The sequence below is a fragment of the Pseudomonas sp. R1-7 genome, from assembly GCF_051132105.1.
GTDB lineage: Bacteria > Pseudomonadota > Gammaproteobacteria > Pseudomonadales > Pseudomonadaceae > Aquipseudomonas.
Map to the genome: position 1 here is coordinate 3,327,316 of NZ_CP071661.1, position 57,671 is coordinate 3,384,986.

A 57,671-nucleotide genomic window follows, 5' to 3' on the forward strand; every position below is an offset into this window, starting at 1 on the left:
CCTGGTGCCGCAGACGTCAGCCCACCAGCCATGGCCCGAGGGCGTGCGAGCGCTTGACCTTGGGCAGCATACGTTTCACCGGGACATCGGCCTTGTCCATCGGTCGCGACAGAGCCTGGCCGACCCCGTCGCGATCCTCGCTGGACTGGTCATCGAGCAGGCCGGCACGCCCGGCAACCTCCAGAAGTCGGGCTGAGTGCCGCATGATCCTTACATAATTTCACAGACTGCCTACAAAGCTTCACCCCTGCCATTGACGCCCATCCCTACCATGGGCGGTTCATTATCGGGGAAGCACCATGTCCAAGACTCCTGCCTTCACGCTGGGCCTGTTGATCGGGGCGCTGTTGCTCAGCGGCTGTGATAACAGCTCGACCGCCGAAGAATCCGCGCCACCGGTCAGCGTGCGTATCGAAACCGTCCAGGCCCGCCCCCTGTCGATCAGCAACGAACTGAGCGGCCGCATCGCCGCGCCACGGGTGGCCGAAGTCCGCGCCCGGGTCGCCGGCGTGGTGTTGCAGCGGGTCTATCGCGAAGGCAGCGACGTCAAGCAGGGCCAGGTGCTGTTTCGCATCGATCCGGCACCGTTCAAGGCCGACCTGGACAGTGCCGAGGCGGCGTTGCGCAAGGCCGAGGCCAATGCGTTCCAGGCCCGGTTGCAGGCGCAGCGCTATGCCCAACTGATCGATGACCAGGCCATCAGCGGCCAGGACTATGACAATGCCCGGGCCAACGTGCGCCAGACCGCAGCCGATGTCGCCGCCAACAAGGCCGCGGTTGAACGGGCCAAGTTGAACCTGGGCTACGCCACGGTGACCGCGCCGATTTCCGGGCGCATCGGCCGCGCCCTGGTGACGGAAGGCGCGTTGGTGGGGCAAAACGAAAGCACGCCGCTGGCGCTGATCCAGCAACTGGACCCGATCCACGCCGACCTCACCCAATCGACCCGCGAACTCAACGACCTGCGCCGCGCCTTCCGCGCCGGTCAGTTGCAAGCGGTCGGCCAGGGCCAGGCCAAGGCCACTTTGATCCAGGACGACGGCAGCCCCTATCCGTTGCCCGGCAAGTTGCTGTTCACCGACCTCAGCGTCGATCCAAGCACCGGCCAAATCACCCTGCGCAGCGAGTTCCCCAACCCCGACCTGGACCTGCTGCCCGGCAGTTTCATCCGGGTACGCCTGGAACAGGCGGTGAACAGCCAAGGGATCACCGTGCCGCAACGGGCGATCCTGCGCGACAGCGCCGGCATCGCCCAGGTGTTGCTGCTGGATGCCGAACAGAAAATCAGCCAGCAACCCGTGCAATTGGGCGCTGCGCAGAACGATCGCTGGATCGTCACTGAAGGCCTGGAACCGGGCGATCGCATCGTCGTCGAAGGCCTCCAGCACGCCCGCCCGGGTGAACAGGTCCGGATCGACGACTCCCCTCTTCCTCTCGCCCAGGCCGCCGGGCCACAGGCAGGACATTAACCCATGCCGCACTTCTTCATCGACCGCCCGGTCTTCGCCTGGGTCGTTGCATTGTTCATCCTGCTGGCCGGGATCCTGGCCATCCCACAACTGCCGGTGGCGCAATACCCGGTCGTGGCCCCGCCGCAGATCGAAATCTACGCGGTGTACCCGGGCGCTTCGGCGCAAACCATCGACGAGAGCGTGGTCAGCCTGATCGAAGAGGAACTCAACGGCGCCGATAACCTGCTGTACTTCGAATCCCAGAGCAGCCTCGGCAGCGCCACGATTACCGCGACATTCCAACCGGGCACAAATCCGGAATTGGCCCAGGTCGATGTGCAGAACCGCCTCAAGGCGGTGGAGTCGCGCCTGCCGCAAGCGGTAACCCAGCAGGGCTTGCAGGTGGACAAGGTTTCCGCCGGCTTCCTGTTGTTGATCACCCTCACCTCCAGCGACGGCAAGCTCGACGACGTGGCGCTCAGCGATTACCTGGCGCGCAACGTGATGAACGAGATCAAGCGCCTGGACGGCGTTGGCAAGGCCCAGTTGTACGGCGCCGAACGGGCCATGCGGATCTGGATCGATCCGCGCAAGCTGGTGGGTTTCAACCTGACCCCGGCGGACGTCAATGCCGCCATCGTCGCGCAGAACGCCCAGGTGTCGGCGGGCAGCCTGGGCGATCTGCCGAGCCGCAGTACCCAGGAGATCACCGCAACCATCGTCGTCAAGGGCCAGCTCTCGACCCCGCAGGAATTCGCTGACATCGTGCTCAAGGCCAACCCCGACGGTTCGACGGTGCGCATCGCCGATGTCGCGCGGGTGGAAATCGGCAGCCAGGAATACCAGTTCTCCACGCGCCTGAACGGCAAGCCGTCCACCGCCGTCGCGGTGCAGCTGTCGCCCGGGGCCAATGCGTTGAACACCGCAACCCTGGTGCGAGCGAAGATGGATGAGCTGTCGCGCTACTTCCCGGCCGGCGTGGAATACAAGATTCCCTACGACACGTCGCCTTTCGTCAAAGTCTCGATCACCAAAGTGGTCTACACCCTAGGCGAGGCGATGCTGCTGGTGTTCGCGGTGATGTTCCTGTTCCTGCAGAACATCCGCTACACCCTGATCCCCACGCTGGTGGTGCCGGTGGCGCTGATGGGCACCTTCGCGACGATGCTCGCCCTGGGTTTCTCGATCAACGTCTTGACCATGTTCGGCATGGTACTGGCCATCGGCATCCTGGTGGACGATGCCATCGTGGTGGTGGAAAACGTCGAGCGGATCATGGCCCAGGAAGGCCTGTCGCCCAAGGAAGCGACGCGCAAGGCCATGGGCCAGATCACCGGGGCGATCATCGGCATCACGCTGGTGCTGGTGGCGGTGTTTATCCCAATGGCGTTCATGCAGGGTTCGGTGGGGGTTATCTACCAGCAGTTTTCGCTGTCGATGGCAACGTCGATCCTGTTCTCGGCGTTTCTCGCCCTGACCTTGACCCCAGCGCTGTGCGCGACCTTGCTCAAGCCGATCGCTCAAGGTGATCACCACGGCAAAAACGGTTTCTTCGGTTGGTTCAACCGTGGCTTCGACCGTTTCGGCGACCGCTATCAAGGATGGGTGGCTTATGCGGTGAAACGCAGCGGCCGTTATCTGTTGATCTACGGTGTGCTGTTGGTGGGCATGGGCCTGCTGTTCACTCGCCTGCCCTCCTCGTTCCTCCCGGTGGAAGACCAGGGCTACACCATCACCGACATCCAGCTGCCACCGGGTGCGAGCAAAAACCGGACGGTGCAGGTGGTGGAGCAGATCGAAGCCCACAACGCCGGCGAGCCTGGCGTTGGCGACAGCACGGTAATCCTCGGCTTCAGTTTCTCCGGCAGCGGACAGAACGCGGCACTGGCGTTCACCACGCTGAAGGATTGGTCGCAACGCGGTGGCGATGATTCAGCGGCGTCCATTGCCGAACGCGCCAACCAGGCATTCGGTGCGATCAAGGACGCCATGGTGTTCTCGGTGCTGCCGCCGCCAGTGGATGGCCTGGGCACTTCCAGCGGTTTCGAGTTCCGCTTGCAGGACCGCGGTGGCCTCGGCCACGCCACATTGATGCAGGCCCGCAGCGAACTGCTCGCCGCCGCCGAAAAAAGCCCGATGCTGATGAATGTGCGCGAAAGTGCCCTGGCGGAAGCGCCGCAGGTGCAACTGGAGGTGGATCGCAAACAGGCCAATGCCTTGGGTATTTCCTTCGCCGATGTCGGCGGCGTGCTGTCCACCGCGGTGGGGTCGGCCTACATCAACGACTTCCCGAACCAGGGGCGCATGCAGCGCGTGGTGGTCCAGGCCGAAGGCGACCAGCGCAGCCAGGTCGAGGATCTGCTGAAGATCCACGTGCGCAACAGCAGCGGAAAGATGGTGCCGTTGTCGGCGTTCGTCCAGGCGCGCTGGACCCAAGGGCCGGCGCAACTGACCCGCTACAACGGCTACCCGGCGGTGAGCATTTCCGGCGAACCGGCCCCGGGCTACAGCACCGGACAAGCCATGGCCGAAATCGAACGGCTGGTCGCCCAGGGTCCCAAGGGTATGGGACAGGAATGGACCGGCCTGTCATTGCAGGAGCGTTTGTCCGGCAGCCAGGCGCCAATCCTGCTGGGGCTGTCCTTGCTGGTGGTGTTCCTGTGCCTGGCCGCGCTGTACGAGAGTTGGTCGATCCCGACTTCGGTATTGCTGGTGGTCCCGCTGGGCGTGCTCGGTGCGGTACTGGCGGTGTCATTGCGCGGCATGCCCAACGACGTGTTCTTCAAGATCGGCCTGATCACCATCATTGGCCTGTCGGCAAAAAACGCGATCCTGATCATCGAATTCGCCAAGAGCCTGTACGACGAAGGTCATGACCTGATCGACGCCACGCTCCAGGCCGCCCGCCTGCGCCTGCGGCCAATCATCATGACCTCGTTGGCGTTCATCCTGGGCGTGGTTCCGCTGGCGATTGCCACGGGGGCCAGCTCGGCGAGCCAGCAGGCCATTGGCACGGGCGTGATCGGCGGGATGATCAGCGCCACCCTGGCGGTGGTGTTTGTCCCGGTTTTTTTCGTGGTGGTGATGAAGCGCGTCACGCGTCGCAAATCCGACTGAGGTTGGCGCGCTACTTGCCCCGTTGCACTGGTTGCGGCCCGGCGCTGGCCAGAACCTTGTCCACCAGTCGCTGCACCCAACCGGCGTCCCGGTCGTTGATCACGGCGTAACGGTCCGGCAGGAAAAAGCCCCAGCAATGGGATGCTTCGGCGAGGCGGCTGGACTCATCGGGGGACATCCAATACGAGGTTTCCGTCAACGGCAAAGGCGCACCGTCAAAACGCTGGCCCAGCTTCAGCTGGGTCCCAGGGGCAAAGGCAATTGCCAATTGCTGCAGGGGCTTCATCCGCTGGTCGGGCGCAGGCATTCGCCTGGCCTGTCCATGGCGGAAGACGCCGGGAAACTCCTCCGTGAGCACCAGCCAGTGCCCGGCCGAGGTCATGGCCAGGATCCATTGCGACACGCCGCAGCTTTGCACGCGCACCAGCTTGTCGTCTTGCCAGAGCGTGAGGCTGAGGGCCTCGGGATTATCATCGCAGGACCACAGGCTGATGCCCGAGACCAGCGTATGACGCTCAAGCTCGACCCCCCCTTCATCCGGCATCGAGTGCCAGTAGCGCTTGGTCGGGTCGCGTGAATCGCGCCAGTAATTGGACGAGGCCCAACCGGTGATGAAAAGCACAGTCGCCAGCACCTGCCAGCCCCAGGATCCATCGATGATCCGGTCGACATCCAGGCCGGGAACGAACCATTTCTCGACGAGGCCCAGGCCAATCACGAACGCCAGGCTTGGCAGCATCAGGCCAACGCTCACCGGCGCCGCCAGCACCATGACCCAGCTGAAGCGGTGCATCGATGCACGCTCGCGCGCCCTGGCCAGTTCCTCTGGGAGCATCGGTGATTGCTCGCGTGGAGGGATGCTGGGATCCGGGGTTTGAAAACGGAAAAACCGTGCGTGGGAGTCGTCGCTCATGGATCGAATCGTTCTCTCGAATCAGGCGTGCATCTTCGAGGATTTTTCGTGGCGAGGACAGTGCAGATATCTTCGGTGGCTGGACTACCGCTTTCGTCGGATCGCCGCCCGGAGCAGACTCGCTCCCACAGGAGATCGCTGGTGTGCAGACGACCGTGTGGGAGCGAGCTTGCTCGCGATAGCGGCAGCGAAACCAGCGATCAGTCCGCCTGCACGGTCACCTGACGCTGCTCACCCAATCCTGCAATCCCGAGGCGCATGGTCTGCCCCGGGCGCAGGAACACCGGGTTGGGCTTGATGCCCAGCCCAACGCCCGGTGGCGTGCCGGTAGATATCACGTCGCCGGGTTGCAGGCTCATGCAGCGGCTAAGGTAGGCGATCAATTGCGGCACGCTGAAGATCAGCGTCCGGGTGTTACCGTCCTGATAGCGATGCCCATCGACTTCCAGCCATAGGTCCAGCGCATGTGGGTCGGGGATTTCATCCTTGGTCACCAGCCACGGGCCAAGGGGGCCGAAGGTGTCGAAGCCTTTGCCTTTGTCCCAGGTGCCGCCGCGTTCGAGCTGCCACTCGCGCTCCGATACGTCATTGATGACGCAATAACCGGCGACATGTTCCAGGGCGTTCGCTTCGTCGATGTAGCGCCCGCCCTTGCCGATAACCACGCCCAGCTCGACTTCCCAATCGGTCTTGAGCGAGCCGCGGGGAATCTGGATATCGTCATTCGGCCCGCAGATGGCGCTGGTCCATTTGTTGAAGATGATCGGTTCCTTAGGCACCTCCATGGTCGACTCGGCGGCATGGTCGGCGTAGTTCAGGCCGATGCAGATGAACTTGCCGACTTGCCCGACGCACGGACCGATCCGCGGCTGGCCAGCCACGACCGGCAGGCTGCGCGGGTCGATGGCGGCGAGTTTTGCCAGGCCTTCCGGCCCAATGACGTTTGCGGCGATGTCCGGCACGTGGCCCGACAGGTCGCGGATCTGATGGTCGTCATCCAGCAGCCCGGGTTTTTCCGAGCCTTTTTCGCCGTAACGCAACAGTTTCATGAAGTGCTCCTGTTCAAGTGAAAACTCAAAGGCTCATGCCGCCATCAATCACGTGCACCGCCCCCGTGGTATAGCCGGACGCGTCACTGCCCAGGTAGAGCGCCAGTTGCGCGATTTCTTCGGCATTGCCGATGCGCCCCATGGGCTGGCGGTCGAGAAACTGTCGGTAGACCTGTTGTTCATCGACCCCCTGCTGCGCGGCCTGATCGGCGATGCGCTGACGCAGCGATGGAGAATCCACGGTGCCGGGGCAGATCGCGTTGCAACGGATGCCCTGGCTGACGAAGTCGATGGCGACGGATTTGGTCAGCCCCACCACCGCCGCCTTGCTGGCAGCGTAGGCGAAACGATTGGGCACGCCTTTGACACTGGAAGCCACCGACGACATGTTGATGATCGATCCGCCGCCACGGGCCAACATCCCCGGCAGGAAAGCGCGGATCATCCGGTACATGGCGGTGACATTCAGGTCCATCGAACGCGCCCAGGCCGCTTCGTCACAGTCGAGGATGGTGCCGCTGTGCACATAGCCGGCGCAATTGAACAACACGTCCAGCTCGCCGATCCGATCTCGGACAGCTTCGATAGCGCTGGCCGAGGTGACGTCTAGCGTAATGACAGTCACCCCTTCGATACGCGCCAGTGCGCGTGTGTCGATGTCACTGGCGAACACCTCGGCGCCGGCCTGGGCGAAGGCCAGCGCGCTGGCGAGGCCGATGCCCTGTCCGGCCGCTGTCACCAGCACCCGCTTGTTCTTCAGGCTCATGCCGTCTCCAATTGCGCTGCCGGGGCCGCGCTCTTTGGTGCCCGGCCAAGCATCGAGGCCGGGATGGCCAGGATCAACCCGCCGCTGACCAACAGGCACAGCGCCAGGACGTACGTACCGTTATTGATATTGCCCGTAAGCGTCTCGGCCACGGCGGTGATCATCGATCCGGTGAAGCCCGACAGGTTGCCGATGGCGTTGATCATGCCGATCCCGGCAGCGGCCGCGACGCCCGACAACACAGTGCCGGGTAACGTCCAGAAGATCGGCATCAGGCTGAGGATCCCCGAGGCAGAGACGCTGAGGAACAGCACCGACAGCACCAGGTTATCGGCGAAGAACGCACTGAGGATCAGCCCGACGCCACCAATGAAGGCCGGGATAGCCGCGTGCAGGCGTCGCTCGCCAGTGCGGTTGGAATGCCGGGCGTTGAGCAGCATCGCCACCACTGCCACCGAGTAAGGAATGGCGGTGAGCAAACCAATGTGCAGGCTGTTGGTGATGCCGGTGCTCTTGATGATCGACGGCATCCAGAAGGCCAGGCCGTAGAAACCGGTGTTGAAGGTCAGCAAGATCAGCACCAGCAACCACACCCGCGGATTGAAAAACACCTCGCTCAAGCGCGACGCCTTGCCCTGGTTGTCGGTTTGCAGGTTGGCCTTGAGCATGGCTTTTTCCGCCGCCGAAAGCCACTTGGCCTTGTCGATGTTGTCGGCCAGGCAAACGATCACGACGAAAGCCATGATGATCGAAGGAACGCCCTCGATGATCAGCATCCATTGCCAGCCGGACAGGCCCTGCACGCCTTGCATACTGTTCATCAGCCAGCCGGACAGGATCCCGCCGAGGGTCAGGCTGACCGGCAAGGCCAACAGGAATCCGGACATCACCCGGCTCTGTCGGTGGGTCGGAAACCAGTAGTTGAGGTAGAGGATCACGCCAGGAAAAAAGCCCGCTTCGCAGATGCCCAGCAGGAAACGCAGCACGTAGAACATCGTGCTCGATTCGATGTGGAAGAACGCCGCCAGCGGCACGGTGTAGGCCACCGCCATGGAAATCACCGCCCAACTGAGCATGATCCGGGCGATCCAGAACCGCGCGCCGAAGCGATGCAGCAACAGGTTGCTGGGGACTTCGAAAAGGAAATAGCCCCAGAAAAACATACTGGCGCCCAAGGCGTACACGGTGTTGCTGAATTGCAACTCGTTGAGCATGTCGAGCTTGGCGAAACCAATGTTCACCCTATCAAGGTACGCCGCCATGTAGCACAACAGCAGGACCGGCAGGATTCGCCAGATCACCTTGCGATAGGTCCGGTCCTCGAAATCGAGTTCGCCGGCTTGCGCCTGGGCGGGCAAATGCTCGGAGATGGTTTGCATGAGGTAACCCCTGATTGTTTTTATTGGGTCACGTCGAATGAGCGAGTCATCCGGCGATTGAACGAGGACTCTACTGTCGGGAAGCGATTCTTTCCCAATGGCATTTTTGGATTAGTTGATAACGGGGTGTTATCAGAGACCTAGAAATTGGCACGAGGAATGTAAGTCAAACTACATAACCTGTGGCGAGGGGATTTATCCCCTCGCCACGGGAGTTCAACGACTCAGCCGGGCGTTGTCCTTGAGGATCTCGGCAAACTCCAGCGCCACGCCCACCAGCGGCTCATCCTTGCGGGTGAGGATGCCGTAGTCCTGCGGGACCAAGTGCAGCGGTGTATCGAGAGTCCTGAGCTGGCCGCTTTCGAGCAGCGGGTCGACCATCGCATTGGGCAGCATGCCGATCATGGGCCCGCGTTGCAGGACCTGGAGGAAGGTCTGCATCGAAATCGTATCGATGGTGTTGCGCGGCATGCCCACCCCGGCCTCGGCGAAGGCCAGTTCCATGCGCGCGCGAATCGGTGTGCCGACCGGATACAAAATCCACGGCAGGTCAACGAGCTGCTGCAAGGAGGTCGGCCCGGCATTCGCCAGCGGATGGCGATCATTGACCACGATGCAGAACGGTTCGGGGGCCAGGGGTTGGAAGTCGTAGCGCTGCTGCTGGCTTTGATCGGTGAAACGCGCCACCGCCAGGTCGAGTTTCTTTTCTTCCAGCATCTTCATCAAATGGTTACTGGTCTGCTCCACCACCTCGATGGACAGCAACGGCCAGCGCTGCTTGATCTGCAGGATCGCCTCGGGCAACGCAACGGCCGTCGCGGCGAAGATACCGCCGACCTTGAGGTAGCCGTGGCCGCCCTCTCGCAGGCTGCTGATCTGCTCGACGAACGAACGCGCGTCATTCAGGGCGATTTGCGCGTAGCGCAGCACGTGCTCGCCCAGGGCGGTGGGCGGCATGCTGCGCGGGCGGCGCTCGAACAAGGCAAAGCCGAGCAGGCTTTCGATTTCCTTGAGCATCTTGCTCACGGCCGGCTGGCTGAGATTCATCTGCTCGGCCGCCAAGTGCATGTTGCAAGTGCGTCCCAGGGTGTCGATCAGCAACAAATGGCGAAATTTGAGCCAGCCGCAAAAGCTGGAGAAGGACAGATCTGACATGGACGTTCCTCGACGGCGCAATAACCAGGCGTTATCAGATACTGAATATATCTCATTGGAGTTCATCGACAACGCGCCCTAGCGTGAAGGCTTTACGAACCAGGAAGCCTGTCCATGTCGCTATTGCTTACCCCCGAGAACACCCTGCCGGTCGATGGCGTGGCCGGCACATTGATTGGTCGCGCCTGGGTCCCGGGGCGGATCGCCGGGCCTTCGCCGATCGTGCTGCGCAGCGACGGCGTGTTCGACCTCTCGGATCAATTCGCGACCTTGAGCGATCTGTTGGAAACACCCTCGCCCTTGGCGGCAGTAAGCGAGACACCGGGTAGCTTCATCGCCAGTGTCGAAGACCTCCTGGCCAACACCGGCCCCCACGCCGACCCGTCCAAGCCGTTCCTGTTGCCACCGCTGGATCTGCAAGTGATCAAGGCCGCCGGCGTGACCTTCGCGGCAAGCATGATCGAGCGGGTGATCGAGGAACAGGCCGGCGGCGACGCGGCCCGGGCCGACGCCGTGCGCGCCACGGTCCACGGTGTGATCGGCGACAATCTGCGCTCTATCGTGCCGGGCTCCGAGCAAGCCATGCGCCTCAAGGCGTATCTCATCGAGCAAGGCATGTGGTCGCAATACCTGGAAGTCGGCATCGGCCCGGACGCGGAAATCTTCACCAAGGCGCCGGTCCTGGCCGCCGTGGGCAGCGGCAGCCGGATCGGCATTCACCCGGCCTCGCAATGGAACAACCCGGAACCCGAAGTCGTGCTGGCGGTGGACAGCCGTGGCCGGATTCACGGCGCGACCCTGGGCAACGACGTCAACCTGCGAGACATCGAGGGCCGCAGCGCGCTGTTGCTGAGCAAGGCCAAGGACAATAATGCGTCGTGTGCCATCGGGCCGTTCATTCGCCTGTTCGATGAACACTTCAGCCTGGACGACGTGCGTGCCTGCGAAGTCGACCTGCTCGTAGAAGGCGAAGACGGCTATCGCCTGCACGGCTGCAGTTCCATGAGCCAGATCAGCCGCGACCCACTAGACCTGGCGAACCAGACCCTTAACGCCAACCACCAATACCCGGATGGTTTCCTGTTGTTTCTCGGTACGCTGTTCGCCCCCACCGAGGACCGTGATCATGCCGGCAGCGGTTTCACCCACAAGCTGGGTGACCGGGTCAGCATCAGCAGCCCGCTTTTGGGCAGCCTGCATAACCAGGTGACCCACAGCTGCGATGCCGCGCCGTGGACCTTCGGTGTTGGCGCCCTACTGCGCAATCTTGCCGCACGGGGACTGCTCGACCGCTGAGCCCGACCGATCGTCGATTCATCCAATTACAAGAGAGAAATGAATCATGAGTGACACGCCAAAACGCCGCCTGCGCAGCGAGCAATGGTTCAACGACCCGGCCCACGCGGACATGACCGCGCTGTATGTCGAACGCTACATGAATTACGGAATGACCCGGGAAGAGCTGCAATCGGGACGGCCAATCATTGGTATTGCCCAGACCGGCAGCGACCTGACGCCCTGCAATCGCCATCATCTGGAACTGGCGCAACGAGTCAAGGCCGGTATCCGCGATGCCGGCGGCATCCCCATGGAGTTTCCCGTCCACCCCATCGCTGAACAATCGCGCCGGCCCACCGCGGCGCTGGACCGCAACCTGGCCTACCTGGGGCTGGTGGAAATTCTCCACGGCTATCCCTTGGATGGCGTGGTGCTCACCACCGGTTGCGACAAGACCACCCCCGCCTGCCTGATGGCGGCAGCAACCACCGACCTGCCGTCGATCGTGCTGTCCGGCGGCCCCATGCTCGACGGTCGTCACAAGGGCGAGCTGATCGGCTCCGGCACGGTGCTCTGGCATGCACGCAACCTGATGGCTGCTGGCGAGATCAACTACGAAGGCGTCATGGAAATGACCACGGCAGCCTCGCCCTCCATCGGCCACTGCAACACCATGGGCACCGCCTTGTCGATGAACGCACTGGCCGAGGCCCTGGGCATGTCGCTGCCGGGTTGCGCAAGCATTCCGGCGCCCTATCGCGAGCGCGGGCAGATGGCCTACGCCACCGGCAAGCGCATCTGCGAACTGGTCCGCCAGGACGTGCGCCCGTCCCAGATCATGACCCGCGAGGCGTTCGAGAACGCCATCGCTGTCGCCTCGGCACTCGGCGCATCGAGCAACTGCCCGCCGCACCTGATCGCCATCGCCCGGCACATGGGCGTCGAGTTGAGCCTGGACGACTGGCAACAGATCGGTGAGGACGTGCCGCTGTTGGTCAACTGCATGCCGGCCGGCAAATACCTCGGCGAGGGCTTCCACCGCGCGGGCGGCGTGCCGGCCGTCATGCATGAACTGCAAAAGGCCGGACGCCTGCACGAGGATTGCGCCACGGTCAGCGGCAAGACCATCGGCGAGATCGTCGCCGGCAGCCTGACCTGCGACGCCGACGTCATCCACCCTTTCGAAGCCCCACTCAAGCACCGTGCCGGCTTCATCGTGCTCAGCGGCAACTTTTTCGACAGCGCCATCATGAAGATGTCGGTGGTGGGCGAAGCGTTCCGCAAGACCTACCTGTCCGAACCCGGCGCCGAGAACAGCTTCGAGGCTCGGGCCATCGTGTTCGAAGGGCCGGAGGACTACCACGCGCGCATCGACGACCCGGCCCTGGACATCGACGAGCGCTGCATCCTGGTGATTCGCGGCGCTGGCACCGTCGGCTACCCGGGCAGCGCCGAAGTGGTGAACATGGCCCCACCGGCGGCGCTGATCAAGCGCGGCATCGACTCCCTGCCCTGCCTGGGCGATGGTCGCCAAAGCGGCACCTCGGCCAGCCCATCGATTCTCAACATGTCCCCGGAAGCCGCCGTCGGCGGCGGCCTGGCGCTGCTGCAGACCAACGACCGGCTGAAAGTCGACCTGAACACCCGTACCGTGAACCTGCTGGTGGACGAGGTCGAAATGGAGCGACGCCGCCTGGCCTGGACGCCGAACATCCCGCCTTCACAAACGCCTTGGCAGGAACTGTATCGTCAGTTGGTCGGGCAACTCTCCACCGGCGGCTGCCTGGAACCAGCCACGTTGCACCTGAGGGTGATCGCCCGCAGCGGGGAGCCGCGGCATTCTCATTGACTGATGCCACACCAAAGCGCTTCCGTGGCGAGGGGATAAATCCCCTCGCCACAGGGGCCTTCACAGGTTTTCAAGCATTTCCCACAACGAAGCGCCCACCCCGGTGATGCTCTCCCCGGCAATCAATCCCGCCGCCGCCGTGATGGCGAAGCGTTCGGTCAGGCTCGGCCAGCGGCAGCTCACCAGCCAGGTGAGCACGGCGCCGAGGGCCATCATCAGCGACACCGAGGCCGGCAGGACAAACGCCAGGCCCAAGGCTGCCGTGCTGGGCAAGTAGCGGGCGCGATGGGCCGGTAGCAGGCTGTCGAGGATGCCCAGCAGCAAACCGGCGAAACCACCGATGAAAATTGCCCAGCGAATGCTCGCCGACAACGAGTCCAGGCCATGGGTCAGGGTTTGCGCCACGGCCTTCCAAGTGGCGACCGCCGGGGCCGGCCATTCTTCAGTGAGCAGCATCGTTTGCGGGTCAGGAATCAACGCCAGGTAGGCGAGCACGCCGACGATACTGCCGATGAAAATCCCCAGCGTCTGGGCCAACAACTGCTTGCGGGGCGTGGCACCGATTGCTCGACCGACCTTGAAATCGTTCATCAAATCCGTGCATTGCCCGGCTGAACCACCGGCGGTATTGGCGCTCATCAGATTGATCGGCACCTGCCCCGGCGCGACGATGCCGAAGCTCAACTGGGACAACTGCCCGATGGCGCCAATGGGCGGAATGCCCGTGGCGCCGACCACCCGGGCGGCCACGGCCGCCAGGCAGATGGCCAAGGGAATAGTCAGCAACGCCATCCACGGATTGATGCCAAACAACACCGCTTGCAGGCTGACCACCAAGACGATTGCCAGCAGAAATCCAAGGGCGGGCCCGGCCTTTGGCATCGCCCAGGTCGCCCCACCGCTGGCCTTGGTCGACGTGTGCAGCGACCACAAGCGGATCGCCAGGGAGGCCAGGGTCGCGCAAACCATCAGGCTTACGCCCGGCCACAGCAGCCATTCCACCAGCACGGCAAATTGTGGGCCGCTGCTGCCGGGCGGCAACTGCACCAGGCCGTGTTCAATCAACCATGGCGCCAATCCACCCCAGGCCAGCAGCGCACCGAGCAACAGGGTCAAGCCGACACGGATGCCGATGATGCCACCAAAGCCCACCAGCAACAGCGAAGGGTCGGCGGTGAAGGTCAGCCGCTCCAACTGGGCCGTAGGCGACCAGCGTGGAATGGCCCAGACGAAGGTGTCGACCCACTTCGCCAGTCCGGACAGCAAGGCCGCGCCCAACAATACCTTCAGCCGCGTCGCGGCTTCGTGGCCATGGTTATAGATGTGCAACAGGGTTTCCAGGGTCGCCATGCCCTCGGGAAACCTCAGCGCCTTGTCGTTGAGCAGCGAAGGCCGCAGGTACCAGGCGATCCAGATGCCCAGGAAACTCACTGAAAACACCCAAGCGACCATCGGCACTGCGTCGAGTTGCTGGCCGGTCAACAAGGTGTACGCCGGAATCGGCGCCACCAGCCCGCCGGAAATGATCGATGCCGCAGCCGACGCCACCGTCTGGTTGATGTTGCTCTCGTGTAGCGTCCAGGGCAGCCGCGTGGACGAGCGCTTGGCCAGGCCTTGCCAGATGCCGTAGCCGACCAGCAAGGCAATGATCGACATGTTGAACGACCAGCCGATCTTCAATCCCGCATAGACATTGGAGGGCGTCAGGAGGATACCGAGCACGATCCCGGTGAGCACCGCGCGCGGGCTGAACTCGCGCTCTACTGGGCGTACGTGGGAGGTCGAGGTTTGATCCATGCGAATTCCTTATCGGCAAAAACGGCGCGTTCACCCGAGGCGACGACCTAATAAGTGAGCCTTGTATCCGCGGAAGGTTCACCGGCGCGTCCTGGCGTGCGCGTGATAGAGCGGTTGTCCCGAGATTGCGAACCGATGCTCAAGCACACCCGCGCCCAGCCGATAACCTGAGTGACGACGGCCCTCAGGCCTCGCCAGGCTCTGCTGGCTGCATAGGGTGACGATCGATGGTCTTGCTGCTTAACCGCTTACTGATGTGTAGCGCCCTGATGCTCCTGCTTGCAGGTGGATCGGCGTTGGCCATCGCGGCTGAGCCGCCACTGCGCATCGTCACCGAGGAATTGCCGCCCTACAACATGACGCAGGGCGGACGCGTGACCGGCATGAGCACCGAGGTGGTCGAGGCCGTGCTCAAGGAGATCGGCGTCGAAGCGTCGATCCAGCCGATGCCCTGGGCGCGGGCGTACGAACTGGCGCTCAATGAAAGCAACGTCCTGATCTATTCCATCGTGCGCACCCCTGCGCGTGAATCGCTGTTCCAGTGGATCGGCGCCATCGCCCCGACCCAGTGGTATATCTACTCACTGGCCGAGCGGCCGGTGAAGCTCAACTCCCTGGCCGATGCCCATGGGCACCAGATCGCGACCGTCAACCAGGATGTGGGCGAGCAATTTCTTGTCTCGAAGGGCTTTCGCATCGGCGAAGAACTGCAGTCCAGCACCAAGTACGAACACAATTACCGCAAGCTCAAGGTCGATCACGTTGAGCTGTGGATTTCCAACGAACTCAACGCGCTCTACCTGACCCGCCAGAACGGCGAGGACCCGGAAAAAGTACTGATCCAGTCGCTGGCGCTGCCCGAGCTGAGCAGTGCCGACGGCCTGAACATGGCGTTCAGCCGCAAGACGCCGCCGCAGACCGTTGAAAAATTCCGCGCCGGTCTGGAGGCCATTCGTCGCAACGGCGTCTACGATGCCATCGCGCGCAAGTGGCTGTGAGATGGACGACCACGTCAACCCGCCCTCTCCACGCGCACAGGCCAAGACGCTCAGTTCCCTGGGGCGTCGCCTGGTATTGGCGACCCTGCTGTTCTGCCTGTTCTTCACCGTGGCGATGGTCACCTGGCGCACCTGGCTGGCCTGGGAAAGCAACCTGGCGGAAATGAACTCCGAACTGGGGCTGATCGACCAGGTTTTCCGCGACACCCTGGCCCACGCCATTTGGGAAATGGACCGCGATTCCCTGGACAAACAGCTCGCCAGTGTCGCGAAGGCCGCCCCGGTCGGACGCGTGGTGCTGAATGTCCTGCGACCTGGCCGGTCGCCGGAAATCATCGAACTCAATCGCTACACCACTGGCAACGAGGGAGCCGCACCAGTACTGCAGCGCGAGCTGATTGCGCAACCCTATCTCGGCGCCCATGAAAAAGTCGGCGAGCTGACCATCGAAGGCGACAATCAACTGCTGTGGCAACGCCTGTGGGGCGAAGCGCGCAGTATCGTCATCACCCAGATCATTCAATCGATGCTGCTGGCGGGGCTGGTCATGACCATGTTCAACCGCTTGGTAACCATCCACGTGGTGCACATCGCCCGGCACCTGGGCGAGCTGGCGCCGCAAACGCTCAAGCACCACCTCAAGTTGCAGCGCTCGGTGGATCGCCAGGATGAATTGAGCCTGCTCGAGTCCCAGGTCAACGAGCTGCAGGACAATCTCCACGCCCACCTGGAACGCCAGCGCTCGGATGAACTGGCGATTGCCGCCAGCCGCGATCAGTTGGTCGAGCTGGTCGAGGCGCGCACGGCGGAACTCAAGGCCGCCAACCAGGCCCTTGAAGCCTTGTCCCGCCACGACGCCTTGACGGGCCTGGCCAACCGCCGCCATTTCGACGAGTTGAAAGAAGTCGAGTTTCGCCGCGCCATGCGCCACAAGACCCCGTTGGCGGTGCTTATGTGCGACGTCGATTTCTTCAAGATCTACAACGACACCTACGGCCACATGAACGGCGACCAGTGCCTGCAACAGATTGCCGAAACCCTGCGTGACGTGTTCGGTCGCTCTGGCGAATTGACCGCACGGGTCGGTGGCGAGGAATTTGTCGTCGTGCTGCCCAACATCGACGCTGGGCAGGCGTGCGAAGCCGCGCAACGCTTGCGTGACGCCCTGGCTGAACGCCGACTGCCCCACAGCGGCTCATCGGTCTCCCCCTTCGTCACGCTGAGCATCGGCGTGGCGGAGCTGGACCCCGAGACCATGGATCATTTCGACCAACTGATGCAGCGTGCCGACCAGGCGCTGTACCGGGCCAAGCACCAGGGGCGCAACCGCGTCTCTCTCTGAACCATCGCCGCTGTCGAGGTCTGTATGCGCCACTTTCCGATGCTTTGCTCCTGGGTGTTCCTGGCCTTGATCAGTTTTCCAAGCCAGGCGGACACCATCGAAGTCGTGACCGAGGACTCGTTGTACGCCTATCTGCGCGACGATAAGCTGGCCGGCCCCGGTATCCATATCGCCGCCGAAATCTTGAAGCAGGCCGACCTCGGCGACTCCCACATGGCGTTGTACCCCTGGGCGCGGGCCTATGAAATGGCGTTGCGCGAGCCCAACGTACTGATCTTTCCGCTGGATCGCACCCCGGCCCGTGAACAGCTGTTCAAGTGGGTCGGTGAAATCCATCGCTCCACCAGCCGACTCTACAAGCTGCGTGAAACGGCGCCCATCTCCATCGCCAGCCTCGAAGAAGCCAAGCAGTACAGCATCGGCGTGATACGCAATGACGCCAAGCAGATCTATCTGCAAGATCGTGGCTTCAGCCGACTGGTCGTGTCGGCGAACAATCACGACAACTTTCAGAAACTGTTGAACCGCCAGGTCCAGCTGGTGCCCATGCCGGAGAACACCGCACGCCTGATGAGCCAGGACGCCCAGATGGACTTCAATCTGCTGGAGGAAGTCTACTCGCTGGACGAGCAGCCCCACCGGGTCTACCTGGCCTTCAGCCTGGGCACGCCGGACGAGACCGTCGCCAAGGCCCAACGCGCTTTCGAGCAACTCAAGGCTTCGGGCGAGGTGGAGCGGATCATGAAGGAAAAGCGTTGATCAGGGACGGTGGTCCGCAGCGTTGAACTCTCCCGTCGAAGGCAACGTCTAGGCCATAAGTGCACAGACGTGGAGGTCCTTCGATGAACACGCGCAACGCCGTCCTGGATTCAATCCAGACCCTGTTGCTGGAACGCAACGATTGGGTGCCCAACAACCCGCGCCTGCCGGTAATCATCTACTGTGATGCGGTTGCGACCCAGACCGATGATCTGGCCGCCCGCCTGGAGGAGCTTTTTTTTACCAACGGCTGGCCACCGCAATGGCGCTACGGGATCTACGACTTCCACCACTACCACACCGAAGGCCACGAAGTGCTGGGTGTTACCAGTGGCGAGGCGCGCTTGATGATCGGTGGCCCCGACGGCCAAGTCATCGAGGTCAAGGCTGGCGATGTACTGCTGCTCCCCGCCGGCACCGGGCATTGCAACCTGGGCGCAAGCGATGATTTCCTGGTGGTCGGCGCGTATCCACCCGGCCAGCAGGCCGATATCTGCCGGGAAGCGCCGAGCGAGGCGCAGTTGGCGAACATCGAGGCGTTGCCGTTTCCGGATCGGGATCCGGTGCAGGGAACCGAAGGTGGCGTCACCCGGTATTGGATGGGCCAACGTTGATGCTCAGCGACCATAGACCTTGCGCAACTGCTCTTGGGTCAACGCATCTTCGAACGGCACCGGTACCGACTTCACCGCACCGTAGAGGTTGCGATAGCGCCAGTAATTTCCATGACTCACCAGTTGGTAGCCGCGCTCGACCACGCGTTGACCATCCAGCACATAGCGCAGGGTTTCCTGGGCCGCCTCCGGTGGCGCCGGCAGCATCAGGTCGGTCGCCAGCACTCGCATCGACTCGTCGATGCACTCGTCGAGTGCCGTCGTCACTTGCGCCAGGTCCAGCGAGCCGTCGTCGATACAGCGTTTGCCACAGCGCCTGATCGGCTGGCTGGAAACCTCGATGCGCATGCGATACAACGCGGAACCGGCGATGTCCTGGACCTGCACCTGATTGACCAGCACGAAGCTGCCACGGTCAGGCGTGAGCATCAGTTTGGGCTCGACCACCAGGCGGGCGCTGATATCGCCCGCGCCTTGCTTGAGGCCGGCCGCCAACGATGCCTGTTGGAAACGCTGCTGGAGACGCTCCTGCAATGGCACGCCGGCCAGCAGGTCCGCCAGCGGTTTTGATTCCTTGGCGGCGGTGTTCTGCGCATCGCGCTGCAAGCTGCCGCTGCCCATCTGGGTGTTGATCAGGCTGGCGACCAGCAGGCCGGCAAGCCCCGCGCTGTTGCCGGAACTGGCGACCAGGTTATGGCTTGACGACGCAGCCTTCTGCGCGGCCTCGGCATCCACGACCGTACTGGCCCCGACAAACGCCTGGGGCAGTTGCAGGTCCACCTTGACCCCGTGGGCCTGGACATAGGACACCGCGTCCGGCGTCTTGAAACCGGCCGGTGGGGCCGGCTTCTGCGCGCATCCCACCAGCATCAGCACAGCCAGCGAACCGGCCACCATCCACACAGGGTTCATTGTTCGAACGGCGTGATCATTTGCTGGCGGCTCGTGTCCATCGCCTGGTAAAAAGCGTTGGTCAGGTTCGTATAGTTCGGTTCATCCCACTCGCCCTGGGCGGCCTGCACGACGGAAAACGGCTTGAACCACAGGAGCCTGTTGTCGGCCAGATCGACCACCATGCCCTGCCCGCCCACCTGCGCCATGGGGACGCTGGTCGGCACGATGCTGTAATAGCTGCGGGTAGCGCCGGTTCCCATCACGTTCACCAGCAGGAGGCGATCGACACCGTAGGTGGCCTTGATCGGTGTCAGGTCACGCGTGGTGTAGCCTTCGCGAAAGCTGACTTCCTTATATTTTGTCAGATCAACCGGCTCGTCGATGCGCTTGGCCTTGTAGCCCTTGGCCTGCAGCTTGGCGACGATGGCGTCCGGTAGGGTATTGAGGTCGCGCACTTCCCATTTTTCGACGTTATCGCTGAGTTTGCTGTTCACGCCTTTATTGATGGCCAGGTCCAGGAGCCCCTGGTTGCCGGTCAGCGCCAGCACCGGCTCAGGCACCACGTTGATCGCCACGCCGATGGTTGGCTCCTTGGCGTCCCAGAACTGATGATCCAGGGGTACGGGAGGCTGAACGTGGGCGCAGCCGGTGAGCGTCAGGCAGGCAAGAACGGTAAGTGTTGCGAGGGTGCGAAGCGTATGCAAAGACATGTATCAAGTCCCTATGATTAAAATCGACGCTGCCTGTATCGGCAGCGACGGCATTAACAATAGTGGCATGCTGATATTGTTTTTTTCAATTCCTTTTATTTTTCATACGCTTTTTCGCCTCGTTCCTTCTAGATCATCGGCGAACTGCTCACCACCCGCAGCGCCAACCCCTCGAACGCATCCAGCGTGATGGTGAACTCACCCTCGGGGGTGAGATCCCCTTCGACCCGCTCATTGATGATGTCCACCACAGGCCCGGGTGCGATATCCGGCAGATGCAGGGTTTCAGTGATGGGCGTCGAGCCGAAATTCAGCGCGGTGATTTGCGTGCCTTTGCCGGCCGGCAGTTCATGGACCATGATCAGCAATCCCGGATGCTCGACGTCCGGAATCAGTATCTGCCGGCTCGCGGCGATGTCGTAGGCTCGGCGTGCCGCCAGGATCCTGCGCAGTTGTGAGGCGAACGAATCCGGATCCTTCAATTGACTCGGCAGGCTGCCATACAAGGTCCTTGCCCTGGGCATCTGCCCAGCCGACAGCGGCGCTTCCGGATTAAGGTCTACCAAGTCATAGGCACCGCGATGAATCCAGCGCGTGTCGCCGTCGCGCATAAGGTGTTCGACCTGCTCCGCCGGCAGCGGCAACGCTCCCACCAGATCCCAGCCCGACAAGGCGAACACGCCCGGCTGCATGGCGTTGAACATCACCAGCAACAGATGGACCTGGCGAATCTGCTGGATATCGGCGGCGGTGATGGCATCGAGATCGCGAATGCCCAACGCGGCGGTGATGATACTGGCCGTGGTGCAGGACACGCCGTTGGTCACAAACCTCAGGTTGTAAGGTGCGTGTTCACCGGAGAGGCGCTCGTACATCTGCTCGCGAATGTGCTCGCGCAAGATGCTGCCGGGAAAGGTCTGGCCTTGGTACAGGTAGGTGTCGTGGGCGTGCAGCGTCCAGAAATGCACCAGTTCCAGGGTCAATTCGTCGTGATTTTGCAATGCATGGATCAACGATCCCGGATCGATGCCAAAGGCATGCATTTGGCGCAGCATCAGCCGCAGGAATTCGGTGTCGCCCATCAGCAACGCATGCTGATAGGCCGGGCGCGTGATGAAGTCATAGGACAGGTCCGCCCCGCCGTGGGACATGGCGGCAATGTCGTCCAAGGTCAGGTTCAATTCCTGGAAACTGAAACCGCCGGCCTTGCGAATCGCTCCGCCCAACAACTGGTTACCGGTAATCGACAACGGGTGACTCTCGGACCAGGCGGTGCCATCGAGCTTGCGTTCCACGCCGAGGAAACCGTTGGCGTCCAGGCGCAGGATCTTCGCCCCCATGCAATCTATGGCGTGCAGCGCATCGCCGATGATCATCTGTTGCGCGGCAAAAGTAGGGTCAAGCCAGTTCAGTGACGGCTGGCCCTCCTTGAAGTAATGCAGGTAGACCCAACGCCGCGGCTTGCCGTCCACGCCCATGACCACGGGCGTTGCGCTCCAGTCGGTTTCCTTGACCCCGGGTTCGAAGAAAATCACCCGCTGCAACTGGCCGACGATGTAATGCTTGTCCCGCAGGGCGTCCACCTGCTGGGCGGTGAGGTTCTGTGCGTCGCGCCCCTCCCCGACATCCGGCAGTAGCGGCCAGTCTTCCTCGCGGATCTCTACCATGTGGTAGAGCCCCGGATAATCTTCATAGCCCATCTCCGCCAGGCGAAAGTCCGCGCCCTTGCCAGTGTGGGACGGGATGACATCGTCGATGACCACCGCATTGTGCGCGGCGGCCATGCGCGTCAATGCCTGTAGCTGGGCTTCGGTGCCGAGTTCCGGGTCGATGTCGAAGCTGATGCGGTCGAAGTTGCCGTCGATCGTCGGCGTAAAGTCAGTGCCGCGCAGGCCACCGGACCTTTTCAAAGGGCCGTTGTGGATGCCCTGGATGCCGATTTTCGACAGCGCATGCCACAGGGTTTCATCCCCCAGCGCTTCCAGCACCGTACCCTCCTCCCGGGTGACGATGGAGGCCGGGTAAGCAGTGAACCACACCGAGGACAGCGCCGAGGCGTCGCGAGGCCGGGTGTGTGCGAAGGGCTGCTGCCACAGGCGCCCTTGCCCAGAATAAAGCTTGGCCCGCTGCCTCGCAGCCTTGAGCATCGATTGTTCGACCAGCCAGTCGACATGATTTTTCTCAGCCATCGTCATGGAAACAATCACCCGTCATAAGGAAAAAATCAGACCGGCCCTTACCATTGAAGGTGCCGCTTATGACTCATATGAGGCCGTGGCCTGGCAATCGTTGCATCGGGACGGCTTCGCGATGAGGCCAGCCCGGACAAACCGCTACCTAGGGTCTGCCCAGTACTCAGTCATCGTTGAACAGCGCTCCCTCGTCTCGTTCACCGGGCGGACCGGGTCTTTGCAGGGTTGCGCAATTCGAGCCGAAGTCCTGTCCGTCAAGCCGAGCCCTTACGAAGGCGAAGGCATCTTCCAGCGAACCATGCAGTACCCCGTCGTGCCCCAGGCCCTCATACGTGCGCCAAGTGACTGCGTTGCCGACGGCGCACAACGCCGCTGCAACCGCGTACTGCCGCTCCGGGGTGATCGTCCGATCAGCCTGGCCGCTGGCGATGAACAGCGGGAAGGCGATGGATGCCTGCGGCATGTCGGTGGTCGGGATACGAAGGGCGTTCAGCGTCTCTGGGGGGACGGTCAGCAGCTCGGCAAACGAACTGATCTGCAATGCCTTGGACTTGAGCGCGATGTCACGGGTACAGCCCTGCCGGGCGGCCTCCAGCAACTGAAGGCCCTTGGCGGTCAGGATGTCTTCTACTCGCGGTCCGTCGTCGCGTAGTCCGCCGGACGCCAGCGCCAGGAACACGGTGTTGGACTGGCGCGGTGGCAGCGAAATGGGGCCTTGGGGAAAGGTGCTGTTCGGCGCCGTCAGCAGCGCGCCCAGGATAGGCAGCTCCGGCGCGTAGCTTGTGGCAAGGATGGCCGCGCCCAACGCCGCTCCGCCGCCCTGGGATTGACCGGCGAGGAACGTGCGATTGGCAATCAGCCCTGGCCGGATGGCGCGGGCTGCGCGAATCGAGTCGAGGACGGAGCGTCCCTCGGCTTGCCAGAACGTATAAGGATGCGGTCCCGGCCCGCCCAGGCCTTGGTAGTCGGTCACGACCACAGCAAAGCCATGCGCCAGCCAGCGATTGATATACGCTGCGTCACGCTCGCGCAGCCCCGTCCAGGAAGGCGCGCACGCGTCGGCGATCCCCAGCGTGCCGTGGGCCCAGGCCAGCAGCGGCCAGCCGTCGGCGGGGGGCTTGCCCATTGGCAGGTACAACGCGCCACTGACCGCAACGAGGCCGGAGTGCCAGCGTTCGTCGAGTGAGCTGTAGAGCAGGCGCAACGCCTGCGCGGCAGCAGGCATCTGTGCCTGCACTGGCATGCCCTCGCTTCTCAGCAGTACGCCGGGCAACGCGGGCATTGCCTCAGGCCCGCGATAGAAGGCCGACAGCTCGGTATCCCCTGCGGCAGGCCCGACCGGCAGCGTGCCGGCGGCCATGGCAACGGATGCTCCTAGGCAGGCACAGGCAAAGGCCACGATTCGGAAAAGCTTCATGGGAGGTTCGCCTCCCTGGAAAGCGCCGCACGCAAGGCGCTGCCCTGCTCGGCAATGACGCTGCGGGCGACGGGCGCCCTTTCATTGAAACGGACAAAACCGTGAGTCATGTTCGGCAAGACTCGCAGGGTCGTCGCCACCCCTGCGTCTCTCAGCCGCTGCGCCAGTTCGCGATTTTCATCCAACAACGGGTCCAGCTCGCCGACCACCAATCGTACCGGTGGCAGCCCTGCCAGATCCGCAATGATTGGCTGAACCCGCCAGTCGTCCTCGTCATTGGCCAGGTAGCTTGCCCAGTAGGCGCTCATGGTCTCGACCGACAGATTCTGTCCTCCGTACCCACCCAGCCGCTGCCACGAAACGGAGCTCATGTCCCGCGAGAAGCTGCCATAGAACAATAACAACTGCCGCAGCGCATCAATCCCCGAATCGCGCAATGCAACCGCAGCCCCCAAGGCCAGGTTGGCGCCTGCCGAATCGCCGCCCAAGGCGTAGCCGCGCACCGGGCAATCGGTGATCGCCCCCAGCTTGATGACACGGCTGACGATTGCCACCACCTCGTTGAACGCCACCGGAAAGCGATAGTCCGGCGACAACGCATAATCGATGGAGAGCACCGCCATGCCACTGTCACGAACCAGCTGTCGCAGCGGCGCATCCCAACCGGCCAGTGAGCCATGGCGAAATCCGCCGCCGTGGCAGTAGAACATCAGGCAAGGCGTCTCATCGCCCTCCGGCCAATAGAGCTTGCACGGCACCGTCCGACCGTCAACGGAAAACCCCAACGTGCGCTCGTAGCTCAGTGGGACGCTGCGTTGCGCCGCCCAGGCATTGATCCGTTCCAACTGCGCCCGGACGCTTTGCACATCGCCCTGGACAATCGGCAGCAGGCCTTGTTCGCCCAGCGATGTCGCCACGGCCAGCAAGTCGGGGTGAACCGGCGGGCGGGAGTCCGCCGGGAGGTTTTCGCGATGGCTCATGGCTTCTGATCCGCGCCGACAGGTCGACGCCCGTCCGCAATGACGCAATGGCTGGGCGGGCTGCGTTCCTCCAGCACCGCCACCGCACACTGGGCGGCAACCAGATTGGTGCGATTGAGACCCTCGACCGTGGAGGCCCCGACATGGGGCGTCACGACGACGTTCGGCAGTTGGATCAATTGTTCGGTCACCGCTGAAAGCGCAGGGTCCGACTCACTTTCAAAGACATCGAGCCCCGCCCCCGCCAACCGGTTTTCCCGCAGCGCACGGAGCAGATCCGCATCACGCACCAACCCGCCCCTCGCGGTGTTGATCAGCACCGCGGAAGGCTTCATCAGCTTCAGCGCGTGCGCGTCGATCAGCCCCTGGGTTTGGCTGTTGAGGGGCGCGTGAAGCGTGACGAAGTCACTTTCCTTGAGCAGCGTTTCCAGATCGACGAAGGCAGCCTGGGGAATACCATCGAGCAGCGCTTTTTGCCGATCTGGCGTGTAAACCAGCGGCTGGACTTCAAACCCGGACAAGCGCTGCATAACGCCCCGACCGATCCTCCCCAACCCGACGATACCCACCGTCTTGCGGTACAAATCGCCGCCCAGGGGGATGGACCAGTCACCTGCGGACAACCCCGATTGGCAGCGCTTGAGTTGGCGGCACACGGCGAGCATCAATGCCACGGTGTGGTCGGCGACGCTTGCGTCATTGCCGCCGATGGCGATGGTCGCGACCTTTCCTGCCGCTTCCACCGCCGCCGTATCAACCCGTTCGTAACCCACACCGCGACGGGCGATGACCTGCAAGCGCGGGAGCGAGCCCAACAGGCTGGACGTAATATTCGCGTGCCCGACGATCCAGCCGTCGGCGTCCTTCAAGATGTCGATCAGTTGCTGTTCACTCAGGTCGCCATCCGCTTGCCCTGGCGCCAGGTCCGCGACGATGACATCGCAGCCGTGACGCTTCAGGAACTCGGTCGCCATGGCGTCGAAGAATCGCTGGGTGACCACTATTTTATGGCGAGGTTTAAACATCACGGGCCTCTCGATAGAACGGTTGAATAGTCAAAATGCGTAGTCCAGGTACACCCGCGCTTCCGATCCGCTGACGACGTTATCGGCTTGAGCGGAGACCAGTGCGACGAAGTCCTGATCAATTCGGTAATCGATATAAATCAGTCCGACGGAAAGTCCGGCATATTCTTTTTCGTCAAAACGATAATAAAGACGGTATTCGTTTTGCCGCTCCGTCACGTCGGTACGCCGACCGCTGAACGGATCGGTCGCGTCAAACTCGCCTTGCTTATAAATAGTCATGACTTTGAAACCATCCAGCGAAGCCCCCAATAGAGAATGCCCGCTCAAGTCATATTCGGCGCCTATTTGCCAGGTGCGCTCACCGTCGTTATTGAAATCATTGCCGGAGCGTGTCCAGGCATCCATCCTGCCGTCGACATTGTCGCCGTGATCGAAGTAGGCATAGCCCAATTGTCCGTTACTCAACTTTGCATGCGTCTCGGAAAACGAAACACCCAGGCGAAGTTTATCGAGCAACAAACCCAGGTTGATATTCAACCAGGTCGCGTCATCATCGTAAGCCGCCTCACCCGCCTCCCAATCACGTTCCCAGATTCGCCCGGCTTTTTGGAACTCATAATATTGGGTGTCCAATACCACGCCGGCTTTATCGCCAAGTGGCGCTTTCAGTGTCAGCCCGTAGCGGGTGTTTTCATTGAAGTCCCGCGCCACCCCATGGGCGTAGCCCAGCTCGACGGCCTTCAAGTCGTAATTGATGCCGTAGGTATACAAGTCCTTGATTTCCTCGCCCGTCTGGCTCAGCAAGTGTTCGAATTCTTCCCTGTCCCGAGGCGAGGTGCGGTTGATATAGGCGGTTTCAAAGCCCAAGGTACCGGGGAGCGGACCGATCCCCATCTCGGTGAAGTTCAAGTGGGCGCGGCCGCCCTGGTAGGAGCCGGGAACGATCCGGGTGTCCAGCGTGACCAACGTGCCCGCATCGAAGCGGCCCCGGCCTACTTGGGTGTCGGCATTCCAGCCCGTGCCTTCATGACGCAGCTTGAAATAACTCTGTCCGACCTTGGCGAAACCGCCGTTGGTGCCGTCGGTGTCATCGAACAGGTCCCGGCCATTATCTTTTGAATCGATCATCGCCACGCCATATAGCGAAGCATCAAACCCTACAACCCCAGCCCAATAACTGGAGTTGTAATCGAGGATCGCACCGACGCCTGTTCCACCCAGTTCGGCACCGTCCGGAAAACCGCCAAAACGGTCCTCGATCAACTCGTTGGATATACGCGTATTGATATAGACCGAACGAAGATAAGCATTCAACTTTCCTTCATGCTGGAACCTGTCAGGATTACTGATGGTTGCCGAGTGGCAAACTTCAGACACGAACAATGTTGACAGCAACGTCATAGCGACGGCGCTAATCGATTTCATCGACCACCTCATCTATTATTTTTATTTTGACGTGAGCAGACGCGAACGGGCGTCCTTCGAACTTCGGCGCAGCGAACTAATTAATCAATAAATAACTCGAGTTATAACAGCCGTTACAATCAGGACAAGGCTGCTGCCTATCGCCCAGAGCAGGCAATAGCGTTGCATATCGCCCATGTCGCGCTTGATGATTCCGCTGATGAGATAGACCGCTGCGACCAATGGGCTTAATGCATGGACCGGTTGCCCCAGCACCGACGCGCGAGCGATGTGCATCGGGTCAACGCCGTATTCGGCCGCCGCCGCCCCCAGCACCGGCAAGATACCGAAGAAGAACGCGTCATTGGACAGCAGGAAATTAAGCGGCAAGGCGACCAGCGCGGTAATGATGCCGAAGTATTGCCCACCGCCGTCGGGAATCAACTGGACGATTGTCCCCGACATGGCATCGACCATCCCGGTGCCGGACAAGATCCCGGTAAACGCTCCTGAGGCGAATATAAGCGCGATCACCATCAGCACACTTTCCGAGTGCGCGGCGACTCTCGCCTTCTGCTCCGCCAGGCGCGGATAGTTGATCAGCAGCGCCAGGGAAAACCCCACCATCATCAGCATCGGCAAAGGTGCCAGTCCTGTGGCCATGGCGTACATGAGCCCGGCGGTCAACGCCAAGTTGACCCAGAACAGCTTCGGCCGATGGGTTTCGCAGTGCACGGTCGGTAAAGCGATATCCTCCGGTGCGGCATCCCGCGTACCGGGCGTCCATCCCAAGCGGCGCCGCTCCTTGCGGCCTATCCAGAACGCCACGGCAAACGCATAGACAAGCCCCACGAACATCGTCGGCACCAGCCCCAGGAACAGCTCTGCCACATCAAGGTGAAGGGCACTGGCGGCGCGGGCGATCGGCCCTCCCCAAGGAATCAGGTTGACCACGGTGTTCGTCAGCAAAAGCATCAATGCCAGAATCAGCGGATTGATCCCCAGACGCAGGTAAAGCGGCAGGAATGCAGTCGTTACGATCAGGACAGTCGTTGCGCCATCGCCGTCGAACGAGATGACAGTGGCCAACAATGCCGTACCCAGCACAACTTTAAGAGGATCATTGCCTACATGGCGCAGGATTGTTCTGACGGCGGGTTCGAAGAGCCCGGCGTCGAACATGATCGCGAAATACAGGATTGCAAACATCAACATCAACGCGGTGGGCGCAACTTGCTTGACGCCGTTCATCACCATCGCGCCCAGTTCCGGTCCCGCCCCACTGGCCAGCCCGAAGGCAACCGGAATGAGGATGAGTGCCGTCACAGCAGAAAGTCGTTTGCTTATGATCAAGGCCATAAACGTGACGACCATTGCGAAACCTAACCAAGCCATGCGTTTCACCTTTTCGTTTTTATTGTTATCGATGCATCGAGAATCAATGTGAATAACTCTTGCGCAGCCGAAATCTACATAGGGGGTGAAACGCTGTAAATCTTGATTTTTTTCGTCAACATCCTCGCTCGATCGGGCTAATCAGCCGTGGTTCATATCAAAACACCGAGCGAAATTTGTCCGTTAAATACACATTGACGACATGAGGGCATTTCCAATAAACATGTACGCCTTTCGATCAACTTGAATGGGCTCGTCATGTCAGAACAAGAAGGCCTTTACCTCTCGGCAGACGAGGCCGCCGCCCTGCTCCGGGTCAGCCTGCCGACGCTGTACGCCTACGTCAGCCGCAAGAATATCCGCTCCATCAAAATCGCCGGGACGCCCAAGCGTCGCTATTGGGCCGAGGATATCCAGCGACTGGTGAAGGTCCCGGCGGCAGAGAAACCCGTGGCGAAGCGCTCGCCGCCGTCGGACAGTGCAATTACGCTGATCACCGATGACGGCCTGTTTTATCGCGGTCATGACGTCATCAAGCTCGCTGATCGTGCAACCGTCGAAGAAGTGGCCGAACTGATCTGGCAGGTGCCGTCGGCGTTCGGCGACTCGCTGCCTCGCGCCCCGAAGGACAGCGCCAAGCTGTTGAAGATCTATGAGCACATGTCCGCCCAGGAAAAAGCCATCGCGCTTTTTCCTCTGGTCCAGCGAGAAAACCCCAAGGCATTCGACCTGTCCCCCGACAGTTACGCCCGCACAGGCGCCGACGTCGTGAGGTGGTTTGCCGCGTTGGTCGTGGGGGCGACCGAACCGAGCACACAGCCGTTGCATGAATTCATCACCCAGTCATGCGGGGCCCCGCCGGCCCATGCCGATCTGATTCGGCGCCTGCTGATTCTCAGTATCGACCATGAACTGGACCACACCACCCACAGCGTCCGCGTCGCTGCCACGACCGGCGCCACGCCGTACTACGCGGTCATCGCCGCGCTCGCCGCCGCGCGAGGTCACAAGGTCGCGTACGGCAGGAATGAAGCCGCCAGCCGGATGATCGAAGAGATCTGTACCGCTGTAGACCCCACGCGGCCGATCTTGCAGCGCTACAACCAGGACGGGCACATTGTCGGATTCGGCCCCAACGTCCATTCGATCAACGACCCGCGCGCCAGCAATCTCCTGGCCGCGTTGACGGCTGCCTTCGATGGCGACAGCGAATTCATCAAGCTGCAAAAGGCCTTTTCCGTGGCCTCGGAGCTCGTTGCGTACCCGCCGGAATTCATTCTCATGGTGAGCTTCATCGGCAGGAAACTGGGATTGCACGGGCAAGAAATTTCATTGGGGGGCGTAGGACGCTCGATCGGCTGGATCGCCCACGCCAGCGAGCAATACAACCAGCACCACGAGGGCCGGCCTCGCGCTCGCTACACCGGGACGTTGCCAACGGCGGCCGTTACCGGACGCCGCTGATGCCGCCTCGGGCGCTCTTTTGGGCTATGCCAATGGAGCGCCAGCAACGCTAGGAGACAGCCATCGCCGCAAACAACGACTCGAATCCGGTTTGATGCTCGAGCCCCGCCACGAACCCAAGCACTGCGGCCTGTGCCGATGCATCGATGTGGGGCATCGCCATGCGCCGGAACTTCTGTTCGAAGTCGCTATCGGTCATCGGCGTTTCGACCGATCCGGGTCCGGTGATCATCTCGCTCACGACCTGCTCGCCCGAGACGAGGGTCACGCGAACACGGTTGGCAAGGTGTCGTGGGAACAGCGCGGTCAGCGCCGGATCCTCGACGACACTGGTTTTCTCCATCAACGCGATCGCCGCGGGGTCGGCGATCTTCTCGGCAGCGTACGAGCCGACCGTGATGTCACCGTCCAGCAAGGCCCGGGCGACGTTGTACGGCAGGCTGTGATCAGCCGTTTCGCGGGTTCTGGGTAACCATTTCTCAGGGGTATCGGCGAGCACTCGACGGTTGAATTCGGACGTTTCGATTGAAATGGCAGCAATGTCCTGCACACCGTCAATTCGCGTGCGGATATCAAGCGCGGCCCAGACGGCTGTGTGCAGTTCGCCATTGGTGGGGAATGTCTTGGTCAGCGAACGTCGTATGGCGTAGTCGCCGTTGCCGGGCGTACCGAAGCGGCCAATATCCAGGTCGAATGGCCCGCTGACCTGCTTGAAGAAGCCCATATCGCCTTCGAAGATCGGCGACGGCCCGGTCATGCCATGGCGCGCCATCTGCGCTGCGAAAATCGCGTTGCGAGCTGCATTGGCGGCGGAACAGCCCTTCCAGTCCGACAACGACCCACTGCGCACTTGCCGCATCGCCAAGTGCCCGCTCAAGGCGATATTGATTGCTTGCTCGGTCTGCGCCTCGTCCAGCTTCATCAGGTTGGACGCCGCTGCGGCCATCGCGACGTTGATGTAGTTGACGTGGTCCCAGCCCCGCTTGTTCAGGCTCGCAGCATCCTGCAAGCGCATCTGGATCTCATAGGCCAGGACGATGGCCGAGATCAACTCGGCCCCGGTGGCGTTCTCGGCTTGCGCCACCGCCAGGCAGGCCGGGATGTTGTCACTCGGATGGCCGGGCTCCAAGGCCATGTAGCCATCGTTGTAGTCCAGGAAACGAACCATCAGCCCGTTGGCGAAGGCTGCGATTTCCGCCGTCGTCTTGAGGGTCGTGCCGAATACGCTGGATGATTGCGCCGTATTCGCGGCGGCATAACACAGGGCTGCCTTGACCGGGTCCGCCCCGTAGGCGCCCAGTATGCACGCCAGGCTGTCGATGAAACGCTGGCGGACCAGCTTGATGATGTCGTCGGGCAGGCGTTGGTTGCGCAATTGATGGGCGTATTGCGCAAGGCGCCTCGCAACGGTCGAGTCCGTCATAATTACCTCGGATTTAACAGGTGGGCCGGCCCTCGTCCGTGAGGCGCACAAGGCGAAGCGCGAGCAGCGCGCGGCGTCAGTCGACGATCACATCCAGCAGACGGACGTATTGCTGGCCGGCGTGCATGTCACGCTCGACCATTCCGCCCTGGGGCGTCGCACGGGGATAGGAGATCTTGACCATTTCCAGATCCGGCACCGCAATGCGCTTGACCCGTTGCGGATCGGTGCCGTAGAGCGTCGCGAATTGCGCTGGGGAAAGTGCCGCGCAATCGGAATAACGCTCGAAGTTCTCGCGTCCGTTGAAAAAGATATCGAACGTAATCCAGAACGGCCCCGCTTGTTTGGACCGGACATGCCGGCAGACATCACGCAACTGGGTCATTGTGCACGCTCCTTTACAAGCATTGTTTTGTCCGACAGATCAATCCACTTCAAACGGACCAACTCAAAGGGATCGTCAAGTTGCACGACGTGATTCAACTTGAACTCGAATATCTGCCCACGCGGTATATCCGCCGGCGTAAAGGCAAATCCATAGGAAGGCAACTCTTTGCCCATGACGCTGGGATAATGGAAAAAGTACGGGTTACATGCCTGGGCAATGGTATTGGCCATTTCCTGAGTGGCGGCAGTTGCGACAAACAACATGCCTATTTCCGGTGGCGGTAATGTTCCGGCGGCGGGCTTGACACCGGTCACGCCATTCCAACCATACATGCGCAGGGAAATATGAAACTCGCCCAATTCTTCGGATGGAATGGACTGGCGCGTTCTCTTATAAAGCGCGTCGAGCAACCGATCATGGAAACCATCGACATCCTTGAGCACATCAGGGTCCTGGATGCCCACCAACATGATCGTCTGATAGAGACCGGCTGCGGCGCCTTCCAACTTCATGGTGTACGGCATCGGCTCCCACTGCGAACCTTCTACCCGAACGGCGCGTCCGTTCAAATCGGTGTAGCGAGCCTGAGCCACATTCAAGATCCCACCCGGCTCCAACAACCGGAACGGGTCGCTGTTTTCGTACAGCATATGGGCCGAAACACTATGGGGCGTGCACTGGTTGTCCAGGCTCAACGGCTCGACTTCGAAGCCGTTCGCGTCAACACTCAGCAGGATGCCCGACCCGAGCGTCGGGTTGACGGCGCACTGCACGCCGCATTCACCGGTCTTGCCGGCATGCCAGGAAGGTCCCCATGGGGCGCCTTTCCAGATCGGATAACAGCCGATGACCGCAGTGTCGGTCGAGCGACCGGCCAAGATGATATCGGCGCCCCCGTCCAGCGCGGCGAGGAACGGCTCCACCCCCAGCGCAGCGACGATGTGCTCACATGCGTCCACTGTCGCGTCGTCCAACTCGCCGTGGGGCGGCAGCGGTTTGATACGACCCTCGGCGTTCAGCTTTTTAATGGTTTGCTTGTCTTGCTCGCAATAAATGAGCGCGATCTTCGGCGACACGCCCAACTCACCGGCAATTTCCAAGGCAATGTCTCGCGTCCAATCCAGATTGAGATCACCGCCCGCCTGCCCCGAAGTCCCGACAATAATCGGCACACCGGATTGCGCTTGTGCCTTCATTAGAATAGTCAGGTCGCGCTTGACCGCACCTCGATTATTCTTCGACTTGCCAAGTGCAAGATAAGCCGCGCCGCTGTCCGTTGAACCCGCGTCAGTGGCAATGACTTGCGCACCCGCTGCGAGCCCATAGGCAATTTCCTCTTCGCGCACACCCGCCCCCAATGAACCACAGGGGACGATTACTTTCACACATCCATCAAATACCTGCTTCATGACAGCCTCTTCTTGGCGACTCAGTGCGCCAATAATAGGGGCTGCAATTACGTTGACAAGTGGACAGATTTTGTCCATATAGCCCCGTAAATTGATGTTCTTCCGCAACAAGTAAGAGATCAAGCTGCAATAACTTACGGTCTTTATCTTTATAACTAATGAAGGGAAACCCATGTACAAACATCGATTCCAAAGCGCTCGCAGCATTGATTACAAACGTTGAAAAACGACCTCTTCATGGGCAAAAAAAGCACGCCATGGCGCCCTTCGTGACGTCAACAATCCGTCGCTAAAAACCCACCCTTAAAAACTTTTATATAACGCGCCATTTTCCCGACAGATGGCACTGGCGTCCCATTGCTGAAGAATCGGGCGCAGGCTCATCATCCGCCGGGAGACCGCTGTGCGTTCAGGCGCTAAAAACCGCGCTGACACAGGACGTAACCAACCGCATCGCTCGCTGGAGCAACATTAGGATGATGACTGTCTATTTTCTTGTCATGACGATCTGTAGTGGCATGGAAGGCTGTGTGGAAGAGCGAAAAACCGGACCGACCTTTGCGTCCAGGCAGATGTGCATTGAAACGGCGAAAGACATGGCACCGCGCAAAGGCGTGAAATACAAATGCCGCAGCGAAAGAATGTGGGTCTCCGATGAAGTGAAAAGCCCGGGAGATTACGACGCGGTCGTTTCAACCAAGGTCAAGGAGCAGCCTTTACCTTGATGTTTCGTGAGGCTGTCGGCAACGCTTGAATGAGCAGCGATCGCTGTCCGGCGATGGAAAACGGTCGTCTTTCACCGCGTTCGACAAAAAGCTTCCAATTTCACATTGAGCCGATACTGTAGCGACAGCCCATCTTTCCAAGCTATCGCTCATGACCCCCAAGCACGCCGAAACTGCCGCTGAAAACGATCGTCCGAGACCTGAACCGATCAGCTTGCGCGTGGCTTTCTGGTTCTGGCTGAAGCTGGGTTTCATCAGCTTCGGCGGCCCTGCGGGGCAGATTTCCATCATGCATCAGGAGCTGGTCGAGCGGCGGCGCTGGATCTCCGAGCGACGCTTTCTCCACGCGCTCAACTATTGCATGTTGCTGCCTGGGCCAGAGGCCCAGCAGCTGGCGACCTACATCGGCTGGTTATTGCACAGGACCTGGGGCGGCGTGATCGCCGGAGCCCTGTTTGTGCTGCCCTCCCTTTTCATCCTGATTGCCTTGTCGTGGGTGTATATCGCCTTTGGTGAAGTCCCCGTGGTGGCCGGCCTGTTCTACGGGATCAAGCCGGCGGTGACGGCGATTGTCGTGCAGGCCGCGCATCGAATCGGCTCCCGGGCGTTGAAGAACAATTGGCTGTGGGCCATCGCCGCCGCTTCGTTCACGGCGATCTTCGCCTTCAACGTACCCTTCCCGATGATTGTGCTGGGCGCGGCGTTGATCGGGTACGTGGGCGGGCGCCTGGCGCCGGAGAAATTCCAGGTCGGCGGACATGGCGCCACCAGGAAGTCATTCGGCCCGGCCCTGATCGATGATGAAACACCCACGCCCGAGCATGCCCGCTTCAGTTGGCCAAGGCTCGTGTTCCTGGCATTGCTTGGCGCAGCGCTGTGGGCCCTGCCAATGGGCGCTCTCACCGCGCTGTTTGGCTGGGAAGGCACGTTGACCCAAATGGGCTGGTTCTTTACCAAGGCCGCACTGCTGACCTTCGGCGGTGCTTACGCGGTGCTTCCCTATGTGTATCAAGGCGCGGTCAGCCACTATGGCTGGTTGACCCCGACCCAGATGATCGACGGCCTCGCGCTCGGGGAAACCACCCCCGGACCACTGATCATGGTCGTGGCCTTCGTGGGTTTTATCGGTGCTTATGTCTCGCAGGTGTTTGGCGCCGATCAAATGTTCCTGGCCGGTGCCGTTGCGGCGGCGCTGGTGACGTGGTTTACCTTCCTGCCCTCCTTTCTGTTCATCCTCGCCGGCGGTCCGCTGGTGGAGTCGACTCACAACGAGCTCAAGTTCACCGCGCCGCTCACCGCCATCACCGCGGCGGTGGTCGGGGTCATCCTCAACCTGGCGTGTTTCTTTGGCTACCACGTGCTCTGGCCAACCGGGTTCAGCGGCAGCCTCGACTGGCCTTCGGCACTGATTGCAATCGGTGCGGCGATCGCACTGTTTCGCTTCAAGCGTGGCGTGATCCAGGTATTGCTTGGCTGTGGGCTGGTTGGCTTGGTCGTGCATCTGTTGCGCTAGGACCCAAGGCACTTTCCAGGCGCAACTTTTCCAGCGACGGGTGTCTACCAAATGCGCGGTCCTTGCCGCCTCACTGGAGACCCTTTTCCATGCGCCCCTTCATGACTCTCGCCTTAGCGGTTGTCTGCATGACTGCCAGGCAGACCCATGCTGATGATCTCGACCAGGCCCGGGAACAATATCTGCGGTATTGGGAACAACAGCGCGAAGCTGAAAAAACCGATCGGAACAACGACTCGCACCAGAAGGCCCAGGAAATCATGGCACGCGAGAAACGCAGGCATTACGAACAAACACAGCGCGACGATGCCAGGCGCAGGGCGGAGTTCTATCGGCAACGAGATAACGCCCGCCGCGAATAAACGTATCGCGCCGCTCCATTGAAATCACACGGTTTGCTGCACTTCGCCGTTGCTTCGTCAGATCCTGTAATAAATCCCCTCGTAGGAATCACTGGAAATCGTTGTAGGATTTCTTCCCCAATAATCGTTAGGTCGGCATGAACACCCTTCAGGAACCACCCGGTCGCTTTTCCACGAACACCCTCCCCCCTAGCGTCGCGGCGACCGGCACAGGCTCGTCGCACCCCCTAGTCCTCGCACTGACTGGCCGAGGGAGCCAATAAACCATGGAATGGATTGCTGACCCCACAGCATGGCTGGGCCTGCTGACTTTGATCGTGCTGGAGCTGGTGCTCGGCATCGACAACCTTGTATTCATTGCCATCCTGGCCGACAAATTGCCCCCCGAACAGCGCGACCGTGCGCGAGTGATTGGCCTGTCCCTGGCGTTGCTGATGCGCCTTGGCCTGCTGGCGAGCATTTCGTGGATGGTCACCCTGACCAATCCGCTGTTCGAGGTCTTCGACAAGACGTTCTCGGGTCGAGACTTGATCATGCTGTTCGGTGGCGTGTTCCTGTTATTCAAGGCAACCATGGAATTGCATGAGCGACTCGAAGGCCACGTGGCGCAACGCTCCGGCAACGCCGCCTATGCGCTGTTCTGGCCCATCGTTGCGCAGATCGTGGTGCTGGACGCAGTCTTTTCCCTGGATGCGGTGATTACCGCCGTGGGCATGGTCGAGCATCTGTCGGTCATGATGATCGCGGTGATTTTTTCCATCGGTTTGATGATGATCGCGAGCAAGCCATTGACCCGCTTCGTCAACGGCCACCCAACCGTGATCATGCTCTGCCTTGGCTTCTTGATGATGATCGGCTTCAGTCTCACTGCAGAAGGACTGGGCTTCCACATTCCGAAGGGTTATTTGTATGCCGCGATTGGCTTCTCGATCCTGATCGAGTTGTTTAACCAGTTGGCGCGCGCCCGCCGCAAGAAGAGCCTGCAAGGCCAGCGGCCGATGCGCGAGCGTACCGCCCATGCGGTGCTGCGCTTGCTGGGTGGCCAAAAGCTCGGTGCCGACGAGGTCGGCGAGGAAATATCCGACCTGTTGGCCGGCGAAGAACCCGAACAGGTGTTCCATCGACGGGAACGGGTAATGATCAGCGGCGTGCTCCAATTGGCGGAGCGCCCGATACGCAGCGTGATGACCCACCGCGCGCAAATCGATCACCTCGACCTGGCAAACACCCCGGAAGAAATCCGTACGACGCTGATGCATTCGTCGTATTCGCGCTTGCCGTTGATCCGGGACGGACGCGTGGATGAACCGCTGGGCTTCGTCCACAAGAAAGAATTGCTCAAGGAAATGCTGGCGGGCAATCAGCCGAACCTGGAAGCGATGGCGCGCAAGGCCATCAACCTGCTCGACAGTTTCACGATCCTCAATGCACTGGAACAGATGCGCAAGGAGTCGACCCACATAGCGTTTGTGGTGAACGAGTTCGGTGACTTCGTCGGCCTCCTGACCATGACCGACATTCTCGAGTCCATCGCCGGCGAACTGCCGGATGCCAGTGAAATCGAGGGGCCGAACATCGTCGCCCACGAAGGCGGTTTCCTCGTCAGCGGCGCCCTGAACCTCAGCCAGGTGCGAGAACATATCGGCTTCCAGGCGAAAGCGACGGAGGATTACCAGACGCTTGCCGGTCTGGTGATGAGTTTGTTGGACCGCTTGCCGATCATCGGCGATACCCTTCGCTGGCAGGAATGGCGCATGACGGTGGTGGAGGTAGAAGAGCGACGGGTAACCAGGGTGTTGTTACGCGTCGAGGACCCGGGCCGCTGACACGTTGAGGCCACTCATTCGCTGATATAGCGCTCGAAGCGCGCCGCCAGGAACGCTCTCAATACCTGGACCGCTGGCGTCAGCGAGGTTCGATGGGCACACACCAGTTGCAGCGGTGCTGGCTGACCATAGTCCGGCGGGAAGATTTCCACCAGGCGACCGCTGCGAATGTCGTCCATCACATCGAGCTTGGACTTGTAGACGACGCCGAGCCCCGACACCGCCCAACGCCTGACGATATCGGCGTCATCGCTGGTGCGGTTTCCCAGGACCTGAACGGTCTCCACGCCTTGCGGCGTCTGGAAACTCCAGCGTTCGAAGGTCTGCTCGCCCATCACGTAACGAAGACAGTTGTGCTTGCCCAGCTCGGCGGGAGTTTTCGGGCGACCATGGCGTGCGATGTAGTCGGGCGAGGCGCACACCGTCCTTCGGTTGGACGGTTCCAGCGCGAGGGACACCAGACTCGAGTCAGCCAACTGGCCATAACGGATACTCGCGTCCAGGTGCTCGGTGAACAGGTCAGCCACCTGGTCGCTGACGCGCAACTGCAACAGCACTTTGGGATGCAACTGTTGGAACTCATCCAGCCACGGCAGCAACAGGTTGCGGCCGATGTCCGAGGGCATCGACAAGCGCAGCGTCCCGGAAATTTCGTCGCGCCCCTGCGCCAGCGCAAGCTCCCCATTGTCCAATGCCTCGAGCGCCTGCCGCGCATGGCTCAGGTATCGCTCGCCGTCATCCGACAAACGCAACCGCCTTGTGGACCGCACGAACAACCGCACCCCCAGGCTCGCCTCGAGCCGCTGCACCGCGACGCTGGCCAACGCCGGAGAGATGTCCAGCAACCTTGCTGCCGCCGAAAAGCTGCCGGCGTCCGTCGTGGTCACGAATACCTGGAGGTCATCGATTCTAATGATCTTTTTCACGCTGTAGGGTCTCTCGACAGAGCCTCACCAACCGGAGGAGTGGGCGCTTTCATGGGCTTCGATGAGGATGCGGGCGGGATAGGTTGGCTCGGGTATCGCTCAGTACGGACGGGTAAATCGTAACGCTTTCGCCAGGCAGGCGACTATCCCTGAATCAACGCGATGACACGCTGGCTTAATGCCCAGGCATTGGGCGGCCTGGACGCTTGATAGCGTGTTGCTGTTCTTTCGACTCCGGGTTCAGCATCCGACTTGATTGGGGCAGCCGTGGCATCTGCAGTAACAGGCTGATCTGCTCCGCGTTGACCGCCTTGCTGAAAAAGTACCCTTGAATCTCATCACAGCCGTTTTCCCGCAGGAAGGTCTGCTGCGCTTCGGTTTCGACACCTTCGGCAATCACCTTGAGGTTCAGTTTATGCCCGAGTGAAATCACGGCGGTGGCGATGGCCTTGTCGTTTTCGTTGTCGGGCAGGTCGCGCACGAAAGACTGGTCGATCTTGAGTCGCGCAATGGGGAAGCTCTTCAATGCGGCGAGACTGGAGTAGCCGGTGCCGAAATCGTCGATCGAGAGACTGGTGCCCATCGATTGCAGCGCCTTCATTTTGCTGATGGCTTGCTGAAGATCTTGCATGATCAGGCTTTCAGTCAGCTCCAATTCAAGGTACCGCGGCTCCAGTCCGGTTTCTTGCAACGCATGCTTGACCCGGTCGATCAGGTCTCTTTCGATGAACTGACGGGCGGAAATGTTTACCGACATGGTGATCGGTGGCAAGCCGGCGTCCTGCCACGCCTTGTTTTGCCTGCACGCGGCATGGAACACCCAGTCGCCGATGGGCACGATCAACCCGGTCTCTTCGGCCTGGGGAATGAACTTGATCGGGGACACCATGCCCAGCTCCGGATGTTGCCAGCGAATCAACGCTTCCACGCCGATGATCTGGCCTGACTGCAAATCCACTTGTGGCTGGTACAACAGCAGGAACTCGCCATTGATGAGTGCGTTGCGCAGCCCATCCTGCATGGCAAGCTTACCCTGGACCGTGTTGTTCATCTCGCTCGTGTAGAACTGGAAGCTGTTGCGGCCCAGCTCCTTGGCCCGGTACATGGCGGCGTCCGCATTGCTGAGCAACGTGTCGGTGTCGCTGCCGTCGGCCGGGTACGTGGCCAAGCCCATGCTGCAGGTGACGTGGAGCGTATGCCCGCTGAGGTGGATCGGCCGCAGGATGGCCTCCTGGATCTTGTGGAGCACGGGCGTCACGCCGTCGAGGTCCGAGGGCTGGTCGAACAGGACGATCACGAATTCGTCGCCGCCTAGTCGTACTACGGTGTCGGTGCGACGCACACATTCCACCATGCGCTGGGCCACGGTTTTCAACAGCTCATCCCCCGCGCTGTGCCCAAGGCTATCGTTCACCAGCTTGAACTTGTCCAGATCGAGAAACACCACCGTCACCAGCCGGTTGTAGCGCTGCGCATACAGCATCGCCTGCTTGAGGCGGTCTTCGAGCAACGTGCGATTCGGCAGCCCGGTCAATGCGTCATGGTCGCCCATGAAGCGAATGCGTTTTTCGGTCAGCTGATGCGCTATCGCAATGCCTGCCAGCGGTGTCGCCAGCTCGATCAGTTGCGTCTCGGCCGGGCTGGGGCTGCGTACGGTGTTGGCATACAGCGCAAACGTACCCAATACCTTTCGCTCATGGGACAGGATCGGCGTCGACCAACAGGCGCGAAACCCATAGGGCGCGGCAATCGAACGGTAGTCTTGCCACAGCGGATCCTGCTGGATGTCCGTGACGACGACCGGTTCCCGGCGATAGGCCGAGGTGCCACAGGAACCGACGTTGGGGCCGATTTCAATCCCGTCGATGAGCTGGCAATAGGCTTTCGGCAAACTGGGGGCCGCGCCGTGCAGAAGGTGCTTGCCCTCCTCATCCAGCACCAGGATGGACACCATCATGCCCTCCAGTTGGGACTCGACCAAGTGGGCCAGGCTGTCGAGGACTTCGGTCAGTTCAGTGCTCCTGGCGATCAGTTCCAGCACGTGACCCTGTCCGGCGCGGATGATCGCCTCTTGCTCCAATCGGCTGTTCTGCACCGCCAGCCGCTCCGTGGCAATGCTCAGTTGGGCCGTTCTTTTTTCCAGCTGGAGCCGGTCCTCGAGAAACTGGTTCACCGCGCGCGCCATGTTGCCAATCTCGTCGTTTCCGTGGTCGGCCATCATCAGATGCGTCTTGTGGGTGTGTTCCTGGCGCAATTGCCGGCTTATCTGATTAAGCCGCACCAACACATGACGCCCCATGAACACGCGGGTCACAAACCAGGCGAACACCAGGCTGGTGCCCAACATGATCAGCACCCATTGCTGGCTGCGATTCGAATCCTCGACCAAACCCTGCAGGGCTTCACGATAGTCTTGCGTGTAGGCATTCGATTGCTCGCGGGCCAAGGCGACCAGGGTCCCCGCCTCGTTCTTCAATTGCTCATTGAAACGCTTGGTGACGTCGTTCTGGTTGATGATCCTCTGGCGCAGGGAAAAAAGCTCGGGCGCCTGCGCATCGGCTTCGGACTTGCCCGCGGTGCGCGACAGCTGCTCATATCGGACCCGCAGTCGTTGCACGGCCTCGCTGTCGATCGCCTGCGGCAGATCGAACAGCAACACCGCCCGTTCCAGGCTGGCCGGGCTCTGTACCGCGGTTAACCGGGCAGTAAGCGCCTCCAGGTTTTGCTCGAAGGTGACCTCGGTTTGCAAGAGGCCCTCGCGCAGTTGCGCAACGATGTTCGCCGTGTTGCGGAATATCTGGCTGGACTGGTGCATGTCGAGGATTGCCACGCCACTGTTCGCGGCAGTCAGCTGCTGCACCCGTTGATCGAGGGCCTCGAGCTGCTCGACTGTCGCGGCATGGCTTGCGCGCAGGACCTCGGGAGAACGTGTGGTCAGGAGCTGGTCGGTCTGGCGCTCGATCAGCAATGTGCGCTGGACCATGTCTTGCCCGTTCTGCATGCGCACCAGCCGTTCATCCGTCAGCTGGCGAGTGGCGTTGTTCGACGTGCGCAACGCATAGACTGCGGTGGCTCCCCCTGCCAGGATCAGCAGCGCCAACGTCAAGAAAGCGACTGTGAACTGTGCGCGCAGCGATTGCGGCAACAGCTGGCGTCCAAGCCGGGAGATCATGTTCAACGTCAGGGATTCCATAGGCGGCGATAGATGTCCCGATAGCCATTGTCAGGATCGTACTGGGATTTCTTCCCGCCATCGAAGGCGATATTGTCGGCGTTGACCAAGTGGACCGGCGCGACGAAACCGCTCACTGGCCGGCCTGCAAACAAGCGGTTCAATTCATCCATGACTTGCCAGCCATGCATGTTCAGCGGCTCGGCCACGGTAACGGTCTGGTAGGTTTTTGCCTGTATGCGCAGGAAAGCCGAAGCGCTGCCGTCGCCGGCAGACAACAGGCTGATGCCGTCACTGGGTATTGCCGCGTTGGTCAACGCGGCGATCGAATAGTCGAAGTAGATATCGTTGATAGCCAGCGCGTGGGTCCAGCGCTTGCCATGGCGCTCAAGCAATTGCCGGGTGACCGCCGGCATCTTCTCGCTACTTTCCGATATGGCGACATCGCGTACCTCCAGCAACGTACATTCCCGACAGGCCCGAATGACGTTCTCCATGACCTTGGCCTTCGCCATGGCGATGCCGTACCTGGAATCGGTCAGGATGACCACGCCGGCGCGTCCGTTTGACTGCGCCACTGCAGCCATGGCCGTGAGACGAGCCACTTCAAGCGGGTCACTGGTGACGTTCATGGCCACCGGCGTGCCCTCGATCGGCCCGGGGCGTACCCCGGCGTGCCAGCCAACCACGGGTATATCTTTTTTCGCAAAAGCTGTCAGCGCCGGATTGTTCTCAAGGGCATCGGAACCGCACAGGATGAGACCGTCGGGCTTCGCGGCCAACGCATCGGAAAATGCCTTCGCGCGCCCGGCCGCTGTGCCTGCGCCATCGAATATTCTCAGCGTCCAGCCCATCGCGCTGGCGGCCTCCCGAGCGCCTTGGGCGACACCGACAATGCCTCCGTTACGCAAGTCTTCGGCGACAAGCGCAATACTCTTGCCCCGCTGGGCTTTGGGGCCGGATTCAGGGCCGCTCCAACGAGCGGCGCCGAGGGTGGCCCTCGCGACAACTTCCTGGGCTTGAATCACCGTAACCGTGGCGTCTGCGCCACCCGCTTCGACGGCCGGGTCCTGGCCATGGCTGGAAGTCGCCGCAACAAGACAGCAAATCGTTGTCGTAGCCATCCAGAGTAGCCGCAGCCTGATAGAACAGGCACGAGCATTACCCGCGATACCCCATCCGGAGCCGGTGCCGCGATCATGGTCTGGCATGGCGTTCCTTTTGCCCAAAATACGGTTCTGCAAAAGGATAGCCGGTTCTGCACGTATCGACGCCTTTCAGGTCGCCGACGGCTTCCAGGCCGGCGACCTGAGTTACACCCGGCTTATTGCTTGCCCTCATAGTTGACCATCCAGGCGATCCCGAAACGGTCCTCGAACATCCCAAAGCGTTCCGCCCAGAACGTCTTCGCCAAAGGCATTTGCACGATGCCACCGGCGCTCAAGCCTTTGAACAGCCGCTCGGCCTCCTGCGCACTGTCGACGTTGAGGGAAACCGACACACCTTGCGGCTTGCTATACGGTTGGCCTGGCGGGCAATCGGACGCCATCAGGCTGAAATCACCCACGGTCAGGCAAGCGTGCATGATCAGGTTCGCGTCCTTGGGCATGCCGACGTCCTCGGGTGCCTCGGCAAAAGACATGGAAAACAGCTCGCCGCCAAGCACATCCTTGTACAACGCGAACGCTTCCTTGCAGCGACCGTCGAAGGTCAGGTAGGGAATGATTTTCATGGTGTTTTCTCCTGTCACCTATTTCACGATTGATCGGACAGCTGCGCCCGCAGGCGTTCTTCCTGCTCGCGCAGCTCGGGGGTAAAAGACTCACCAAACGCCTCGGCTTCGAAGATCTGGCGAATCTCGATTTCACTGTCGCTGACCATCGGGTTCGGGCAGCGCTTGACCCAGTCGATAGCCTCCTGCAAAGACCCGACCTGGAAGATCCAGAAACCGGCGATCAGCTCGCGGGTCTGGCCGAAGGGTCCCTTGATCACGGTCCGGTCCTTGCCGGAAAACCGCACGCGCGCACCCTGGACACTGGGATGCAGGCCTTCACCGGCGAGCATCACCCCGGCCTTGACCAGTTCTTCGTTGTAGGCGCCCATGGCGGCCAACAGTTCCACGCTGGGCATTTCTCCGGCTTCCGATTCCGGACTGGCCTTGACGATCACCATAAATCGCATGCTTGTGTCTCCTGGGAATGAATGGATCGAGCCGTCCGTGTGGCGGCTCTACAGGGTAGTCGAATGGCGATGGCGGAAATCGACAACGTGGCGCCCTATTTTTATTCGGATGCCCGTGAACGGCCTGGCATTGTGCCCAGGACGCAGGTAAGAGTTGCGCATGGGCGATTGCCGCCCCCCGCCAACATAAAGCTGCTCCCCGAGTGCTCCCATGCCAGTGCAATCGCGGCGATGGCAACGTTTTCAGTGGGTTTGATCCCGTTCAAGCTCAACCGCCTGACCGCTTCGGTCGACCCGATCAAATACTACGAATACCGCGCCCTGGGCCTGCCCGTCCTCTGCACCCGCTTCGGTGAGATGGCCTTGCGGGACAAGGAACCGGGCGTCTGGATCCTGGATGAAGACAGTGATCTGCGTAAGACCACCGCTCAAGCGCTTGCCAGCCGAAGTGATCGTTCGGCTGTTGAACAGTTTCGTGAGGCGCATCGGTGGGCGGGTCGTTTTGCTGCGGTGGATCTTTTGAACGGAGAATGATGGCTGAAAACTCGCGCGCCTGGGTCTATGGTAGATACTTGCAACGCGGACCATCCCCTAATAACAAGATTGCCGTGAAGGCCCTGCGCGGGCGTCACGCCCGATGGGAGCCTTTCATGACCCTGCATAGCGCGCAGCCGATCCCCAGCGAACTGGCGGCCTTCGTCAATGATCATTTTTCCGGACGCGGCCTGAAGCCCGATGGCGTCATTGCGCAGTCCTGGTACCGCAGCGTCGTGGAGCATCGGCTCGACCCTGGCGCGGCGAGCCGCAAGAACATCCTCAGCGCCGAGGACATTCGTCGCCATCAGGCACAACACCAGCAGTATCTTTCCATCGCCAGCCAGGGCGTCAGTGGTCTGGCCCGGCGCGTGGTGCCCGCCGGCTTTGCCGTGCTGCTGAGCGACGAGCGCGGCATCACCCTGGATTCTCGACTGCCCGACCAGCCCGACATCTATACGCAATCAGGGCTGGTAGTGGGGGCGCAGTGGGAGGAATCGGTGGTAGGCACCAACGGCATTGGCACAACCCTGGCCGCCGCGCAGCCGTTGATCATTCATCGGGAGGAACATTTCCTGGCGTCCAATTTCAGCCTGAGCTGTTCGGTAGCGCCCATCTTCGATGCGCAGGGCCTGCTGCGCGGCTGCCTGAACGCAACCTGCATGAACAGCAACGGTCCTCGGGAAAGCCAGTACCTGACGCTGCAACTGGTGATCATGTACGCGCGCCTGATCGAAAATGCACATTTCCGCCAGAGCTACCGCGACCGCTTGACCTTGTCCCTCAAGCCCCTCGATGAAATCGCCGACCTGGCCAACGAACAGTTACTGGCGCTTGATGAAAGCGGCCGCATCATCGGCGCCAACCGTGCAGCCTTTGTCGCCCTGGACCTGGCTGAGGGGCCGACATTGCTGGGCACAGCCATCGACAGCCTGCTACCCACCACAATGGACGAATTGCTCAAACTCACCAACGGCGGCGCTCAGGGCGTGCGTTTACGTGGTCTTCGGGATGAGGCGTTGCTGGAGGTCGGGCTGCGAATCCCCTCTCAACAGCACCGCCCGCGCCCCATCGCCCGTCCTGCCCCTGACGCTCACCCGGACCTGCAGCAACTCGCCGGCCTCGACCCTCAACTGCAACAGAGCGTCCGCCGGGTGCGCAAGGTGATCGACAAAAGCATCCCGATCCTGATTACCGGTGAGACTGGCACCGGCAAAGAAGCCTTTGCCCGCGCGATCCACCAGGCCAGCCATCGTCGCGCAGGGCCTTTCGTCGCACTCAATTGCGCAGCCATCCCGGAGACGCTGATCGAGAGCGAGCTGTTCGGCTATCGTGCCGGCAGCTTTACCGGCGCGAACCGAAAAGGCATGAAGGGCAAGTTGGAACTGGCGAATGGCGGCACACTGTTTCTCGATGAAATCGGCGACATGCCCGCCCATTTGCAAACCCGCTTGCTGAGAGTGCTGGCGGAGCGGGAAATCGCGCCGCTGGGGGCTGAAGTGCCGGTGGCGCTGGACGTCCAGGTGATCTCGGCAACTCACCAGGACTTGCCGGCCATGATCGGCGAGAAGCGCTTTCGCGAAGATCTCTTCTATCGCCTCGCCGGCATGAACCTGGCGCTGCCCGCCCTGCGCGAACGCAGCGATCGCCCCGCGCTGATCGACCAGTTGCTCGCGGCACAGGACGAAACCCACTCGCTACGACTGAAAACGGATGCCCGCCAATGCCTGCTCGATTACTACTGGCCTGGCAATATCCGCCAGCTACTCAACAGCCTTCGTTACGCAGTGGCCCTGGCTGAAGGCGGCGTTATCGACATGGACTGCTTGCCCAGCGAAGTGCTGGCGCCACAACGGCTGTCATTGCCAGCCAACACCAAACCGTTGGGCGGCAATCTGGGCGAACAGTTGGGCGATGAGGAGTCCCGCCGCCTGCTCGCGACCTTGCGCCAGCATCGCTGGAACATCAGCGCCGCCGCTACGGATCTGGGCATCTCCCGCTCCACGCTATACCGCAAGATGAAAAAGCACGGCGTCGTCGCGCCCAACGATCAGTTCTGATAAGCCTGAAAAAATGCCGGCGCCCTTGCGGGTGCCGGCATTCTCTCGCCAGATCAGACTTGAATGTAAACCACGTGGGTATGGGTGTATTCGTACAAGCCGTGCTTGCCGTCCGCGCCGCCAATGCCGGACTTGCGTGCCCCCGCGTGGAAACCCTGCATCGCTTCGAAGTTCTCTCGATTAATGTAGGTTTCGCCGAAATCCAGCTCGTTGCTCGCGCGCATGGCAGCGCTCAGGCTACGAGTGTATATCGACGAGGTCAGGCCGTATTCGCTGTCATTGGCCAGGGCGATGGCTTCGTCCAGGTCGTCGACAATCTGGATCGGCAGCACCGGGCCGAAGATCTCCTGGCGCATGATCGCCATCTCGCTACCGCACCCGGCCAGCACCGTCGGCTGGTAATGGAAGCCCTGGCCTTTGTCGGCCACCGCGCCGCCCGTGACCACTTCGGCCCCCTCCCCCTTTGCGACCGTGACCATCCGCGCCACCTTGTCCAGCGCCGCCTGGTTGATCAACGGTCCCATGTCCAGATTGTCCTCGGCCAACGGGTCGCCGTAGCGGGTCGCGGCCATCGCGGCGGCCATCTGCTCGATGAACTGATCGGCGACCTTGCGCTCGACATAGACCCGCTCGGCACAGTTGCAGACTTGCCCGGTGTTGATCACCCGCGAAGCGGTGATGGCCTTGACCGCGAGGTCCAGGTCGGCATCCGCCAACACGATGGCCGGCGCCTTGCCACCGAGTTCCAGGTTGAGCTTGGTGATGTTCGGCGCCGCCGCGGCCATGATCCGCGAGCCGGTGCCGACGCTGCCGGTGAAGCTGATCAAGTCGATGCCTGCATGGCGGGTCAGGTGATGCCCCACCGTCGCTCCCGCGCCACTGACGACGTTGAACACGCCGGCCGGCAAGTCGGTCTCGGCCACCAGACGGGCAAACTCGAAGCAATTGATGGGCGTTTCTTCGCTGGGCTTGATCACGATGGTATTGCCGGTCACCAGCGCCGGCGCCATCTTGCGAGCGATCAGGAAGAAGGGGAAATTCCACGGCAGGATACCGGCCACCACGCCCAAGGGCTTGCGCAGCAGGAAGATGCTTTCACCGGCGCGGTCGCTGGTCAGCACCTCACCTTCGAGACGCCGTGCCCATTCGGCCATGTAGTCCAGGTAATCGGCGGTGAAATTGACTTCCACCCGCGCCAATCCCAGCACCTTGCCCTGCTCGGCGGTGATGATATGGGCGAGTCGTTCGGCGTTGTCGCGCACTTTGCTGGCGATTTTGCGAAGGTAGCCGGCGCGCTCGATGGCCGGGCGGGCGGCCCAGCTCTTTTGCGCCTTGCGCGCCGCGGCAATGGCCGCTTCAACCTGCTCGTCGCTGGCTTCTGGCACCCGCGCCAGTAAAGCGCCATTCGCCGGGTTGTGCACTTCAATGCTGGGGTCGCTGGGAATGAAGGCGTTGGCGATGAAGTTCTGGTAATCAGTGATCTCGGTCATGTGCTTGCTCTCGCGGTCAGTTTCGGAACGATGCAGGGGCATTCATTTGGCGGTGAAGGTTTTCCAGACGCCGCCTTCCTGCTGCAGGTCGTGGGCACGCTTGATCAGGTATTGGTGGATTTGCTCCACCTGTTCCGGCGTGAAGGCGTCGGCAAAGGACGGCATGCCGTCCGGCACCCGGCCGCCATAGAGAATGCCGAGGAACATCTGATGTTTTTCAGCCGTCAGCTTGCGAAGGTCCGGCAGCACCCCGCCGCTGATTGCATGAATGCCGTGGCATTGGGAGCAGTAGCCGTCGTAGAGCTTGCCGCCGGCGTCCACTGCGGCCAGGTCGCCGGTCAGGGGCGGCGGTTTCGGGGTTTCGGCGAGCGGCGCCGGCTCGTTGAGTTTTGCCGTGCCGCCCAGCTTGTAGGTCAACACTTGGGAAAACGGCCGGACCCCGGCGCGCAAGGACAAGGCACCGGCAAAGGTCGAGAAGGCGCCGCCCCACCCGGCCATGAACGTCACGTACTGCTCGCCGTCCACGCTGTAGGTAATCGGCGCCGCCATCACACCGCTGGCCGCCGGCTGCTCCCAGAGTTTCTTGCCGCTGTCGGCGGCGTAGGCGATCACCCGGCCGTCGGCGCTGCCCTCGAACACCAGGTTGCCGGCGGTGCTCAAGGTGCCGCCGTTGAAGATCGTCACATAGGGCACTTCCCACGCCGGTTGCTGCTTGACCGGGTCCCAGGCAATCAGTTTTCCGGACCAGCCCTTGGCCATTTCCAACAGCCCATCGGCGTCCTCCGGCATCATCCCGGTGCGCAGGCCCAATTGGTACATGCTCTTGAACGGGTTGCGCTTCGGCGCCTCGGGGATGTGTTCGTAATAGGCGGACATGACGTGCGCCGGGATATACACAAGGCCGGTGTTCGGGTTGTAGGACATCGGCTGCCAGTCGTGGGCGCCCCAGAACGCAGGCGTGACCAGTTTGCGCTTGCCGTCCTTCCAGTACGCGGCATTCTCATCATCGACGATGGGCCTGCCCGTCTTCATGTCCATGCCCTTGGTCCAGCTCTGCGGCACGATGCCCTTGGCCGACAACAGCTCACCCGTGGCGCGGTCGATCACGTAGAAAAAGCCATTCTTCGGCGCTTGCATCAGCACCTTGCGCGGCTTTCCATCGATCGGCAGTTCCGCAAGGATCATGTGCTGGGTGGCCGTGTAGTCCCAGGCGTCCCCCGGCGTGGTCTGGTAGTGCCAGGCGTACTCGCCCGTATCGGCGTTGACCGCGACGATGGACGAGAGGAACAGGTTGTCGCCCTTGGCCTGGCTCCGCCATTTCGGGTCCCACAGCGATCCGTTGCCTACGCCGATGTAGAGCAGGTTCAAGTCCGGGTCGAACGCAAAGGAGTCCCAGGCCGTGCCGCCACCGCCCTGGGTCACATAGGCGTCGCCGTGCCAGGTCTTGGCGGCAATGGCCATGGCCTTGTCTTCGGGCGGCAGCTTGGGGTCACCCGGCACCGTGAAGAAGCGCCAGGCTTGCTTGCCGGTCTCGGCGTCGTAGGCGGTGACGTATCCGCGTACGCCGAACTCGGCGCCACCGTTACCGATCACGACCTTGCCGTTGACCACTCGCGGGGCTCCGGTGATGGTGTAGCTGCGCGAGTGATCGGCCCGGGTGTCCACCGACCAGGCGCGCTGGCCGGTCTTGGCGTCGATGGCCTCCAGGCGACCATCGAGCACGCCCACGTAAACCTTGCCCTTCCACACCGCAACACCCCGGTTGACCGCGTCGCAACAGGCCTCACCGGCACGATTGCGGTCAGACTTGGGGTCGTACTTCCAGATCAACTTGCCGTCGCGCGCATCCAAGGCGTAGACCACCGAAAACGGACCGGTCGTATACATCACGCCGTCGACCACGATAGGCGTGGCCTCGACACCGCGATCCAGGTCCAGCTTATAGCTCCATGCGAGCCCCAGCTGGCCGACGTTCTGGTCGCTGATCTTGCTCAACGGGCTGTAGCGTTGTTCGTCGTAGGTACGGCCGGTACTCATCCAGTTACCGGGTTCCTGGTCGGCGGCGATGATGCGCTTGCCGTCGACATTCGCCGGCATGTCCTGCGCCCAGGCCGGGACGGTATGGAAGGTAAGCGCCAGCACGACAAATAGCGCCTTGAGGGGAATGCGAAGGGCCGCGTTCCGAGAAGCAGTAGGCACGGCGAGGCCAATCTGTGTCATGGGAGGACTCCTGGTTCTTATTAGTAGCGAAGCCATTGCGCTGCGCACCAGAAGAGGAGCAACCCCCATGCCACCGTTTGAAAACGCTTCGCAAGCCTCGTCCCACGGGGCTTTCGGCGCGTGTAGCGGGTCGCGAAGCCGTGCGACAGTTGTCGCATTCACAGCGACAGCTGTGCCAGAGGTGCGCCAAGTTGCACACGATTCGTGAACAAAGCTGTCACACGCAGTGCCTTAGTACTTGACCGCGTGCGCTCTACAATAACCGCAACCATCAGCAGGAGAGCCACGCGATGTTCGCCTCATTTGAATCGGGCCGATGCCAAGTCAATGGCATCACCGTCAACTACCGCAAAGGTGGGAGCGGCCAAGGCCTGCTCCTGCTCCACGGGCACCCCCAGACTCACGTCATGTGGCACAAGATCGCCGAACGCCTGGCGGAGCATTTCACCGTGGTCGCGGCGGATCTTCGTGGCTACGGTGACAGCGACAAACCGGCAGGCGACGCCGAGCACCTCGCCTACTCCAAGCGGCAAATGGCGCTGGACGGGCTCGAGCTCATGCGCGCGTTGGGGTTCGTGAAGTTTGACGTGCTGGCCCATGACCGAGGCGCACGCGTGGCCCATCGCATGGCGATGGATCACCCGGACGCAGTGAAGCGTTTGATCACGCTGGATATCGCTCCGACATTGGCGATGTATGAGCAGACCAACGAAGCGTTCGCCCGCGCCTATTGGCACTGGTTCTTCCTGATACGCCCCGCCCCGTTCCCCGAGACGCTCATCGAGGCTGATCCGGAGCTTTACCTGCGCAGCGTCATGGGCACCCGCAGCGCTGGCATGGCACCTTTCACTGACGCCGCCTTTGCCGAGTACGTGCGCTGCCTGGCGCTGCCTGGCGCAGCTCATGGTTTGTGTGAAGATTACCGGGCAAGCGCCAGCATCGACCTGGAGCACGACCGAAGCGACCGGCAAGCCGGCAGAAAACTTTCAATCCCGTTGCTCGCGTTGTGGGGGGCGGACGGCGTCGTGGGCCGTTGCTTCGATCCACTTGGAGAATGGCAAAAAGTCGCGACCGACGTGCGAGGGAAAGCGTTGCCGTCGGGGCATTACATTGCGGAAGAAGCGCCAGAGCATTTGATCGATGAGGTGCTTGGATTCCTGCTCCCTTCGATCCCTGGAGGCAGGTAGTTACAGGCGGTATCAGCTTCAACGACACCCGCCAGCAAACTCCTGCAAAATGGCTCGCTTATTCCATCGAAGAGTGAACCGACATGTCAGGCGAGAAATCGATCGCGAAACTACTCAGCGCAATGAGCCCGACGCTCAATGACGGGGATTACGTCTTCTGCTGCATCACTGACCCAGAACTCGTCAAAGGCGAGGAGATCCTGGGCAGCTTCCGCGAAAAAGAAGGGTTGACCGTGATCATCGAGCGCAACAGGGCCCAGGCCCTGGGCCTGGACTTCGAATATGTTGCCGCCTGGATCACCCTGACCGTGCATTCCGCCCTGGACGCCGTCGGCTTGACCGCTGCCTTCGCAACGGCCTTGGGAAACGCGGGGATCAGTTGCAACGTCATCGCGGCTTACTACCATGATCACATTTTCGTGGGGCGGGAAGATGCGCAGCGGGCGATCGAGGTGCTGGAAGCGCTTGCTCGGTCTGGAGGTGGTGAGTGATATCGGTGAACGGGTCCAACCGCCGCCTCTAAGCCCATCCCTCAAGCCGCAACGTGGCACGCACCAGGCGTTGCTCTTCGTTTTCGATTTCCTTGAGGTTTTCGCAGATGCTCTGGATGTGGGCGATGGCCGCCTTGCGCGCCTGCTCCGGCAGGCGGCCGGTCACGGCGTTGTAGAGCCGGGCGTGTTGGCGGTCGATCTGGCGCTTTTGCGGCTCGCGGTGATAGAGATTGTTGACCGAGGCGAACACCGAGTTGAGCAACAAATCCGTCAGCGAACGCAAGGTTTGCACCAGCACTGGATTGTGCGACGCCTCGCAGATTGCCAAGTGAAATGCATGGTCGAGCCGGGCGTGGACGCTGGCCTCCAAGGGACGGCTATGGGCATCGAGCATGGCCTCGTAGCTGCGGGTAATCAGTACGAAGTCAGCCTCGGTCCCGCGCAAGGCCGCCAGACGCGCGGACTCGCCCTCCAGCAGGCTGCGGACCTCGAAGAGATCATAAAGCGTGCGTGGCTGCGAACTGAACAGGTGCATCAGCGGCGACACCAAGCCATGCCCGGACAGATCGGCCACGAACGACCCTTTGCCCTGCTCGGTCTTGATAATCCCGCGAGCGCGCAGCAGCTTCAGCCCCTCGCGAAGCGCAGTACGTGAGACGCCGAGTTTTTCCGTCAACCGCCGCTCCGAAGGCAACAATTGCCCGGTCTTGAGCACACCATCGACGATCAGGCGTTCGATGCGCTCGCAAACCACGTCGGCGACTTGAAGATTACCGCCCGTCTCTTCGCCTTCCATCGAACCTCCCACTGGTATGACCAGCTTCGAAACAATCCTCAAGCGCGTTCAACTGCTTACGTAGGTCACTGTTCTAACGGATTTTTATTCAGTATCCCGCCAGATCGACCTTAAAGAACTGGTTCGACCAGCGCAGCGCCCCATAGACAGTAGAACGCCCCGGGCCAATGATGCAAGTCAGCCGTATCGGAACAGACCTCTAATAAAAACAACCGAGTGTCGCCTGCGAACGATGAACATCCTCTACGACGAACGCGTCGACGGCGCCCTGCCTGACGTCGACAAGAACGCGCTGCTACAGGCCCTGAAAGCCCAGTTGCCCGACCTGGAAATCCTGCATCAATCCGAGGAGCTCAAGCCGTACGAGTGTGACGGACTCTCCGCCTATCGCACCACGCCCATGCTGGTGGTCTTGCCGCGCCACATCGACGAGGTCCAGGGCGTGCTTCGGCTCTGCCATGCGCGCAAGGTGCCTGTGGTGGCCCGGGGCGCGGGCACCGGTTTGTCCGGCGGTGCGCTGCCGTTGGAAAAAGGCGTGCTGCTAGTGATGGCGCGCTTCAACAACATCTTGCACATCGACCCAGCCGCCCGTACCGCAAGGGTTCAACCGGGGGTGCGCAACCTGGCGATTTCCCAGGCGGCCGCGCCGTTTGGCTTGTACTACGCGCCGGACCCCTCCTCGCAGATCGCCTGTTCAATCGGCGGCAACGTCGCTGAAAACGCCGGTGGCGTGCATTGCCTCAAGTACGGATTGACCGTGCACAACCTGCTCAAGGTCGACATCCTCACCGTCGATGGCGAACAGCTGACATTGGGTTCGCAGAACCTCGACTCACCCGGGTTCGATCTACTGGCATTGTTCACCGGTTCCGAAGGCATGCTCGGAGTAATCACCGAGGTCACGGTCAAGCTATTGCCCAAGCCGCAAACGGCCAAGGTGCTACTGGCGGCTTTCGATTCCGTTGAAAAAGCCGGCCGCGCCGTGGGTGACATTATTGCAGCCGGCATCATCCCGGGCGGTCTGGAAATGATGGACAACCTGGCGATTCGCGCCGCCGAAGATTTCATCCACGCCGGCTACCCGGTGGACGCCGAAGCCATTCTGTTATGCGAGCTCGACGGCGTGGAAGCCGACGTCCACGATGACTGCGACCGGGTACGCAAGGTATTGGAGCAGGCCGGCGCCACCGAAGTGCGCCAGGCTCGCGACGAGGCCGAGCGCGTGCGTTTCTGGGCCGGGCGCAAGAATGCGTTCCCGGCGGTGGGCCGCCTCTCCCCCGATTATTACTGCATGGACGGGACGATACCGCGCCGGGAACTGCCTGGTGTGCTGCGGGCTATCGCGGCGTTATCGGCTGAATACGGCTTGCGGGTCGCCAACGTTTTTCACGCCGGCGACGGCAACATGCATCCGCTGATCCTGTTCGATGCCAATCAACCGGGCGAGCTCGATCGCGCCGAAGCGCTGGGCGGCAAGATCCTCGAATTGTGCGTGAGGGTCGGCGGCAGTATTACCGGGGAACACGGCGTGGGCCGCGAAAAGATCAACCAGATGTGCGCGCAGTTCAACAGCGATGAGCTGACGGTGTTCCATGCCGTCAAAGCCGCGTTCGATCCGAGCGGGTTGCTCAACCCTGGCAAGAACATTCCGACGCTGCATCGCTGCGCCGAGTTTGGCGCCATGCATGTCCACATGGGGCAGATGCCCTTCCCCGAGCTGGAGCGTTTCTGATGGGCAGCGAACAGGATTTCGACAACAGCGCTGCGCTGCTGGAGCAGGTCAACCAGGCGCTGGAAAACGCCACCCCGTTGCGTATCCAGGGTTCCAACAGCAAGGCCTTCCTTGGCCGCAGCGTGGCAGGTGAAGTACTCGACACCCGCGCCCACCGGGGCGTCGTCAGCTACGACCCGACTGAACTGGTGATCACTGCTCGCTGTGGTACGCCATTGGCAGAGTTGTCCGAAATACTCGACGCGTCGCAGCAGATGTTGCCCTGCGAACCGCCCGCCTTCGGTGACAGCGCCACCGTGGGCGGCATGGTCGCCTGCGGACTCTCCGGGCCGCGACGCCCCTGGTCGGGGTCGGTGCGCGACTTCATCCTTGGCACTCGGGTCATCACCGGTCAGGGCAAGCACCTGCGCTTCGGTGGCGAGGTCATGAAAAATGTTGCCGGCTATGATCTGTCACGCTTGATGGCGGGCAGCTACGGCGCGCTGGGCGTGGTGACCGAAGTGTCCCTCAAGGTCCTGCCAAAACCGCGACAGACCTTGAGCATCAGTCTCGAAATGGATGCCGCTAGGGCTTTGTCGCGCCTGGCGGAATGGGGCCAGCAACCCCTGCCGATCAGCGCCGCGTGCCACGATGGCCAGCGCCTGCACCTCAGGCTTGAAGGCGGAGAAGGCTCGGTGGCGGCGGCCCGCGACCGTTTGGGCGGCGAGTTGCTGGACGCTTCGTACTGGCAGGACTTGAATGAACACCGCTTGTATTTCTTCGATGAGGAGCGGCCCCTCTGGCGCCTCGCCTTGCCACTTGATACACCCCGACTGCCGCTGCCGGGCGTCCAGTTGATCGATTGGGGCGGCGCCCAGCGTTGGCTCAAGTCTGGCGCCGAAGCGACCTTCATCCGCTCGCTCGTCGAACAAGTCGGTGGACACGCGATCTGCTACACCCCTGGCCAGACCGACAGCCCCTTCCAACCGTTGGCTGACGCGCTGATGCGCTATCACCGGAACTTGAAGCGCCAACTCGACCCACGGGGCATTTTCAACCCCGGTCGCTTGTACGCGGAGCTCTGAACCATGCAGACCACCTTGAGCGAAAACGCCCGCCAGTTGCCTCGCGCCGAAGAAGCCGAACGCATCCTGCGCAGTTGCGTGCACTGCGGTTTCTGCAATGCCACCTGCCCGACCTATCAATTGCTGGGTGATGAACTGGATGGACCGAGGGGGCGCATCTACCTGATCAAGCAGGTGCTCGAAGGCAACGAAGTGACGCGCAAGACCCAGGAGCACCTGGATCGTTGCCTCTCGTGCCGCAACTGCGAAACCACCTGCCCTTCCGGCGTCGACTACCACAACTTGCTGGACATCGGGCGGGCGGTGGTCGATGCGGCAGTCCCGCGCCCATACGGTCAACGCCTGTTGCGCGAGGGGTTGCGTGGCGTACTGCCCAATCCGGCGTTGTTCAAAGGGCTGGTGAGCAGTGGCCAGGCGTTCCGAGCGTTGCTGCCCAACACGCTGCAAGTCAAGTTGCCGCGCAACATGCCTCCAGCGAAGTCACGACCGACCATCCGCCATGACCGGCAAGTGCTCATGCTCGAAGGGTGCGTACAGCCGAGCCTGTCACCCAATACCAATGCCGCCGCCGCACGGGTGCTGGATCGGCTGGGCATCAGCGTCACTGCGATTCGCAAGGCCGGTTGCTGCGGTGCGCTGGACTATCACCTGGACGCCCAGGCCGCCGGCCTCGATCGCGCCCGACGCAACATCGACGCGTGGTGGCCTGCCATCGAAAGCGGTGCCGAGGCCATCGTGCAAACCGCCAGCGGCTGCGGGGCCTTCATCAAGGATTACGGGCACCTGCTCAGCACCGATCCGGCGTACGCCGACAAGGCCGCCAAGGTCAGCGCCCTGGCCAAGGACCTGGTTGAAGTGCTGCGCGACGAACCGCTGGACAAGCTCGGCGTACACAGCGACCAGCGCCTGGCCTTTCACTGCCCCTGCACGTTGCAACATGCGCAAAGGCTCGGAGGTGCGGTTGAAGCGGTCCTGGAAAAGCTTGGATTCAACCTCACGCCAGTACCCGACAGCCATCTGTGCTGCGGCTCGGCGGGCACTTATTCGCTGACCCAACCCGACCTGTCCAGGCAATTGCGTGACAACAAGCTCAATGCCTTGGAAAGCGGACACCCCGAAGTCATCGCCACCGCCAATATCGGCTGCCAGACCCACCTTGACGGCGCCGGCCGAACCCCGGTCCGGCATTGGATCGAACTGGTCGAAGCGGCGCTGGCTTGACCGAGAAATCGGAGGAGCTTCAAACCGCCTTGGCATGCCTGGGCAATGCAATGGATATCAGCGCGGCCAGCAATACGAAGGCGCTCGAGATCCACAAGCACGTTGCCAGACCGTACAACTGATAGACCCAACCGGAGAGGACGGTGCCAATCAATCGTCCCATGGCGTTGGACATGTAGTAGAAACCCACGTCCAGCGATACGCCGTCTTCCTTGGCATAGGACACGATCAAGTAGCTGTGCAGGGATGAATTCACCGCGAACAGCGCGCCAAAGACCATGAGGCCGCCGAGCAGTACCGTCTGTGGTGACCACCCGGCATTGAGCCCAAGCGCAATCAAGGCTGGCAAGCCCGCCAGGGCAAGGGCCCACCTGAAGGCTGCACGACCATCCGGCACATGTCCGTTTTTCTTGCCGGTGATGTCGGGGGCGAAGGATTGCACGATGCCGTAGCCAATCACCCAGGCCGCCAGGAAGCCACCGACCTTCCAGAAATCCCAGCCGAATACGCTGCTCAGGTACACCGGCAAGGCCACCACAAACCAGACGTCGCGGGCACCGAACAGGAACATTCGCGCCGCCGAAAGGATGTTGATTGCCCGGCTTTTGGATAACAGATCCCGGAACTTGGGCTTGGCTTTGGCCTTGCCCAGGTCCTTCTTCAACACAATCAGACTGCTGACCCAGATCAGCGCCAGGACCGCCGCCATGGCCAGCAGCGCACCTTTGAAACCGATCCAGGCCAGCAAGGCCCCGCCAAGAAAGAAACCGACGCCCTTGAGCGCGTTCTTCGAACCGGTGAGGATCGCCACCCATTTATAGAGCTGGCCCTGCTGCCCATCGGGGACCAGCAACTTGATCGAGCTCTTGGCACTCATCTTGTTCAAGTCTTTGGCGATCCCCGACAGCGCCTGGGCACCCATCACCCAAGGAATGGTGAGCCAGGCCAACGGCACTGTCAGCATCAACAGTGCAGCGACCTGGAGGCCCAGCCCGATGTT

Annotated in this window: 47 protein-coding genes (2 of these 47 only partly in view); 21 read left to right on the forward strand and 26 right to left on the reverse strand. The window is 61.5% G+C overall.

Going from position 1 to position 57,671, the window contains the following annotated elements; translation table 11 throughout:
• The 3 genes from J3P79_RS14760 to J3P79_RS14770 all read left to right on the forward strand — a co-directional run.
• Positions 1 to 196: the end of a LysR substrate-binding domain-containing protein gene (locus tag J3P79_RS14760; protein ID WP_434603610.1), read on the forward strand. It extends 698 nt beyond the left edge of the window; only the last 196 of its 894 coding nucleotides appear in the window; its start codon lies beyond the left edge, outside the window; the stop codon is at positions 194 to 196.
• A gap of 103 nt (positions 197 to 299) precedes the next feature.
• Positions 300 to 1,469, forward strand: a complete 1,170-nt coding sequence (locus J3P79_RS14765) for an efflux RND transporter periplasmic adaptor subunit (RefSeq protein WP_434603612.1) — start codon at positions 300 to 302, stop codon at positions 1,467 to 1,469.
• 3 nt (positions 1,470 to 1,472) lie between these two features.
• Positions 1,473 to 4,568 (forward strand): multidrug efflux RND transporter permease subunit, encoded by a 3,096-nt coding sequence (locus J3P79_RS14770; protein WP_434603614.1) that lies wholly within the window; start codon positions 1,473 to 1,475, stop codon positions 4,566 to 4,568.
• A 10-nt stretch (positions 4,569 to 4,578) separates the two neighbouring features.
• On the opposite strand, the gene J3P79_RS14775 is transcribed toward J3P79_RS14770, so the two are convergent.
• The 5 genes from J3P79_RS14775 to J3P79_RS14795 all read right to left on the reverse strand — a co-directional run bounded on the left by J3P79_RS14775 (position 4,579) and on the right by J3P79_RS14795 (position 9,830).
• Positions 4,579 to 5,481, reverse strand: coding sequence for a hypothetical protein (locus J3P79_RS14775; RefSeq protein WP_434603616.1), 903 nt, complete (start codon positions 5,479 to 5,481; stop codon positions 4,579 to 4,581).
• 200 nt (positions 5,482 to 5,681) lie between these two features.
• Positions 5,682 to 6,530 (reverse strand): ureidoglycolate lyase, encoded by an 849-nt coding sequence (locus J3P79_RS14780; RefSeq protein WP_434603618.1) that lies wholly within the window; start codon positions 6,528 to 6,530, stop codon positions 5,682 to 5,684.
• A gap of 25 nt (positions 6,531 to 6,555) precedes the next feature.
• Positions 6,556 to 7,296, reverse strand: coding sequence for an SDR family oxidoreductase (locus tag J3P79_RS14785; RefSeq protein ID WP_434603620.1), 741 nt, complete (start codon positions 7,294 to 7,296; stop codon positions 6,556 to 6,558).
• Positions 7,293 to 8,675 carry an MFS transporter gene (locus J3P79_RS14790; RefSeq protein WP_434603622.1) on the reverse strand — a complete coding sequence of 461 codons (1,383 nt, stop codon included), beginning with the start codon at positions 8,673 to 8,675 and terminating at the stop codon, positions 7,293 to 7,295. The genes J3P79_RS14785 and J3P79_RS14790 overlap by 4 nt, the downstream gene beginning before the upstream one ends.
• Positions 8,676 to 8,891: 216 nt before the next feature.
• Positions 8,892 to 9,830, reverse strand: a complete 939-nt coding sequence (locus tag J3P79_RS14795; RefSeq protein ID WP_434603624.1) for a LysR family transcriptional regulator — start codon at positions 9,828 to 9,830, stop codon at positions 8,892 to 8,894.
• Between the two features lie 114 nt (positions 9,831 to 9,944).
• Here J3P79_RS14795 and J3P79_RS14800 point away from each other — a divergent pair, with 114 nt between their 5' ends.
• Together J3P79_RS14800 and J3P79_RS14805 are read left to right on the forward strand one after the other, a co-directional pair.
• Positions 9,945 to 11,126, forward strand: a complete 1,182-nt coding sequence (locus tag J3P79_RS14800; RefSeq protein WP_434603626.1) for a fumarylacetoacetate hydrolase family protein — start codon at positions 9,945 to 9,947, stop codon at positions 11,124 to 11,126.
• A 46-nt stretch (positions 11,127 to 11,172) separates the two neighbouring features.
• Positions 11,173 to 12,957: an IlvD/Edd family dehydratase gene (locus J3P79_RS14805; protein ID WP_434603628.1), complete on the forward strand. Its 1,785-nt coding sequence runs from the start codon at positions 11,173 to 11,175 to the stop codon at positions 12,955 to 12,957.
• A gap of 60 nt (positions 12,958 to 13,017) precedes the next feature.
• On the opposite strand, the gene J3P79_RS14810 is transcribed toward J3P79_RS14805, so the two are convergent.
• Positions 13,018 to 14,754 carry an OPT family oligopeptide transporter gene (locus J3P79_RS14810; RefSeq protein WP_434603630.1) on the reverse strand — a complete coding sequence of 579 codons (1,737 nt, stop codon included), beginning with the start codon at positions 14,752 to 14,754 and terminating at the stop codon, positions 13,018 to 13,020.
• Positions 14,755 to 14,981: 227 nt separating this feature from the next.
• On the opposite strand from J3P79_RS14810, the gene J3P79_RS14815 reads away from it, so the two are divergent.
• From J3P79_RS14815 to J3P79_RS14830, 4 genes are all read left to right on the forward strand, one after another.
• The gene (locus J3P79_RS14815) at positions 14,982 to 15,752 is read left to right on the forward strand and encodes a substrate-binding periplasmic protein (protein ID WP_434603632.1); all 771 of its coding nucleotides are present in this window, start codon (positions 14,982 to 14,984) and stop codon (positions 15,750 to 15,752) included.
• A gap of 1 nt (position 15,753) precedes the next feature.
• Positions 15,754 to 17,094 (forward strand): GGDEF domain-containing protein, encoded by a 1,341-nt coding sequence (locus J3P79_RS14820; protein WP_434611485.1) that lies wholly within the window; start codon positions 15,754 to 15,756, stop codon positions 17,092 to 17,094.
• Between the two features lie 24 nt (positions 17,095 to 17,118).
• The gene (locus tag J3P79_RS14825; protein WP_434603634.1) at positions 17,119 to 17,853 is read left to right on the forward strand and encodes a substrate-binding periplasmic protein; all 735 of its coding nucleotides are present in this window, start codon (positions 17,119 to 17,121) and stop codon (positions 17,851 to 17,853) included.
• Positions 17,854 to 17,936: 83 nt separating this feature from the next.
• Positions 17,937 to 18,467, forward strand: coding sequence for a cupin domain-containing protein (locus J3P79_RS14830; protein ID WP_434603636.1), 531 nt, complete (start codon positions 17,937 to 17,939; stop codon positions 18,465 to 18,467).
• Positions 18,468 to 18,470: 3 nt separating this feature from the next.
• Here the strand turns inward: J3P79_RS14830 and J3P79_RS14835 are convergent, their stop codons facing one another.
• From J3P79_RS14835 to J3P79_RS14870, 8 genes are all read right to left on the reverse strand, one after another.
• Positions 18,471 to 19,379, reverse strand: a complete 909-nt coding sequence (locus J3P79_RS14835; protein ID WP_434603638.1) for a hypothetical protein — start codon at positions 19,377 to 19,379, stop codon at positions 18,471 to 18,473.
• Positions 19,376 to 20,071, reverse strand: a complete 696-nt coding sequence (locus J3P79_RS14840) for a hypothetical protein (protein ID WP_434603640.1) — start codon at positions 20,069 to 20,071, stop codon at positions 19,376 to 19,378. Before J3P79_RS14840 ends, J3P79_RS14835 begins: the two co-directional genes overlap by 4 nt.
• A gap of 128 nt (positions 20,072 to 20,199) precedes the next feature.
• Positions 20,200 to 22,266 (reverse strand): maltose alpha-D-glucosyltransferase, encoded by a 2,067-nt coding sequence (treS, locus tag J3P79_RS14845; RefSeq protein ID WP_434603642.1) that lies wholly within the window; start codon positions 22,264 to 22,266, stop codon positions 20,200 to 20,202.
• Between the two features lie 160 nt (positions 22,267 to 22,426).
• Positions 22,427 to 23,680 (reverse strand): alpha/beta fold hydrolase, encoded by a 1,254-nt coding sequence (locus J3P79_RS14850; RefSeq protein ID WP_434603644.1) that lies wholly within the window; start codon positions 23,678 to 23,680, stop codon positions 22,427 to 22,429.
• Positions 23,677 to 24,660 (reverse strand): alpha/beta hydrolase fold domain-containing protein, encoded by a 984-nt coding sequence (locus J3P79_RS14855; RefSeq protein ID WP_434603646.1) that lies wholly within the window; start codon positions 24,658 to 24,660, stop codon positions 23,677 to 23,679. Before J3P79_RS14855 ends, J3P79_RS14850 begins: the two co-directional genes overlap by 4 nt.
• Positions 24,657 to 25,685 carry a phosphoglycerate dehydrogenase gene (locus J3P79_RS14860; RefSeq protein WP_434603648.1) on the reverse strand — a complete coding sequence of 343 codons (1,029 nt, stop codon included), beginning with the start codon at positions 25,683 to 25,685 and terminating at the stop codon, positions 24,657 to 24,659. Before J3P79_RS14860 ends, J3P79_RS14855 begins: the two co-directional genes overlap by 4 nt.
• A 30-nt stretch (positions 25,686 to 25,715) precedes the next feature.
• Positions 25,716 to 27,113 (reverse strand): OprD family outer membrane porin, encoded by a 1,398-nt coding sequence (locus J3P79_RS14865; RefSeq protein WP_434603650.1) that lies wholly within the window; start codon positions 27,111 to 27,113, stop codon positions 25,716 to 25,718.
• A gap of 84 nt (positions 27,114 to 27,197) precedes the next feature.
• Complete coding sequence (locus J3P79_RS14870) at positions 27,198 to 28,487, reverse strand: CitMHS family transporter (protein ID WP_434603652.1); 1,290 nt, start codon at positions 28,485 to 28,487, stop codon at positions 27,198 to 27,200.
• 258 nt (positions 28,488 to 28,745) lie between these two features.
• Here J3P79_RS14870 and J3P79_RS14875 point away from each other — a divergent pair, with 258 nt between their 5' ends.
• Positions 28,746 to 29,951 carry a citrate synthase gene (locus J3P79_RS14875; protein WP_434603654.1) on the forward strand — a complete coding sequence of 402 codons (1,206 nt, stop codon included), beginning with the start codon at positions 28,746 to 28,748 and terminating at the stop codon, positions 29,949 to 29,951.
• Positions 29,952 to 30,000: 49 nt separating this feature from the next.
• Here J3P79_RS14875 and J3P79_RS14880 read toward each other — a convergent pair whose 3' ends face one another.
• From J3P79_RS14880 to J3P79_RS14890, 3 genes are all read right to left on the reverse strand, one after another.
• A complete protein-coding gene (locus J3P79_RS14880) occupies positions 30,001 to 31,374 on the reverse strand; it encodes an MmgE/PrpD family protein (protein ID WP_434603656.1) in 1,374 nt (457 codons plus the stop codon).
• A gap of 76 nt (positions 31,375 to 31,450) precedes the next feature.
• On the reverse strand, positions 31,451 to 31,759 hold the full coding sequence (locus tag J3P79_RS14885; RefSeq protein WP_434603658.1) for a DUF4387 domain-containing protein: 309 nt from the start codon (positions 31,757 to 31,759) through the stop codon (positions 31,451 to 31,453).
• Complete coding sequence (locus tag J3P79_RS14890) at positions 31,756 to 33,171, reverse strand: acyclic terpene utilization AtuA family protein (RefSeq protein WP_434603660.1); 1,416 nt, start codon at positions 33,169 to 33,171, stop codon at positions 31,756 to 31,758. Before J3P79_RS14890 ends, J3P79_RS14885 begins: the two co-directional genes overlap by 4 nt.
• Before the next feature lie 476 nt (positions 33,172 to 33,647).
• Between J3P79_RS14890 and J3P79_RS14895 the strand changes: the two genes are divergently transcribed.
• The 4 genes from J3P79_RS14895 to J3P79_RS14910 all read left to right on the forward strand — a co-directional run bounded on the left by J3P79_RS14895 (position 33,648) and on the right by J3P79_RS14910 (position 37,597).
• The gene (locus tag J3P79_RS14895) at positions 33,648 to 33,896 is read left to right on the forward strand and encodes a hypothetical protein (protein ID WP_434603662.1); all 249 of its coding nucleotides are present in this window, start codon (positions 33,648 to 33,650) and stop codon (positions 33,894 to 33,896) included.
• Positions 33,897 to 34,047: 151 nt separating this feature from the next.
• Positions 34,048 to 35,409 (forward strand): chromate efflux transporter, encoded by a 1,362-nt coding sequence (gene chrA / locus J3P79_RS14900; RefSeq protein ID WP_434603664.1) that lies wholly within the window; start codon positions 34,048 to 34,050, stop codon positions 35,407 to 35,409.
• An 89-nt stretch (positions 35,410 to 35,498) separates the two neighbouring features.
• Positions 35,499 to 35,771, forward strand: coding sequence for a hypothetical protein (locus J3P79_RS14905; protein WP_434603666.1), 273 nt, complete (start codon positions 35,499 to 35,501; stop codon positions 35,769 to 35,771).
• 266 nt (positions 35,772 to 36,037) lie between these two features.
• Positions 36,038 to 37,597 (forward strand): TerC family protein, encoded by a 1,560-nt coding sequence (locus tag J3P79_RS14910; protein ID WP_434603668.1) that lies wholly within the window; start codon positions 36,038 to 36,040, stop codon positions 37,595 to 37,597.
• Positions 37,598 to 37,611: 14 nt separating this feature from the next.
• On the opposite strand, the gene J3P79_RS14915 is transcribed toward J3P79_RS14910, so the two are convergent.
• From J3P79_RS14915 to J3P79_RS14935, 5 genes are all read right to left on the reverse strand, one after another.
• The gene (locus J3P79_RS14915; protein ID WP_434611487.1) at positions 37,612 to 38,514 is read right to left on the reverse strand and encodes a LysR family transcriptional regulator; all 903 of its coding nucleotides are present in this window, start codon (positions 38,512 to 38,514) and stop codon (positions 37,612 to 37,614) included.
• A gap of 184 nt (positions 38,515 to 38,698) precedes the next feature.
• Positions 38,699 to 41,716, reverse strand: coding sequence for an EAL domain-containing protein (locus J3P79_RS14920; protein ID WP_434603669.1), 3,018 nt, complete (start codon positions 41,714 to 41,716; stop codon positions 38,699 to 38,701).
• The gene (locus tag J3P79_RS14925) at positions 41,704 to 42,723 is read right to left on the reverse strand and encodes a substrate-binding domain-containing protein (protein WP_434611489.1); all 1,020 of its coding nucleotides are present in this window, start codon (positions 42,721 to 42,723) and stop codon (positions 41,704 to 41,706) included. The genes J3P79_RS14920 and J3P79_RS14925 overlap by 13 nt, the downstream gene beginning before the upstream one ends.
• Positions 42,724 to 43,019: 296 nt before the next feature.
• Entirely contained in the window at positions 43,020 to 43,427 is a 408-nt protein-coding gene (locus tag J3P79_RS14930; protein WP_434603671.1) for a VOC family protein, read from the reverse strand.
• Positions 43,428 to 43,450: 23 nt separating this feature from the next.
• Positions 43,451 to 43,876, reverse strand: a complete 426-nt coding sequence (locus J3P79_RS14935) for a YciI family protein (protein WP_434603673.1) — start codon at positions 43,874 to 43,876, stop codon at positions 43,451 to 43,453.
• Positions 43,877 to 43,939: 63 nt separating this feature from the next.
• On the opposite strand from J3P79_RS14935, the gene J3P79_RS14940 reads away from it, so the two are divergent.
• Both J3P79_RS14940 and J3P79_RS14945 read left to right on the forward strand, forming a co-directional pair.
• Positions 43,940 to 44,410 carry a hypothetical protein gene (locus J3P79_RS14940; protein ID WP_434603675.1) on the forward strand — a complete coding sequence of 157 codons (471 nt, stop codon included), beginning with the start codon at positions 43,940 to 43,942 and terminating at the stop codon, positions 44,408 to 44,410.
• 116 nt (positions 44,411 to 44,526) lie between these two features.
• Positions 44,527 to 46,470 carry a sigma-54-dependent Fis family transcriptional regulator gene (locus tag J3P79_RS14945; protein ID WP_434603677.1) on the forward strand — a complete coding sequence of 648 codons (1,944 nt, stop codon included), beginning with the start codon at positions 44,527 to 44,529 and terminating at the stop codon, positions 46,468 to 46,470.
• Between the two features lie 53 nt (positions 46,471 to 46,523).
• Here J3P79_RS14945 and aldA read toward each other — a convergent pair whose 3' ends face one another.
• The gene (gene aldA, locus J3P79_RS14950) at positions 46,524 to 47,960 is read right to left on the reverse strand and encodes an aldehyde dehydrogenase (protein ID WP_434603679.1); all 1,437 of its coding nucleotides are present in this window, start codon (positions 47,958 to 47,960) and stop codon (positions 46,524 to 46,526) included.
• 42 nt (positions 47,961 to 48,002) lie between these two features.
• Entirely contained in the window at positions 48,003 to 50,180 is a 2,178-nt protein-coding gene (locus tag J3P79_RS14955) for a PQQ-dependent dehydrogenase, methanol/ethanol family (protein ID WP_434603681.1), read from the reverse strand.
• 290 nt (positions 50,181 to 50,470) lie between these two features.
• Between J3P79_RS14955 and J3P79_RS14960 the strand changes: the two genes are divergently transcribed.
• Together J3P79_RS14960 and J3P79_RS14965 are read left to right on the forward strand one after the other, a co-directional pair.
• Positions 50,471 to 51,367 carry an alpha/beta fold hydrolase gene (locus J3P79_RS14960; RefSeq protein ID WP_434603683.1) on the forward strand — a complete coding sequence of 299 codons (897 nt, stop codon included), beginning with the start codon at positions 50,471 to 50,473 and terminating at the stop codon, positions 51,365 to 51,367.
• Positions 51,368 to 51,450: 83 nt separating this feature from the next.
• The gene (locus J3P79_RS14965; RefSeq protein WP_434603685.1) at positions 51,451 to 51,858 is read left to right on the forward strand and encodes an ACT domain-containing protein; all 408 of its coding nucleotides are present in this window, start codon (positions 51,451 to 51,453) and stop codon (positions 51,856 to 51,858) included.
• A gap of 28 nt (positions 51,859 to 51,886) precedes the next feature.
• Here J3P79_RS14965 and glcC read toward each other — a convergent pair whose 3' ends face one another.
• A complete protein-coding gene (gene glcC / locus J3P79_RS14970) occupies positions 51,887 to 52,654 on the reverse strand; it encodes a transcriptional regulator GlcC (RefSeq protein ID WP_434603687.1) in 768 nt (255 codons plus the stop codon).
• A 232-nt stretch (positions 52,655 to 52,886) separates the two neighbouring features.
• On the opposite strand from glcC, the gene glcD reads away from it, so the two are divergent.
• From glcD to glcF, 3 genes are read left to right on the forward strand one after another with little or no spacing between them, the layout of a single operon-like run.
• Positions 52,887 to 54,386, forward strand: a complete 1,500-nt coding sequence (gene glcD, locus J3P79_RS14975; protein WP_434603689.1) for a glycolate oxidase subunit GlcD — start codon at positions 52,887 to 52,889, stop codon at positions 54,384 to 54,386.
• Positions 54,386 to 55,450 carry a glycolate oxidase subunit GlcE gene (glcE, locus tag J3P79_RS14980; RefSeq protein WP_434603691.1) on the forward strand — a complete coding sequence of 355 codons (1,065 nt, stop codon included), beginning with the start codon at positions 54,386 to 54,388 and terminating at the stop codon, positions 55,448 to 55,450. The genes glcD and glcE overlap by 1 nt, the downstream gene beginning before the upstream one ends.
• A 3-nt stretch (positions 55,451 to 55,453) precedes the next feature.
• Positions 55,454 to 56,671, forward strand: coding sequence for a glycolate oxidase subunit GlcF (gene glcF / locus J3P79_RS14985; RefSeq protein ID WP_434603693.1), 1,218 nt, complete (start codon positions 55,454 to 55,456; stop codon positions 56,669 to 56,671).
• A gap of 19 nt (positions 56,672 to 56,690) precedes the next feature.
• On the opposite strand, the gene arsJ is transcribed toward glcF, so the two are convergent.
• A protein-coding gene (gene arsJ, locus J3P79_RS14990) for an organoarsenical effux MFS transporter ArsJ (RefSeq protein WP_434603695.1) crosses the window boundary here: on the reverse strand, positions 56,691 to 57,671 show its 3' portion. The gene runs 240 nt beyond the window's last position; only the last 981 of its 1,221 coding nucleotides appear in the window; the start codon falls outside the window, past its right edge; it ends in the stop codon at positions 56,691 to 56,693.

Bases quoted from the DNA above. Each gene is read 5' to 3' on its own strand.
- J3P79_RS14765 (WP_434603612.1), top strand. From the start codon at position 300: ATGTCCAAGACTCCTGCCTTCACGCTGGGCCTGTTGATCGGGGCGCTG.
- J3P79_RS14770 (WP_434603614.1), top strand. From the start codon at position 1,473: ATGCCGCACTTCTTCATCGACCGCCCGGTCTTCGCCTGGGTCGTTGCA.
- J3P79_RS14775 (WP_434603616.1), bottom strand. From the start codon at position 5,481: ATGAGCGACGACTCCCACGCACGGTTTTTCCGTTTTCAAACCCCGGAT.
- J3P79_RS14780 (WP_434603618.1), bottom strand. From the start codon at position 6,530: ATGAAACTGTTGCGTTACGGCGAAAAAGGCTCGGAAAAACCCGGGCTG.
- J3P79_RS14785 (WP_434603620.1), bottom strand. From the start codon at position 7,296: ATGAGCCTGAAGAACAAGCGGGTGCTGGTGACAGCGGCCGGACAGGGC.
- J3P79_RS14790 (WP_434603622.1), bottom strand. From the start codon at position 8,675: ATGCAAACCATCTCCGAGCATTTGCCCGCCCAGGCGCAAGCCGGCGAA.
- J3P79_RS14795 (WP_434603624.1), bottom strand. From the start codon at position 9,830: ATGTCAGATCTGTCCTTCTCCAGCTTTTGCGGCTGGCTCAAATTTCGC.
- J3P79_RS14800 (WP_434603626.1), top strand. From the start codon at position 9,945: ATGTCGCTATTGCTTACCCCCGAGAACACCCTGCCGGTCGATGGCGTG.
- J3P79_RS14805 (WP_434603628.1), top strand. From the start codon at position 11,173: ATGAGTGACACGCCAAAACGCCGCCTGCGCAGCGAGCAATGGTTCAAC.
- J3P79_RS14810 (WP_434603630.1), bottom strand. From the start codon at position 14,754: ATGGATCAAACCTCGACCTCCCACGTACGCCCAGTAGAGCGCGAGTTC.
- J3P79_RS14815 (WP_434603632.1), top strand. From the start codon at position 14,982: ATGGTCTTGCTGCTTAACCGCTTACTGATGTGTAGCGCCCTGATGCTC.
- J3P79_RS14820 (WP_434611485.1), top strand. From the start codon at position 15,754: ATGGACGACCACGTCAACCCGCCCTCTCCACGCGCACAGGCCAAGACG.
- J3P79_RS14825 (WP_434603634.1), top strand. From the start codon at position 17,119: ATGCGCCACTTTCCGATGCTTTGCTCCTGGGTGTTCCTGGCCTTGATC.
- J3P79_RS14830 (WP_434603636.1), top strand. From the start codon at position 17,937: ATGAACACGCGCAACGCCGTCCTGGATTCAATCCAGACCCTGTTGCTG.
- J3P79_RS14835 (WP_434603638.1), bottom strand. From the start codon at position 19,379: ATGAACCCTGTGTGGATGGTGGCCGGTTCGCTGGCTGTGCTGATGCTG.
- J3P79_RS14840 (WP_434603640.1), bottom strand. From the start codon at position 20,071: ATGTCTTTGCATACGCTTCGCACCCTCGCAACACTTACCGTTCTTGCC.
- treS (WP_434603642.1), bottom strand. From the start codon at position 22,266: ATGACGATGGCTGAGAAAAATCATGTCGACTGGCTGGTCGAACAATCG.
- J3P79_RS14850 (WP_434603644.1), bottom strand. From the start codon at position 23,680: ATGAAGCTTTTCCGAATCGTGGCCTTTGCCTGTGCCTGCCTAGGAGCA.
- J3P79_RS14855 (WP_434603646.1), bottom strand. From the start codon at position 24,660: ATGAGCCATCGCGAAAACCTCCCGGCGGACTCCCGCCCGCCGGTTCAC.
- J3P79_RS14860 (WP_434603648.1), bottom strand. From the start codon at position 25,685: ATGTTTAAACCTCGCCATAAAATAGTGGTCACCCAGCGATTCTTCGAC.
- J3P79_RS14865 (WP_434603650.1), bottom strand. From the start codon at position 27,113: ATGAAATCGATTAGCGCCGTCGCTATGACGTTGCTGTCAACATTGTTC.
- J3P79_RS14870 (WP_434603652.1), bottom strand. From the start codon at position 28,487: ATGGCTTGGTTAGGTTTCGCAATGGTCGTCACGTTTATGGCCTTGATC.
- J3P79_RS14875 (WP_434603654.1), top strand. From the start codon at position 28,746: ATGTCAGAACAAGAAGGCCTTTACCTCTCGGCAGACGAGGCCGCCGCC.
- J3P79_RS14880 (WP_434603656.1), bottom strand. From the start codon at position 31,374: ATGACGGACTCGACCGTTGCGAGGCGCCTTGCGCAATACGCCCATCAA.
- J3P79_RS14885 (WP_434603658.1), bottom strand. From the start codon at position 31,759: ATGACCCAGTTGCGTGATGTCTGCCGGCATGTCCGGTCCAAACAAGCG.
- J3P79_RS14890 (WP_434603660.1), bottom strand. From the start codon at position 33,171: ATGAAGCAGGTATTTGATGGATGTGTGAAAGTAATCGTCCCCTGTGGT.
- J3P79_RS14895 (WP_434603662.1), top strand. From the start codon at position 33,648: ATGATGACTGTCTATTTTCTTGTCATGACGATCTGTAGTGGCATGGAA.
- chrA (WP_434603664.1), top strand. From the start codon at position 34,048: ATGACCCCCAAGCACGCCGAAACTGCCGCTGAAAACGATCGTCCGAGA.
- J3P79_RS14905 (WP_434603666.1), top strand. From the start codon at position 35,499: ATGCGCCCCTTCATGACTCTCGCCTTAGCGGTTGTCTGCATGACTGCC.
- J3P79_RS14910 (WP_434603668.1), top strand. From the start codon at position 36,038: ATGGAATGGATTGCTGACCCCACAGCATGGCTGGGCCTGCTGACTTTG.
- J3P79_RS14920 (WP_434603669.1), bottom strand. From the start codon at position 41,716: ATGGAATCCCTGACGTTGAACATGATCTCCCGGCTTGGACGCCAGCTG.
- J3P79_RS14930 (WP_434603671.1), bottom strand. From the start codon at position 43,427: ATGAAAATCATTCCCTACCTGACCTTCGACGGTCGCTGCAAGGAAGCG.
- J3P79_RS14935 (WP_434603673.1), bottom strand. From the start codon at position 43,876: ATGCGATTTATGGTGATCGTCAAGGCCAGTCCGGAATCGGAAGCCGGA.
- J3P79_RS14940 (WP_434603675.1), top strand. From the start codon at position 43,940: ATGGCGATGGCGGAAATCGACAACGTGGCGCCCTATTTTTATTCGGAT.
- J3P79_RS14945 (WP_434603677.1), top strand. From the start codon at position 44,527: ATGACCCTGCATAGCGCGCAGCCGATCCCCAGCGAACTGGCGGCCTTC.
- aldA (WP_434603679.1), bottom strand. From the start codon at position 47,960: ATGACCGAGATCACTGATTACCAGAACTTCATCGCCAACGCCTTCATT.
- J3P79_RS14955 (WP_434603681.1), bottom strand. From the start codon at position 50,180: ATGACACAGATTGGCCTCGCCGTGCCTACTGCTTCTCGGAACGCGGCC.
- J3P79_RS14960 (WP_434603683.1), top strand. From the start codon at position 50,471: ATGTTCGCCTCATTTGAATCGGGCCGATGCCAAGTCAATGGCATCACC.
- J3P79_RS14965 (WP_434603685.1), top strand. From the start codon at position 51,451: ATGTCAGGCGAGAAATCGATCGCGAAACTACTCAGCGCAATGAGCCCG.
- glcC (WP_434603687.1), bottom strand. From the start codon at position 52,654: ATGGAAGGCGAAGAGACGGGCGGTAATCTTCAAGTCGCCGACGTGGTT.
- glcD (WP_434603689.1), top strand. From the start codon at position 52,887: ATGAACATCCTCTACGACGAACGCGTCGACGGCGCCCTGCCTGACGTC.
- glcE (WP_434603691.1), top strand. From the start codon at position 54,386: ATGGGCAGCGAACAGGATTTCGACAACAGCGCTGCGCTGCTGGAGCAG.
- glcF (WP_434603693.1), top strand. From the start codon at position 55,454: ATGCAGACCACCTTGAGCGAAAACGCCCGCCAGTTGCCTCGCGCCGAA.